Origin of the sequence: Streptomyces sp. NPDC002054 (assembly GCF_040296685.1) — a bacterium.
GTDB lineage: Bacteria > Actinomycetota > Actinomycetes > Streptomycetales > Streptomycetaceae > Streptomyces.
Genome location: NZ_JBEOXT010000023.1, coordinates 1 through 57,671, shown reverse-complemented (window position 1 = coordinate 57,671; position 57,671 = coordinate 1). Strand labels below are relative to the sequence as shown.

The following is a 57,671-nucleotide window of genomic DNA, read 5'->3' as shown; positions in this document are numbered from 1 at the left end:
GACACCGACACCGACACCGACACCGGCACGGACGTGGTCTTCGTTCCGGCCCTGCGCCGCGACCGCGGCGAGGCGGAGGCACTGGCCGCTGCCGTCGCCGCCGTCCACACCCGGGCCGTCCCGCTCGACTGGGCCGCGTACTTCGCCGCGACCGGCGCCCGCCGCACCGACCTGCCCACGTACGCCTTCCAGCGCCGCCGGTTCTGGCTCGAAGCCCCCGCCGGCTTCATCGGCGACGTCGAATCGGCCGGCCTGGGCGCCGCCCACCACCCGCTGCTCGGTGCCGCCGTCCCGCTCGCCGACGGCGAGGGCTTCCTGTTCACCGGACGCCTCTCCCTCGACACCCACCCCTGGCTGGCCGACCACGCCGTCATGGGCACCGTCCTGCTGCCCGGCACCGCCTTCGTCGAACTCGCCGTCCGGGCCGGCGACCAGGCCGGCTGCGACGTCCTCGAGGAACTCACCCTCGAAGCCCCGCTGGTCCTCGCCCCGCACGCCGCGGTCCGCCTCCAGATCGTGGTCGGCGCCCCCGACCGGGACGGTCGGCGCACCCTGGACCTGTACTCCGGCGACCCGGACGCCGCCGACGACGAGCCGTGGACCCGCCACGCCACCGGTGTCCTCGCCGCCGGCGCCCCGCGTCCCGCCTTCGACCTCACCGCCTGGCCCCCGCCGGGCGCCGAGGCCGTCACCGTCGACGGCCTGTACGAGCACCTGGGCCAGGGCGGCTTCGCCTACGGGCCCGTGTTCCAGGGCCTGCGGGCCGCCTGGACCCTCGGCGAGGACGTCTACGCCGAGGTGGCCCTGCCCGAGGACCGGCAGTCCGAGGCCACCCGGTTCGGCCTGCACCCGGCCCTGCTCGACGCCGCCCTGCACGCCACCTTCGTCCGGCCGTCCGACGCGGACCGCCAGGCGGGGCTGCCGTTCTCCTGGCGCGGCGTGTCCCTGCACGCCGTCGGCGCCGCCGCACTGCGCGTCCGCCTCACCTCGGCGGGCGAGGACACCCTCTCCCTCCAGCTGGCCGACACCACCGGCGCGCCCGTCGCCGCCGTCGAGCAGCTGATGGTCCGGCCGATCTCCGCCGACCGCCTCACCGACGCCATGCGCAGCGCGCACCACGAGTCACTGTTCCGCGTCGAGTGGGCTACCGTCCCCCTGCCGGCGGACACCGCGCCGGGATCCCTGACCGACAGCGCGGCCGGCCCCGCGGACGAACCCGCCACCACCTGGGCCGTCCTCGGCTCGGGCTCCGGCACTGGCCCGGGCGGCACCGGCTCCGGCTCCGGCTCCGCCACCGGCAGTGGCACCGCCACCCTGCCCGGCCAGGGCTACGCCGACCTCACCGCCCTGGCCACGGCCCTGGACGCGGGCGGCGCCCCGGCCCCCGCGTACGTCCTGGCCCCCTGCCCGCCCGCCGAGGCGGATGGCGCGCTCACGCCGGATGCCGTCCGGACGGCCACCCACCAGGCCCTCGCCCTGCTCCAGGCCTGGCTCGCCGACGACCGCTTCGCCGAGTCACGCCTGGTGTTCCTCACCCATGGCGCCGTCGCCACCCAGGGCGACTGGGACCTCGCCGACCCGGTCCACGCCCCCGTCTGGGGCCTGGTCCGCTCCGCCCAGTCGGAGAACCCCGACCGCTTCGTCCTCGCCGACCTCGACGACGATGCCCCGGTTGAAACCCTCGCCGCCGCCCTCGCCACCGGCGAACCGCAGTTCGCGATCCGCCGCGGCACCGTCCATGCCCCCCGTCTCGCCCGGATCCCCGCCACCACCCCGCTGACCCCGCCCGCGGACGGTTCCGCCTGGCGCATGGACATCGAGGACAAGGGCACCCTCGACCACCTCACCCTCCTCCCCAGCCCCGAGTCCGAGGCACCGCTGGAGCCCGGCCAGGTCCGCGTCGCCGTGCGCGCCGCCGGCCTCAACTTCCGCGACGTGCTCAACGCCCTCGGCATGTACCCCGGCGACCCCGGCCTGATGGGCTCCGAAGGCGCCGGCATCGTCCTGGAGACCGGCCCCGGCGTCACCGACCTCGCCCCCGGCGACCGCGTCATGGGCATGCTGCCCGGCGCGTTCGGCCCGCTCACCGTCGTCGACCGCCGCATGATCGCCCCGATGCCCGAGGGCTGGACTTTCGCCGAGGCCGCGGCCGTACCGATCGTCTTCATGACGGCGTACTACGCCCTCCACGACCTCGCCGGCCTGCGCGAGGGCGAAACCCTCCTCGTGCACGCCGCCGCCGGCGGCGTCGGCATGGCCGCCGTCCAGCTGGCCCGCCACTGGGGCGCCGAGGTCTACGCCACCGCCAGTCCCACCAAGTGGGACACCCTGCGCGGACTCGGCCTGACCGACGACAGGATCGCTTCCTCCCGCACCCTCGACTTCGAGGACGCCTTCCGCACGGCCACCGACGGACGCGGCGTCGACGTCGTCCTCGACTCCCTCGCCCGCGAGTTCGTCGACGCCTCCCTGCGGCTCCTGCCGCGCGGCGGACGCTTCGTCGAGATGGGCAAGACCGACGTCCGCGACCCCCGCGACGTCGCCGCCGCCCACCCCGGCGTCGGCTACCAGGCGTTCGACCTGACCGAGGCCGGCCTCGACCGCATCCAGGAGATGCTCACCGCCCTCCTTGGCCTCTTCGAGTCCGGAGCCCTGCGCCCGATCCCGGTCTCCGCCTGGGACCTGCGCCAGGCCCCCGAAGCCTTCCGCTACCTCAGCCAGGCCCGCCACACCGGCAAGATCGTGCTCACCGTGCCCGCCGAGTGGAACCCCGACGGCACCGTCCTCATCACCGGCGGCACCGGCACCCTTGGTGCCCTCGTCGCCCGGCACGCCGTCACCGCCCGCGGCGCCCGCCGCCTGATCCTGACCAGCCGCCGCGGCGAGGCCGCCGCCGGCGCCGCCGAACTCGCCGCAGAGCTGCGCGCCCTGGGCGCCGAGGTCACCGTCGCCGCCTGCGACGCCGCCGACCGCGACGCACTCGCCGCCCTCCTGGCCGGCATCCCGGCCGCACACCCGCTGACCGCCGTCGTCCACACCGCCGGCGTCCTCGACGACGGCATCACGACGGCCCTCACCCCCGAGCGGATCGACCGCGTCCTGCGCCCCAAGGCCGACGCCGCCCTCCACCTGCACGAACTCACCCGCCACCTGGACCTGGCCGACTTCGTCCTCTTCTCCTCCGCCGCCGGCACCTTCGGCGGCGCCGGCCAGGCCAACTACGCCGCCGCGAACGTCTTCCTCGACGCCCTCGCCCGCCACCGCCAGGCCCACGGCCTGGCCGCCACCTCCCTCGGCTGGGGCCTGTGGGCCGAGGCCAGCGGCATGACCGGCGAGCTGGACACCGCCGACAAGGACCGCATGACGCGCTCCGGCGTCCTCGGCCTCTCCTCCGAGGAGGGCCTGGCCCTGCTCGACACCGCCCACCGCACCGGCGACGCCCACCTCGTCCCCATGCAGCTCGACCTCGCGCCCCTGCGCCAGGCCGACGCGAGCATGGTCCCCGCCCTGCTGCGCGGCCTGGTCCGGGCCCCCGCCCGCCGGGCCGCGGCGGCCACCGCCGCCGGCACCGGCACCGGAACCTCGCTCGTGGAGCAGCTCGTACGGCTCCCCGAGAACGAACGCGACGCGCTGCTGCTGGACCTCGTACGCGACCAGGTGGCCGCCGTCCTCGGCCACGCCACCCCCGACGCCGTCGAACCCGGGCGCGCCTTCAAGGACCTCGGCTTCGACTCGCTGACCGCCGTCGAGTTCCGCAACCGGCTCGGCGCCACCGCCGGCGTCCGGCTGCCCGCCACCCTCGTCTTCGACTACCCCACCCCCACCGTCCTCGCCGGCTACCTCAAGGACGAACTCCTCGGCTCCGAGGCCGCTGCCGCTGCCGCCGCCCTCACGGTCCGGTCGGCCGCCGCCGAGGCCGACGACCCCATCGCCATCGTCGCCATGAGCTGCCGCTTCCCCGGCGACGTCCGCAGTCCCGAAGACCTGTGGGAACTGCTCGCCGAAGGCCGCGACGGCATCGCGCACCTCCCGGCCGACCGCGGCTGGGACACCGAGGCGCTGTACGACCCCGACCCCGACAACCCCGGCACCTCCTACGCCCGCGAAGGCGGCTTCGTCTACGACGCCCACCACTTCGACCCGTCGTTCTTCGGGATCAACCCGCGCGAGGCCCTCGCCATGGACCCGCAGCAGCGCCTGCTGCTGGAGACCTCCTGGGAGGCCTTCGAGCGGGCCGGGATCGACCCGACGGGCCTGCGGGGCCGACAGGTCGGCGTGTTCGTCGGCCAGATGCACAACGACTACGTGTCCCGCCTGAACACCGTCCCCGAAGGCGTCGAGGGCTACCTCGGCACCGGCGGCTCCAGCAGCATCGCCTCCGGCCGCGTCTCCTACACCTTCGGCTTCGAGGGCCCGGCCGTCACCGTCGACACCGCCTGCTCCTCCTCGCTGGTCGCCCTGCACCTGGCGGCGCAGGCCCTGCGGGCCGGCGAGTGCTCGCTCGCCCTGGCGGGCGGCGTCACCATCATCACCACCCCCGACGTCTTCACCGAGTTCAGCCGGCAGCGAGGCCTTGCCGCCGACGGCCGCTGCAAGCCGTTCGCCGCGGCTGCCGACGGCACCGCCTGGGGCGAGGGCGTCGGCATGCTCCTCGTCGAGCGGCTGTCGGACGCCCGCCGCAACGGCCACCAGGTGCTGGCGGTCCTCCGCGGCACCGCCGTCAACCAGGACGGCGCCAGCAACGGCCTCACCGCCCCCAACGGCCCCTCGCAGCAGCGCGTCATCCGCCAGGCCCTGGCCAACGCCGGCCTGACCGCCGCCGAGGTGGACGCGGTGGAGGCGCACGGTACGGGTACCCGGCTCGGCGACCCGATCGAGGCACAGGCGCTGCTGGCCACGTACGGCCAGGACCGGCCCGAGGACAGCCCGCTGTGGCTGGGCTCCATCAAGTCCAACTTCGGCCACACGCAGGCCGCCGCCGGTGTCGCCGGCATCATCAAGATGGTCCAGGCGATGCGCCACGGCGTACTGCCGCAGACCCTGCACGTGGACGAGCCGTCGCCGCACGTGGACTGGTCGGCGGGCGCGGTCTCGCTGCTCACCGAGCAGCGGGCGTGGCCCGAGACCGGCCGCCCGCGCCGCGCGGGCGTCTCCTCCTTCGGCATGAGCGGTACGAACGCCCACGCCATCATCGAACTCCCGGCGGACGCCGTCGCTCCGGTGACCGCTCCGGTCGCCGGAACGGTGGCCCCGGTCGCGCTGCCCTGGCACCTGACCGCCCGCACGCCCGAGGCACTGCGCGCCCAGGGCGAGCGACTCCTGTCCCACCTGGCGGCCCACCCGACGACGCCGCTGACCGACATCGGCCACACCCTGGCGACCACCCGGGCCGTCTTCGAGCACCGCGCGACGGTGGTCGCCTCGGACCACGACGGCTTCCGCGCCGGCCTGGCGGCCCTCGCCGAGGGGCGCGGGGCGGCGGGCCTGGTCCAGGGCTCGCCGACGGCGGGGGAGAAGCTCGCGTTCCTGTTCACGGGGCAGGGGAGTCAGCGGCTGGGGATGGGGCGTGAGCTGTATGACGCGTATCCGGTGTTCGCGGAGGCGCTGGACGCGGTCTGTGAGCGGCTGGAACTGCCGCTGAAGGATGTGCTGTTCGGTACGGATGCGGAGTTGCTGGACCGGACGGAATTTGCGCAGCCTGCGTTGTTCGCGGTCGAGGTGGCGCTGTTCCGGCTGGTCGAGTCGTGGGGCGTGAAGCCGGACTTCGTGGCCGGTCACTCGATCGGTGAGATTGCTGCCGCGCACGTCGCGGGTGTGCTGTCCCTGGAGGACGCGTGCACCCTGGTCGCTGCCCGTGGTCGTCTGATGCAGGCGCTGCCGTCCGGTGGTGTGATGATCGCGCTGGAGGCTTCGGAGGACGAGGTTCTTCCGCTGCTGACCGACCGGGTGAGTATCGCGGCGGTCAACGGCCCCCGTTCGGTTGTGGTCGCTGGTGACGAGGACGCGGCGGTCGCGATCGCCGAGTCGTTCTCCGGCCGCAAGACCAAGCGCCTGACGGTGAGCCACGCGTTCCACTCGCCGCACATGGACGGCATGCTCGACGCCTTCCGCGAGGTGGCGGGCGGGCTGACGTACGGAGCCCCGAGCATCCCGATCGTGTCGAACCTGACCGGCGCCCTCGTGTCCGACGAGATGGGTTCGGCGGAGTTCTGGGTGCGGCACGTCCGGGAGGCGGTGCGCTTCCTGGATGGCGTACGCGTCCTGGAGGCCGCCGGGGTGACGACGTACGTCGAGCTCGGGCCCGACGGCGTCCTCTCCGCGATGGCGCAGGCCTGCCTGACCGACGAGTCCCGCTCCACCGCCTTCGTCCCCGCCCTCCGCGCGGGACGCGACGAAGCCGAGACCCTCCTCTCTGCTCTCTCCGCCGCATACGTGCGCGGCGCCGCAGTCGACTGGCACGCGTTCTACGCCCCGCTCGGGGCCGGCCGCATCGACCTGCCGACGTACGCCTTCCAGCGCACCCTCTACTGGCTCGACGCCGGCCGCGCGGACGGTGACGTCGCAGCGGCCGGACTCGGCACCGCCGACCACCCGCTGCTCGGCGCCGAGGTCCAGCTGCCCGACTCCGACGGCCACCTCTTCACCGGACGGCTGTCGCTGGCCACCCATCCCTGGCTCGGGGACCACCGGGTCATGGGTGCGGCCCTCCTGCCCGGCACGGCCTTCGTCGAGCTCGCGCTCCGGGCCGGCGAGCACGTCGGCTGCGATCTGGTCGACGAACTCACCCTGGAAGCCCCCCTGGTGCTGCCCGAGCTCGGCGGCGTGCAGCTGCGGCTCTCCGTCGGAGCCGCCGACCCGGCGGGCCGGCGCCGCAGCCTCGCCCTCCACTCCCGCCCCGAGGGCGCGGGCGCGGAGGAGCCGTGGACGCGGCACGCCATCGGTGTGCTCGCGGCCGGGGCTGCCGACCCGGCCCCGCAGGGCCTCACCGAGTGGCCGCCGGCCGGAGCGGAAGCCGTCCCGGTGGAGGGGCTGTACGAGGGCCTCGCGGACTCCGGTTTCGGGTACGGGCCGGTGTTCCAGGGCCTGCGCGCCGCCTGGCGGCACGAGGACGCGTACTACGTCGAGGTCGCACTCCCCGACGGAGCCGAGGACGAAGCGGCACGGTTCGGCCTGCACCCCGCCCTCCTCGACGCCTCCCTGCATGCGCTCGGACTGGCCACCGCGGACGCCGGCGGCGCCGAAGGACGACTCCCGTTCTCCTGGTCCGGTGTCTCCCTGCACGCGGTCGGAGCCTCCGAGCTCCGGGTACGCCTGACCACCGCCCGGAACGGCGAGGTGGCCCTGACGATCGCCGATGCCACCGGAGCACCGGTCGCCTCGGTGGCCGGCCTGGCCCTGCGCGCCGTCAGCCCCGAGCAGCTGAGCACGAGCACCGTGCCGGACCCGACCCGGGACTCCCTCTTCCGCGTGGAGTGGGCGGAGTCGGCCGCCGGCGGCGAGCCGTTCGACGACTGGCTGATGCTGGGCGAGGGTTCGCAGGTGTTCGCGGACCTTGCGGGCCTGGGTGTGGCCGTGGTCGAAGGTGGTGAGATACCGGCTGCCTTGGTGGTGCCGTGTGTGCTGCCGGCCGTCGAGGACCTGGCGGGTTCGGTGCACGCCGAGACCGGGCGGGTGCTGGCGCTGGTCAAGGAGTGGCTGGCGGATGAGCGGTTCGCGGCTTCGCGTCTGGTGTTTCTGACGCGGGGCGCGGTGGCTGCCGTGCCGGGTGAGGGTGTGTCGGACCTGGTGCATGCCGGTGTGTGGGGTCTGGTGCGTTCGGCGCAGTCGGAGAACCCGGGCCGGTTCGTGCTGGTGGATGTTGAGTCCGACAGTGATGTGGCGGCTGCGCTGGCTTCGGGTGAGTCCGAGGTGGCGGTGCGCGGTGGCTCGGTGTTGGTGCCGAGGCTGGCGCGTGCGGCGATCGAGGCCGGCTCTTCGGAGTGGGATGCCGAGGGCACGGTGCTGGTGACGGGTGCGAGTGGTTCGCTGGGCGGGCTGTTCGCGCGTCATCTGGTGACCGAGCACGGTGTCCGGCACCTGCTGCTCGTCAGCCGTCGTGGTGAGGGTCCGGAGCTGTCGGCTGAGCTGACTGCTCTGGGTGCCGAGGTGTCGTGGGCGGCATGCGATGTGGCCGACCGGGAGGCTCTGGCTGCTGTCTTGGCCGGTATCCCGGCCGAGCACCCGCTCGCCGCGGTCATCCACACCGCCGGTGTCCTGGACGACGGCGTGGTCGGCTCGCTGACCGCCGAGCGCCTGTCGGCGGTACTCCGCCCCAAGGTCGACGCCGCGTGGAACCTCCACGAGCTCACGGCCGGGCTGGACCTCTCCGCGTTCGTCCTGTTCTCCTCCGCCGCCGGTGTCTTCGGCGGTGCCGGCCAGGCCAACTACGCCGCCGCCAACACCTTCCTGGACGCCCTCGCCGCGCACCGCACGGCACAGGGCCTGGCAGCCACGTCGCTCGCCTGGGGCCTGTGGACCGGCGTCGGCGGTATGGGCGGCGACCTGACCGACGGCGACCGCGAGCGCATCAGCCGCAGCGGCATCGGCGCCCTCGCACCGGAGACCGGCCTCGCCCTCTTCGACGCGTCCCGGCGCACCACCCACCCGGCGCTCGTCCCCCTCCCGCTCGACCTGGCCGCCCTGCGCGCCCGGGCACGCAGCGGCATGGTTCCGGACCTGCTGCGCGGCCTGGTCCGGGTACCGGCCCGCCGGGCCGCCGGACAGGGGGCCACCGCTGACGGGTCCGCGCTCCGTACGCGGCTGTCCGCACTGCCCGCCGACGAGCGCGACACGGCTCTGCTGGACATGGTCCGGGCCGAGGTGGCCGCCGTACTCGGCCATGCCTCGACCGACGAGGTGCCGGCCGGCCGGGCGTTCAAGGAGCTCGGCTTCGACTCCCTGACCTCCGTCGAGCTGCGCAACCGCCTCGGCGCCGCCACCGGCGAACGGCTGCCCGCCACGCTCGTCTTCGACTACCCGACGCCGACCGCACTCGCCGCGTACCTGCGCACCGAGGTCCTGGGACTGTCCCCGGACGAGGAGACCGCGGTCACGGCCGCCCCCGTCACCCGCGGGACCGCGCTCGACGACGACCCGATCGCGATCGTCGGCATGAGCTGCCGCTACCCCGGCGGGGTCGAAACCCCCGAGGACCTGTGGCGCCTGGTGGTGGGTGGCGTCGACGCCATCTCGGAGTTCCCGCAGGGCCGTGGCTGGGACCTGGAGTCGTTGTACGACCCGGACCCGGACGGCAAGGGCACCAGCTACACCCGCTCCGGCGGCTTCCTGCACGACGCGGGCCGGTTCGACCCGGCGTTCTTCGGGATCTCGCCGCGCGAGGCCGTGGCGATGGACCCGCAGCAGCGGCTGCTGCTGGAGACCTCCTGGGAGGCCTTCGAGCGGGCCGGCATCGACCCGGCCACCATGCGCGGCAGCCGGACCGGCGTCTTCGCGGGCATCATGTACCACGACTACGCCACCCGGATCACCTCCGTGCCGGACGGCGTCGAGGGGTACCTCGGCACCGGCAACTCCGGCAGCATCGCCTCCGGCCGCGTCTCGTACGCCTTCGGCCTGGAGGGCCCGGCGGTCACCGTCGACACGGCCTGCTCGTCCTCCCTCGTCGCCCTGCACTGGGCGATCCAGGCGCTGCGCAACGGCGAGTGCACCATGGCGCTGGCCGGCGGTGTCACGGTCATGTCTACGCCGGGCACCTTCACCGAGTTCAGCCGCCAGCGCGGGCTGGCCGCCGACGGCCGCATCAAGTCCTTCGCCGCAGCCGCCGACGGCACCAGCTGGGCCGAAGGCGCGGGCATGCTGCTGGTGGAGCGGCTCTCGGACGCCCGCCGCAACGGGCACCCGGTGCTGGCCGTGGTCCGGGGTTCCGCGATCAACCAGGACGGTGCCTCGAACGGCCTGACCGCTCCGAACGGCCCCTCCCAACAGCGCGTCATCCGCCAGGCACTGGCCTCCGGCGGGCTGACCAGCGAGCAGATCGACGTGGTCGAGGCGCACGGCACGGGCACGACCCTGGGCGACCCGATCGAGGCGCAGGCCCTGCTGTCGACGTACGGCCGGGAGCGCGCGGCGGACGAGCCGCTGTGGCTGGGCTCGATCAAGTCCAACATGGGCCACACGCAGGCCGCCGCCGGTGTCGCGGGCATCATCAAGATGATCATGGCGATGCGGCACGGGGTCCTGCCCAAGACGCTGCACGTCGACGAGCCGACCCCGCACGTGGACTGGGAGGACGGCGCCGTCACGCTGCTCACCGAGAACACGCCGTGGCCGGAGACGGGCCGCCCGCGCCGAGCCGGTGTGTCCTCGTTCGGCATCAGCGGCACCAACGCGCACACGATCATCGAGCAGGCTCCGGACGAGGCGGCCGTGACCGCCGCCGAGGGTGACGGTGTGCCGGTGCTGCCGTACGTGCTGTCCGCGAGGTCGGCGGACGCGCTGCGCGGCCAGGCGGCCCGTCTGCGGGCGCGCCTGGAGGACTCGGCGGAGCTGAGGGCCACGGACGTGGCCTACTCGCTGGCGACCCGGCGCGCCGCCTTCGACCACCGTGCGGTGGTCGTGGCGGCGGACCGGGAGGAGCTGCTGCGCGGTCTGGGCGCCCTGGAGAGCGACGACCTGGCCACGGCCGGGGTCGCGCGGGGTACCGTGAGCGCCGCCGGGGCCGGGAAGCTCGCCTTCCTGTTCACCGGGCAGGGCAGCCAGCGCCTCGGCATGGGGCGTGAGCTGTACGAGACCCACCCGGTGTTCGCGGCGGCCCTCGACGCGGTGTGCGAGCGGCTGGAACTGCCGCTGAAGGAGGCCCTGTTCGGGGACGACGCCGCTGTCCTGGACCGTACGGAGTACACCCAGCCGGCGCTGTTCGCGGTCGAGGTGGCGCTGTTCCGGCTCGTCGAGAGCTGGGGTCTGCGACCGGACTTCCTGTCCGGTCACTCCATCGGTGAGATCGCCGCCGCGCATGTCGCCGGGGTGCTGTCCCTGGAGGACGCGTGCACGCTGGTCGCCGCACGCGGCCGGCTGATGCAGGCGCTCCCGGCCGGTGGCGTGATGATCGCCGTACAGGCCGCGGAGGACGAGGTCCTGCCGCTGCTGTCCGACCGGGTGAGCATCGCGGCGGTCAACGGCCCCCGGTCGGTGGTCGTCGCCGGTGACGAGGACGCGGCGGTCGCGGTCGCGGAGGCCTTCCCGGACCGCAAGAGCAAGCGGCTGACGGTCAGCCACGCCTTCCACTCGCCGCACATGGACGGCATGCTCGCCGACTTCCGCAAGGTCGCCGAGGAACTGTCGTACGGCGCCCCGCGCATCCCGGTCGTCTCCAACCTGACCGGCGCCCTCGTCACCGACGAGATGGGCTCCGCCGACTTCTGGGTCCGCCACGTCCGGGAGGCCGTCCGCTTCCTCGACGGCATCCGCGCCCTGGAGGACGCCGGAGTCACGACGTACGTCGAACTCGGTCCCGACGGCGTGCTCTCCGCGATGGCTCAGGACTGCCTGACCGAGGACGGGGCCCGCTTCACGCCCACCCTCCGCGCCGGCCGGCCCGAGCCCGAGACCCTGAGCACCGCCCTCGCCCACGCCCACACCCACGGCGCGGCGGTGGACTGGGAGGCGTACTTCGCGCCGACCGGCGCCCGCCAGGTCGAGCTGCCCACCTACGCCTTCCAGCGCGACTGGTACTGGCTCGACTCCGCCGTCGGGGCACAGCACGCCCCGGGCGACGCCACCGGCTTCGGCCTCGGCACGACCGACCACCCGCTGCTCGGCGCGGCCGTCGAACTGCCCGACTCGGACGGGTTCCTCTTCACCGGCCGGCTGTCGACGGCCACCCACCCCTGGCTCGCGGACCACGCCGTCCTCGGCTCGGTCCTCCTGCCGGGTACGGCCTTCGTGGAACTGGCGGTCCGTGCCGGCGACCAGGTCGGCTGCGAGGTCCTGGAGGAACTGACCCTGGAGGCCCCGCTCGTGCTCCCCGAGCACGGCGGCGTCCAACTGCGGCTCTCCGTCGCCGGGGCCGACGACACCGGCCGCCGCGCCCTGTCGCTGTACTCCCGTGACGAGGACAGCCCCGCCGACGAGCCGTGGACGCGGCACGCCGCCGGCGTCCTCGCCACTGGCGCCACCGGCGCCGCGGCCCCGGTCTCCGACCTCACGGCCTGGCCGCCGGCCGACGCCGAACCGGTGGACATCGACGGCCTTTACGAAGGCCTGGCCGCAGCTGGGTTCGACTACGGCCCCGTCTTCCAGGGCCTGCGGGCGGCCTGGCTCCACGGCGACGCCGTGTACGCCGAGGTGAGCCTGGACGAGGAGACCGGGGAGACCGCCGACTGGTTCGGCCTCCACCCGGCACTCCTGGACGCGACCCTCCACGCGGCCGGTCTCGGCGCCCTCGTCGAGAACACCGGCCAGGGACGGCTCCCGTTCGCCTGGAGCGGTGTCCGGCTGCACGCGGCCGGCGCCGCGGCGGTCCGGGTCCGCCTGGCCCCGGCCGGCCGGGACGCGGTGTCCCTGGAGATCGCCGACCAGGCGGGTGTTCCGGTCGCCTCCGTCGAGTCGCTCGTGCTGCGGGCCGTCTCGCCCGAGCAGATCGGCGCGGCGCGCGGCGGCCGACAGGAGTCGCTGTTCCAGGTGGAGTGGACGGCCGTGCCGGTGACCCCGGTCTCCGCGGCCGAGCAGCGCCCCTGGGCCCTGCTCGGGGACGGCCACCCTGGCCTGGACGCCGTCGGCGTCCGCTACGAGGCCCACGCCTCCCTCTCCTCCCTCGCGGATGCGGACCCGGCCGTGGTGTGCGTCCAGCTGTCCCCGGCAACCGACCCGGAGGATGTCGCGGGTGCGGTACACGCCGAGACCGGCCGGGTGCTGGCACTGCTCCAGCAGTGGCTGTCCGACGAGCGGTTCGCGGACTCCCGCCTGCTGGTCCTGACCCAGGGCGCGGTGGCCGCCGTACCGGGTGAGAGCCCGTCGGACCTGGTGCACGCCGCGGCGTGGGGTCTGCTGCGGTCGGCCCAGTCGGAGAACCCCGGCCGGATCGTCCTGGCCGACACGGACGGCAGCGATGCGTCCCACCGCGCACTGCCCGCCGTACTGGCCTCGGGTGAGTCCGAGGTTGCGGTGCGAGGTGGCTCGGTCCTGGTGCCGAGGCTGGCGCGTACGGCGGTCGCCGCTGATGCGGGCGTCGAGTGGGATGCCGAGGGCACGGTGCTGGTGACGGGTGCGACTGGTTCGCTGGGCGGACTGTTCGCACGTCACCTGGTCACCGAGCACGGTGTGCGACGCCTGCTGCTCGTCAGCCGCAGTGGCGAGCGAGCAGACCTGTCGGCCGAGCTTGCGGGCCTGGGTGCCGAGGTGTCGTGGGCCGCGTGTGATGTGGCCGACCGTGAAGCACTCGCCGCTGTGATCAAGGCCATCCCCGCGGAACACCCGCTGACGGCGGTCGTCCACACGGCCGGCGTCCTGGACGACGGTGTCGTCGGCTCGCTGACCGCCGAGCGCCTGTCGGCCGTACTCCGGCCGAAGGCCGATGCGGCCTGGAACCTGCACGAACTCACCCAGGACCTGGACCTCACCGCCTTCGTGCTGTTCTCGTCTGCTGCCGGTGTGTTCGGTGGCGCCGGGCAGGCCAACTACGCGGCGGGCAATACGTTCCTGGACGCCCTGGCCGAACACCGCCGGGCACGGGGTCTGGTGGCCACGTCCCTGGCCTGGGGTCTGTGGGCCGAGGCCGGTGGCATGGGTGGTGCCCTGGATGCCGAGGATGTCTCCCGGCTCGGCCGTGGCGGCGTCAACGCCCTCACCGCCGCCGAAGGCGTGGCGCTGTTCGACGCCGCCACCGCCACCGGGCAGGCGCTGCTCGTCCCGGTCAAGCTCGACCTTGCCGCGCTGCGCGCCCAGGCGGGCAGCGGGATGCTCCCGCCGCTGCTGTCCGGCCTGGTCCGTACGCCCGTACGCCGGGCCGCCGGCACCACCGCCACCGGTACGGACGGCGGAGCGGAGCTGCGCGAGCGCCTCACCGGGCTCTCGCCGGCTGCGCGGGACGAGGCGCTGCTGGAGCTGATCTGCACGTACGTCGCAGGGGTCCTCGGCTTCGCCGGACCCGAAGCGGTCGACCCGGCACGGTCGTTCAGCGAGGTCGGCTTCGACTCGCTGACCGCCGTCGAACTCCGCAACCGGCTCGGCGCCGCCACCGGCGTCCGCCTGCCCGCCACCCTCGTCTTCGACTACCCGACGCCGACGGCACTGGTGGAGTACCTGCGGGACGAGCTCTGGCAGCACGGCGCCGCGGCGGTACCTCCGCTGCTCGCCGAACTGGACCGGCTGGAGAAGACGCTCGTCACGTCCACGCCCGACGACACCGGCCGCGACCGCATCACCGAGCGCCTCCAGGCCCTGCTGGCCGCCTGGAGCGAAGCCGGTGAACAGGCCGCCGCTTCTGCCGACTCCGACTCCGACGGCGCCGATGTGGCCGAGGCCCTGGAGACCGCATCCGACGACGACCTCTTCGACTTCATCGGCAAGGAGTTCGGCATCTCATGACCCGGCATCTCATGACCCGACGGCTCCGCTCCACCCCTTCCGACCACTCTCACTTTCTGGCTTCTGTACGAGGGATGCACGCATGAACGAGGAAAAGCTCCGGTATTTCCTGAAGCGGGTGACGGCCGACCTCCACGAGACGCGCCGCCGGCTGCAGGACGTCGAGTCGGAGGAGCAGGAGCCGATCGCGATCATCGGGATGAGCTGCCGCTACCCGGGAGACGTCGAGTCCCCCGAGGACCTGTGGCGGCTGGTGTCCGAGGAGACCGACGCGATCTCCCCGTTCCCGACGGACCGGGGCTGGGACACGGGGCAGCTCTTCGACGCGGACCCGGACGGGCGGGGCACCAGCTACGTGCAGGAAGGCGGCTTCCTGCACTCGGCCAACCGGTTCGAGCCGGAGTTCTTCGGGATCTCGCCCCGGGAAGCCATGGCGATGGACCCGCAGCAGCGCCTGCTGCTGGAGATCTCCTGGGAGGCCTTCGAACGGGCCGGTATCGACCCCACCTCGGTGCGCGGCAGCCGCACCGGTGTGTTCACGGGCGTCATGTACCACGACTACGCGTCGCGGCTGCGTGCCGTCCCGCCGGAGGTCGAGGGCTACCTCGGCACCGGCGCCTCCAGCAGCATCGCCTCCGGCCGCGTCTCGTACACGTTCGGCCTGGAGGGCCCGGCGCTCACCGTCGACACCGCCTGTTCCTCCTCCCTCGTCACCCTGCACCTGGCCATGCAGGCCCTCCGTAAGGGTGAGTGTTCGCTCGCCCTCGCGGGTGGCGTCACCGTCATGCCGACGCCCGGCACCTTCACCGAGTTCAGCAAGCAGCGAGGCCTGTCCTTCGACGGCCGCTGCAAGTCCTTCGCGGACGCCGCCGACGGCACCGGGTGGGGCGAGGGCGCGGGCATGCTGCTCGTGGAGCGGCTGTCCGACGCCCAGCGCAACGGTCACCGCGTCCTGGCCGTCGTCCGTGGTTCGGCCGTCAACCAGGACGGTGCCTCGAACGGCCTGACCGCCCCGAACGGTCCCTCGCAGCAGCGCGTCATCCGCCAGGCCCTGGCCGACGCGCGGCTCACCGCCGCCGACATCGACGTCGTCGAGGCGCACGGCACGGGCACGACCCTGGGCGACCCGATCGAGGCGCAGGCGCTGCTGGCCACGTACGGCCGGGAGCACACCGACGACCGTCCGCTGTGGCTGGGCTCGGTCAAGTCGAACATCGGGCACACGCAGGCTGCGGCCGGTGTCGCGGGCGTCATCAAGATGGTCATGGCGATCCGGAACGGCCGGATCCCGAAGTCCCTGCACGTGGACGAGCCGTCCACCAAGGTGGACTGGTCCGCGGGCGCCGTTTCACTGGTTCGCCAGACGGTGGAATGGCCGGAGACCGGCCGCCCGCGGCGCGCCGCGGTGTCGTCGTTCGGCATCAGCGGCACCAACGCGCACACGATCATCGAGCAGGCACCGGCCCCGGCCCCGGCACCGGCAGCCGTCGAACCCTCCGAGGCCGACGCCATCGAGGCCGACGCCGTCGAGTCCGGCGCGCGGCCCCGTCCCGTCGTGGTGCCTCCGGTGCTGCCGTGGCCCGTCTCGGCCCGCACCGAAGAAGCGCTGAGGGCCCAGGCCGAGCGCCTGCTCACTCACCTGCGCGCCCACCCCGACCAGGCGGCGGCGGACATCAGCCGTTCGCTGGCCACCGGTCGCGCCGCCCTCGAACACCGAGCCGTCGTCGTGGCCGGCGACCGGGAGCAGGCCCTCGCCGACCTTGCCGCGCTGGCCTCCGGTGACGACACCGCCGCGTCGCGGGTCGTACGGGGTGAGGTCGGGGCACGGGGCAAGCTCGCGTTCTTGTTCACGGGGCAGGGGAGTCAGCGGCTGGGGATGGGGCGTGAGCTGTATGACGCCTATCCGGTGTTCGCGGAGGCGCTGGACGCGGTGTGTGAGCGGCTGGAACTGCCGCTGAAGGAGGTGCTGTTCGGTTCGGATGCGGAGCTGCTGGACCGGACGGAGTTCACCCAGCCGGCGCTGTTCGCGGTCGAGGTGGCGCTGTTCCGGCTGGTCGAGTCCTGGGGTCTGCGGCCGGACTTCCTGGCCGGTCACTCCATCGGTGAGATCGCCGCCGCGCACGTCGCGGGGGTGCTGTCCCTGGACGATGCGTGCACCCTGGTCGCCGCCCGTGGTCGTCTGATGCAGGCGCTGCCGGCCGGTGGTGTGATGATCGCGCTGGAGGCTTCGGAGGATGAGGTTCTTCCGCTGCTGACGGACCGGGTGAGCATTGCGGCGGTCAACGGTCCGCGGTCCGTCGTCATCGCTGGTGACGAGGATGCGGCGGTTGCGATCGCCGAGTCGTTCTCCGGCCGCAAGAGCAAGCGCCTGACGGTGAGCCATGCGTTCCACTCGCCGCACATGGACGGCATGTTGGAGGCGTTCCGCGAGGTGGTGGCGGGGCTCACCTTCGCCGCCCCGAGCATTCCGATCGTGTCGAACTTGACCGGTGCCCTCGTGTCCGGCGAGATGGGTTCGGCGGAGTTCTGGGTGCGGCACGTTCGGGAGGCGGTGCGCTTCCTGGACGGCGTACGCGCTCTGGAAGCCGCCGGGGTGACGACGTACGTCGAGCTCGGCCCCGACGGTGTCCTCTCTGCGATGGCGCAGGCCTGCTTGACCGACGACACCGGCTCCACCGCCTTCACTCCGACCGTCCGCAAGGGTCGCTCCGAGGCGGAGACCGTCGTTGCGGCCCTCGCCCAGGCCCATGTCCGGGGCGTCGCCGTCGACTGGCAGGCGTACCACTCCGACACCGGAGCCGAGCACGTCGACCTGCCTACCTACGCCTTCCAGCGCGAGCACTACTGGCTCGATGCCGGATCCCTCGGCGGGGACGTGACCACCGTGGGCCTCAGGTCCGCCGACCACCCGCTGCTGGGCGCCTCGGTCTCCCTGGCGGACGCCGACGGGCTGCTGCTCACCGGGCGCCTGTCGCTGACGACGCACCCCTGGCTCGGCGACCACCGGGTCATGGGCTCCGTTCTGCTGCCGGGCACCGCATTCGTTGAGCTGGCCCTGCGGGCGGGTGAGCAGGTCGGCTGCGACCTGGTCGACGACCTCACGCTCGCCGCTCCGTTGGTGCTGCCCGAGGAGGGCGGCGTCGAGCTCCAGATCTCCGTCGCGGCGCCTGACGCGTCCGGCCGACGGTCGGTCGTTTTCCACTCCCGCGACGACCGCGCGGCCTACGACGAGCCGTGGATCCGGAACGCGACCGCGCTCCTGGCCGAAGGGGCGGGCGACACCCCCGGCTTCGACCTCACCGAGTGGCCGCCGGCCGGGGCGGAAGCCGTCCCCGTGGAGGGCCTGTACGAGGGCCTCTCCGACTCCGGTTTCGGGTACGGGCCGGCCTTCCAGGGGCTGCGGGCCGCCTGGCGCCGGGGCGAGGACGTGTTCGCCGAGGTCAGCCTCGACGCCGAGACCGAGCCGGGTGCGGAGTCGTTCACGATCCACCCGGCGCTGCTGGACGCGGTTCTGCACGGCATCGGGCTGGGTGCGCTGGTGGAGGACACCGGTCAGGGCCGGCTGCCGTTCTCGTGGTCCGGCGTGGTGGTGCACTCCGTCGGTGCGGACAGCGTGCGGGTGCGGCTCTCGCGGGCCGGGCGGGACGCCGTACGGCTGGAGATCGCCGACGCGGAGGGTGTGCCCGTCGCGTCGGTGGACAGCCTGGCGCTGCGCGCATTCTCGCCGGAGCAGCTCGGCCGGCAGGCCGGCGGTCACGGGGACTCCCTGTACCACGTGGCCTGGACGGAGGTGGCGTCCGGCGAGTCGTCCGGTGACTGGCTGATGCTGAGCGAGGGTACGCAGGTGTTCGCGGATCTCGCCGGGCTGGCCGTGGCCGTGGCCGAGGGCGGTGAGATTCCGGCGGCGCTGGTCGTGCCGTGCGTGGAGGCAGCCGCCGAGGACCTGGCGGGCGCGGTCCACGCGCAGACGGGCCAGGTGCTGACGCTGCTCAAGGAGTGCCTGTCCGACAGGCGTTTCGCGCAGTCGCGTCTGGTGTTCCTGACGCGGGGCGCGGTGGAGGCCGTACCGGGCGAGGGTGTGCCGGACCTGGTCCACGCCTCGGTGTGGGGTCTGGTGCGTTCGGCCCAGTCGGAGAACCCGGGCCGGTTCGTCCTGGTCGACGTCGACGCCGAGGGTGACGTCGAGGCCGGGCTGTCGGCCGCGCTGGCCTCGGGCGAGTCCGAGCTGGCGGTACGGGGCGGCGCGCTGCTGGCGCCGAAGCTGGCGCGTGCGGCGCTCGCCGCGGACACGGCCGCGGGGTGGGCCACCGAGGGCACGGTGCTCGTCACCGGTGCGAGTGGTTCGCTGGGCGGGCTGTTCGCCCGTCACCTGGTCACCGAGCACGGTGTACGGCGCCTGCTGCTGGTCAGCCGCCGCGGCGAGGCGGCCGAGCTGTCCGCCGAGCTTGCGGGTCTGGGCGCCGAGGTGTCATGGGCGGCGTGTGACGTGGCCGACCGGGAAGCTCTGGCGGCCGTACTGGCAGGCATACCCGCTGAGCACCCGCTGACGGCGGTCGTCCACACGGCCGGTGTCCTGGACGACGGTGTGGTCGGTTCGCTGACCGACGAGCGGCTGTCGGCCGTGCTCCGGCCGAAGGTCGACGCGGCCTGGAACCTCCACGAACTCACCCGGGACCTGGACCTCTCCGCGTTCGTGCTGTTCTCGTCCGCCGCCGGTGTGTTCGGTGGTGCCGGTCAGGCCAACTACGCCGCCGGCAACACCTTCCTGGACGCCCTGGCCGCGCACCGCCGGGCCCAGGGCCTGACCGCCACGTCCCTCGCCTGGGGCCTGTGGGCCGAGATCGGCGGCATGGGCGGTGACCTGGCCGACGGCGACCGCGACCGCATGAACCGCGGCGGCGTGGGCGCCCTTACGCCGGAGACCGGCCTCGCCCTGTTCGACGCGGCCTGCGCCACCGAGCAGCCGCTGCTCGTGCCCGTGAAGCTGGACATGGCAGCCCTGCGCGCCGCGGCGAGCGGCGGCATGCTCCCGCCGCTGCTGTCCGGCCTCGTCCGGATGCCGGCCCGCCGGGCAGCCCGGGGAGCCGGCGGCGCGTTCGCCCGGCAGCTCGCCGCCCTGCCGCAGGACCAGCGGGCCGGCGCCGTCCTCGGGCTGGTCCGCGGCCAGGTCGCGGCCGTCCTCGGCTTCGCGGGGCCGGAGGCGGTGGACCCGGCGCGGTCGTTCAGCGAGGTCGGCTTCGACTCGCTGACCGCCGTCGAACTCCGCAACCGCCTCGGCGCCGCCTCCGGCGTCCGCCTGCCCGCCACCCTCGTCTTCGACTACCCGACGCCCACCGTCCTGGCGGAGTACCTGCACACCGAACTGCTCGGCGGCCAGGAAGCGGACGCGGCCCCGACCGCCGTCGCCGCGCACGACGACGAGCCGATCGCCATCGTCTCGATGGCCTGCCGCTTCCCCGGTGACGTCCGCTCGCCCGAGGACCTGTGGCGGCTCGTCCGCGACGGGCGGGACGCGATCTCGGACATGCCCGCCGACCGGGGCTGGGACCTCGAAGCACTCTTCGACGCCGACCCGGACCGGCAGGGCACCAGCTACAGCACGGCCGGCGGGTTCCTGCACGACGCGCACCACTTCGACCCCACCTTCTTCGGGATCTCCCCGCGCGAGGCCCTGGCCACCGACCCGCAGCAGCGACTGCTGCTGGAGACCTCCTGGGAGGCCTTCGAGCGGGCCCGCATCGACCCGGCGTCGATGCGGGGCAGCCGCACGGGCGTGTTCGCGGGCGTGATGTACAACGACTACGGCACGCTCCTGCACCGGGCCCCGGAGGGCCTGGAGGGCTACATGGGGACGTCCAGCTCGGGCAGTGTCGCTTCGGGCCGCGTCTCGTACACGTTCGGCCTGGAGGGCCCGGCGGTCACGGTCGACACGGCCTGTTCCTCCTCGCTCGTCACCCTGCACCTCGCCGTCCAGGCGCTGCGCAACGGCGAATGCGACCTCGCGCTCGCCGGCGGCGTGACCGTGATGGCCACGCCCGGCACCTTCATCGCCTTCAGCCGCCAGCGCGGCCTCGCGACGGACGGCCGCTGCAAGCCGTTCGCCGCCGCCGCCGACGGCACCGCGTGGGGCGAGGGCGTCGGCATGCTCCTCGTCGAACGGCTCTCGGACGCGCGGCGCAACGGGCACCCGGTGCTCGCCGTGGTCCGCGGCTCGGCGATCAACCAGGACGGCGCCTCCAACGGGCTGACCGCCCCCAACGGCCCCTCGCAGCAGCGCGTCATCCGCCAGGCCCTGGCCAACGCGGGCCTGGCCTCCGCCGATGTCGACGTGGTCGAGGCGCACGGCACGGGCACGACCCTCGGCGACCCGATCGAAGCCCAGGCGCTGCTGGCCACGTACGGGCAGGACCGGCCGGAGGACCGGCCGCTGCTGCTCGGCTCCATCAAGTCGAACATGGGCCACACGCAGGCCGCCGCCGGTGTCGCGGGCATCATCAAGATGGTGCAGGCCATGCGGCACGGGACGGTGCCGAAGACGCTGCACGTGGACGAGCCGTCCCCGCACGTCGACTGGTCCGAGGGCGCCGTCGAGCTGCTGACGGAGTCGGTGGCCTGGCCGGAGACCGGACGTCCGCGCCGAGCGGCCATCTCGTCGTTCGGCATCAGCGGCACGAACGCGCACACGATCATCGAGCAGGCCCCCGACGAGGCGGCGGTGATCGTGGCCGAGACGGGTACGGAGCCGGTGCTGCCGTACGTGCTGTCGGCGAAGTCGGCGGACGCGCTGAGCGCCCAGGCGGCCCGCCTGCGGACCCACCTGCAGGACACGCCGGAGGCCGGAGCGGCCGACATGGCCTACTCGTTGGCCACCCGTCGCGCGGCCTTCGCCCACCGGGCGGTGGTCGTCGCCGGGTCCCGGGAGGAGCTGCTTGGCGCGTTGGCCGCGCTGGCGGACGGCGACGTGTCCGCCGCCGGGATCACGAGCGGCACCGTGGGCGCCGCCGGAGCCGGGAAGCTGGCCTTCCTGTTCACCGGCCAGGGCAGCCAGCGCCTCGGGATGGGGCGTGAGCTGTACGAGGCCCACCCGGTGTTCGCCGCCGCGCTGGACGCGGTGTGCGAACGCATCCGACTGCCCCTCGGCAAGGCCCTCTTCGGTACGGACGCGGAGCTGCTGGACCGGACGGAGTTCACCCAGCCGGCGCTGTTCGCGCTGGAGGTGGCGCTGTTCCGGCTGCTGGAGTCGTGGGGTGTGAAGCCGGACTTCCTGTCCGGGCACTCGATCGGCGAGATCGCGGCCGCGCACGTGGCCGGGGTGCTGACCCTGGACGACGCGTGCACGCTGGTGGCGGCCCGGGGCCGGCTGATGCAGGCCCTGCCGGGCGGCGGCGTGATGATCGCACTCGAAGCCTCGGAGGACGAGGTCCTGCCGCTGCTGACCGACCGGGTGAGCATCGCCGCGATCAACGGTCCGCGCTCGGTCGTGGTCGCCGGTGACGCGCACGCCGCGACCGCCGTCCTGGAAGCCTTCCCGGACCGCAAGTCCAAGCGCCTCTCCGTGAGCCACGCGTTCCACTCGCCGCACATGGACGGCATGCTCGACGCCTTCCGCCAGGTGGTGGAGGGGCTGACCTTCGCCGCCCCGCGGATCCCGGTCGTCTCGAACCTGACCGGCGCCCGCGTCACCGACGAGATGGGCTCGGCGGACTTCTGGGTCCGGCACGCCCGCGAGGCGGTCCGCTTCCTCGACGGCGTCCGCGCCCTCGAAGCGGCCGGGGTGACCACGTACCTCGAACTGGGCCCCGACGGCGTCCTCTGCGCCATGGCGCAGGCCTGCCTGACCGACGACACGCAGGGTGCGGCGTTCGCCCCCGCCCTGCGCAAGGAGCGTCCCGAGACGGCCGCCCTCACGGCCGCCGTCGCCGAGGCCCACGCCCACGGGGCCCCCGTCGACTGGGAGTCGTACTTCGCGGGCACCGGTGCCCGGAGCATCGACCTGCCGACCTACGCCTTCCAGCACGAGCGGTACTGGATCGACCTCCCCGTCGGGTCCTCCGCCGACGCGACCGCCGCGGGCCTGCGGCCCGCCGACCACCCCCTGCTCGGTGCCTCGATGATGCTGGCCGACGCCAACGGCCTGCTCCTCACCGGGCGGCTGTCCGTCGCCACCCACCCGTGGCTCGCCGACCACGTGGTCATGGGTGCGGTCACGCTGCCCGGTACGGCGTTCGTCGAGCTGGCGCTGCGCGCCGGTGAGCAGGTCGGCTGCGACCTGGTGGAAGAGCTGACCCTGTCCGCCCCCCTCGTCCTCGCCGAGGACGGCGCCGTCGAGCTCCAGATCGCCGTCGGGGCGCCCGACGAGTCGGGCCGCCGGCCCCTCGCCTTCCACTCGCGCGACGGCCTGGCGGCGGACAACGCCCTCTGGCTCCGGAACGGCACCGCGACCCTCGCGATGGGTGCGGAGGAGCCCCCGGTGTTCGACCTCGCGGCCTGGCCGCCGGCCGGCGCGGAGCCCGTCGACGTCGAGGAGCTGTACGAGGGCTTCGCGGAGTCCGGCTTCGGCTACGGGCCGGTGTTCCAGGGCCTGCGGGCCGCCTGGCGGAAGGGCGACGAGGTGTTCGCCGAGGTCGGCCTCGGCGACGAGCAGGGCCCGGACGCCGAACAGTTCACGATCCACCCGGCGCTCCTCGACTCCGTTCTGCACGCCATCGGGCTCGGCTCCCTCGTGGAGGACACCGGCCAGCCGCGGCTGCCGTTCTCCTGGTCCGGGGTCGCGGTCCACTCCACGGGAGCGGACACCCTGCGGGTACGGCTCTCCCGGGCCGGCCGGGAAGCGGTGCGTCTGGAGATCGCCGACGCCGAAGGCGTCCCCGTCGCCTCGGTGGACAGCCTCGCCCTGCGCGCCTTCTCGCCCGAGCAGCTCGGCCGGCAGGTCGGTGGCCTCGGCGACGCGCTGTTCCGCGTCGAGTGGCGCGAACTGATGCCGTCGGACGCGCTGTTCGGCGACTGGGTCATGCGGGACGAGGCCGACGCGCAGGTCCTCGACGCTCTCGACGCGATTCCGGGCGCGCTGGTGCTGTCGTGCCGGGAGCCCGCCGGCACGGACGTGGCCGACGCGGTGCACGCCGAGGCGGGCCGGGTACTGACGCTGCTCCAGCGGTGGCTGTCCGACGACCGCTTCGCCGATGCGCGTCTGGCGTTCCTGACCCGCGGCGCCGTGACCGTCGCCCCGGATGACGGTCCGGCGGACCTGGTGCACGCCTCGGTGTGGGGCCTGGTGCGTTCGGCGCAGTCGGAGAACCCGGGCCGGATCGTCCTGGTGGACGTCGACGCCGACGGCGACGTGGAGCACGCGCTCTCGGCGGCCCTGGCCTCGGGCGAGTCCGAGGTGGCGGTGCGCGGGGGCGTGCTGCTGGTACCGCGGCTGGCGCGTGCGTCGGTCGCCGGCTCCGATCCGGAGTGGGCGGCCGGGGGCACGGTGCTGGTGACGGGTGCGAGTGGTTCGCTGGGCGGGCTGTTCGCCCGTCACCTGGTGACCGAGCACGGTGTACGGCGCCTGCTGCTGGTCAGTCGGCGTGGCGACGCCGCCGAGGGCGCCGCCGGCCTGTCGGCGGAGCTCGCCGGGCTGGGTGCCGAGGCGTCGTGGGCCGCCTGTGACGTGGCCGACCGTGACGCGCTGGCCGCCGTCCTGGCCGCGATCCCCGCCGAGCACCCGCTGACGGCGGTCGTGCACACGGCCGGTGTCCTGGACGACGGTGTCGTCGGCTCCCTGACCGCCGAGCGGCTGTCGGCCGTACTGCGTCCGAAGGTGGACGCCGCGTGGAACCTGCACGAGCTGACGGCCGGCCTCGACCTGGCCGCGTTCGTCCTGTTCTCCTCCGCCGCCGGTGTCTTCGGCGGTGCCGGTCAGGCCAACTACGCCGCCGCCAACACCTTCCTGGACGCCCTCGCGGCCCACCGCCAGGCCCAGGGCCTGGCGGCGACGTCCCTCGCCTGGGGCCTGTGGGACGAGGTGGGCGGCATGGGGGACACCCTGGACGCCGGCGACGTCTCGCGTATGGGCCGCGGTGGCGTGGTCGCCCTGACCGCCGCCGAAGGCGTGGCCCTGTTCGACAGCGCGTGCGCCTCCGGGCAGGCCCTGCTGGTGCCGGTCAGGCTGGACCTGGCCGCGCTGCGCGCCGCCGCACGCGGTGGACTGCTCCCGCCCCTGCTCTCCGGTCTCGTCCGCATGCCCTCGCGCCGTGCGGCCCGGGGCGGCACGGCCGCCGGCGGTGCCTTCGCGCGGAAGCTCGCCGCGCTGCCGCAGGACCAGCGGCCGGGCGCCCTGCTGGAGCTGGTCCGGGGCCAGGTGGCCGCGGTACTCGGCTTCGCGGGCCCCGAAGCGGTGGACCCGGCGCGGTCGTTCAGCGAGGTCGGCTTCGATTCGCTGACCGCGGTGGAGCTGCGCAACCGCCTCGCGGCGGCGACGGGCGTGCGCCTGCCGGCCACCCTCGTCTTCGACTACCCGAATCCGGCGGTCCTGGCGGAGTACCTGCACGCCGAACTGCTCGGCGGCCAGGGAGCGGACGTGGCCACGGTCGCGGCCTCCGTACACGAGGACGAGCCGATCGCCATCGTGGCGATGGCCTGCCGCTTCCCCGGTGACGTCCGCTCGCCCGAGGACCTGTGGCGGCTCGTCGCGGACGGCCGGGACGCCATCTCCGCCATGCCCGACGACCGCGGCTGGGACCTCGCCGGAATCCTCGACCCCGGCCAGCCGGGCGCCGACTACAGCCCGACCGGCGGGTTCCTGCACGACGCGCACCACTTCGACCCGACGTTCTTCGGGATCTCGCCGCGCGAGGCCCTGGCCACCGACCCGCAGCAGCGACTGCTGCTGGAGACCTCTTGGGAGGCGTTCGAGCGGGCCGGCATCGACCCGGCGTCCATGCGCGGGAGCCGGACCGGCGTGTTCGCGGGCGTGATGTACAACGACTACGGCACCCTGCTCCACCGGGCCCCGGAGGGCCTGGAGGGCTACATGGGGACGTCCAGCTCGGGCAGTGTCGCTTCGGGCCGCGTCTCGTACACGTTCGGCCTCGAAGGCCCGGCGGTGACGGTCGACACGGCCTGCTCCTCTTCGCTCGTCACCCTGCACCTCGCCGTCCAGGCGCTGCGCAACGGCGAATGCGACATGGCGCTCGCCGGCGGCGTGACCGTGATGGCCACGCCCGGCACCTTCATCGCCTTCAGCATCCAGCGCGGCCTGGCGTCCGACGGGCGTTGCAAGCCGTTCGCCGCCGCCGCCGACGGCACCGCGTGGGGCGAGGGCGTCGGCATGCTGCTCGTCGAACGGCTCTCGGACGCCCGCGCCAAGGGCCACCCGGTCCTCGCCGTGGTCCGGGGCTCGGCGGTCAACCAGGACGGCGCCTCCAACGGCCTTACGGCCCCGAACGGCCCCTCGCAGCAGCGCGTCATCCGCCAGGCCCTGGCCAACGCCGGTCTGTCCGCCGCGGAGGTGGACGCCGTCGAGGCCCACGGCACCGGTACCACGCTCGGCGACCCCATCGAGGCGCAGGCGCTGCTGGCCACCTACGGTCAGGAGCACACGGACGAGCAGCCGCTGTGGCTCGGCTCGATCAAGTCCAACGTGGGCCACACCCAGGCCGCCGCCGGTGTCGCGGGCGTCATCAAGATGGTCCAGGCGATCCGGCACGGCGTCCTGCCGAAGTCCCTGCACGTCGACGAGCCCACCCCGCACGTCGACTGGTCGGCGGGAGCGGTCTCGCTCCTGGAATCGGCCACCCCCTGGCCGGAGACCGGGCGCCCGCGCCGCGCGGCCGTGTCGTCGTTCGGCATCGGCGGAACCAACGCGCACACGATCATCGAGCAGGCCCCCGACGAGGCCGTGGTGACCGCGGCCGAGACCGGCACGGTGCCGGTGCTGCCGTACGTGCTGTCCGCGAAGTCGGCGGACGCCGTGCGCGGCCAGGCGGCCAGCCTGCGCAGGCACCTGGAGGGCGCCGCCGGGCTCAGGTCCGCCGATGTGGCGCTCTCCCTGGCCACGACACGGGCCGTCTTCGACCACCGCGCGGTGGTCGTGGCCGGTGACCGGCAGGAGCTGCTGCGCGGTCTGACCGCGCTGGAGGACGGGGCCGCAGCCGCCGGAGTGACGCGCGGCGCCGTGAGCACCGGGAAGACGGCGTTCGTCTTCCCCGGTCAGGGCTCGCAGTGGGTCGGCATGGCGGTGGGCCTGCTGGAGTCGTCCCCGGCGTTCGCCTCGCGGATCGACGAGTGCGCGAAGGCGCTGGAGCCCTTCACCGACTGGTCGCTGACCGACGTCCTGCGCGGCGTCGAGGGCGCGCCCACCCTCGACCGGGTGGACGTGGTCCAGCCGGCGCTGTTCGCGGTGATGGTGTCCCTCGCCGAGGTGTGGCGTGCGGCGGGCGTGCGTCCGGCCGCGGTGATCGGGCACTCACAGGGCGAGATCGCGGCGGCGTGTGTGGCCGGGATCCTCTCCCTCGAGGACGCGTCCCGGGTCGTGGCCCTGCGGAGCCAGGCCATCGGCCGCGTGCTGGCCGGTCTGGGCGGAATGGTGTCCGTACCGCTGCCGGCCGCCGCGGTCCGTGACCGCATCGCCCCCTGGGGCGAGCAGCGGATCTCGGTCGCCGCGGCCAACGGCCCCTCCTCGGTGGTCGTGTCCGGCGAGGTCCAGGCCCTGGACGAGCTGCTCGCCGCGTGCGAGGCCGACGGGATCCGTGCCAAGCGGATCGCCGTGGACTACGCCTCGCACTCCGCACAGGTGGAACTGCTGCGGGACGAGCTCGCCGAGCTCCTCACCCCGATCGCCCCGCGCACCGCCGAAGTCCCGTTCCTGTCGACCGTCACCGGTGAATGGGTCGAGGGGCCGGAGCTGGACGCCGGCTACTGGTTCCGCAACCTGCGCCAGACCGTCGAGCTGGAGCAGGCCACCCGCACCCTCCTCGACCACGGCTTCGGCGTCTTCGTCGAGTCGAGCCCGCACCCGGTGCTGACCGTCGGCATGCAGGAGACGGCCGAGGACGCCGGCCGCGAGGCCGCCGTGCTCGGTTCCCTGCGCCGCAACGAGGGCGGCCTGGAACGCTTCTGGCTCTCCCTCGGCGAGGCCTACGTCCGCGGCGTGACCGTCGACTGGGACGCCGTCTTCGCCGGTACCGGCGCCCAGCGCGTCGACCTCCCCACCTACGCCTTCCAGCGCGACCGCTACTGGATCGACGTGCCGGCCGGCCAGGTCGGCGACGTGGCCTCGGCCGGGCTCGGGTCGGCCGGGCACCCGCTGCTCGGTGCGGCCGTGGAACTGCCCGACTCGGACGGCTTCCTGTTCACGGGGCGCCTGTCGCTCCAGAGCCACCCCTGGCTGGCCGACCACCGGGCGGCGGACACCGTCATGCTGCCCGGTACCGCCTTCGTGGAGCTCGCGCTGCACGCCGGCCAGCGGGCCGGCACCACCCTCCTCGAGGAGCTGACCCTGGAGGCGCCGCTGGTGCTGCCCGAGCAGGGCGCGCTCCAGCTCCGGGTCTCGGTGGCCGCGCCCGACGACACGGGCCGGCGCACCCTCCAGGTGCACTCGCGGACCGAGACCGCGGCCGACGAGGGCGGGCACGGCCAGGACGAGCCGTGGACGCGGCACGCCACTGGTGTGCTCGGCGCGTCGGACGCCCCGCCCGCGTCGCCGGCCGCCGGCCCGGAGGCCTGGCCTCCCGCCGGGGCCGAGCAGCTCGACGTGGCCGACCTGTACGAGCTGTTCGCCGCCGCCGGCTACGCGTACGGCCCGGCCTTCCGCAACCTGCGGTCCGCGTGGCGGCACGGCGACGAGCTGTTCGCCGAACTCGCGCTCGCCGACGGCCCCCGGGCCGACGCCGCGCACTTCGGCGTGCACCCGGCGCTGCTGGACGCGGGGCTGCACGGCCTCGCACTCGGCTCCTTCTTCGCCGCGCAGGACGAGGCGGCGGGCGGGGACGTCCGGATGCGGCTGCCCTTCTCCTTCACCGGCGTCGGCCTGCACGCCGTCGGCGCCGGCGCGCTGCGGGTGCGGCTCGCCCCGGCCGGGTCGGGTGCCGTGTCCCTCACGGCCTTCGACGAGCAGGGCGAACCGGTCGTGTCGGTGGAGTCGCTGCTGCTGCGGGAGCTCGACCCGGCCCGCATGCAGTCGGCCCGGCCCGCCTTCCACGAGTCGCTGTTCCGGCTGGAGTGGCCGGTCCTGCCCGCCGACTCCGCTGCTCCGAGCGGACACTGGGCCGTGGTCGGGACCGACGCCCTCGGAATCGAGGCCGCGCTGCGCGAGGCGGGCATCACGGCCGACATCTACGCCGACCTGGACGCCCTCGCGGGCGTGGTGGTCGCCGGCAAGCCGCTGCCCGGCACCGTGCTCGTCTCGTACGGCGCAGCCGTACCGGCCGCGGACACCGCCGGAGCCATCGCCGCGGACACCCGGCGGGCCGCCCGGGAGGCCCTGGCGCTCGTCCAGGGCTGGCTCGCCGAGGAGACCTTCGCCGAGGCCCGCCTCGCCGTGGTCACCCGTGGCGCGGTCGAGGTGCGGCCGGGCGAAGGGGTCACGGACCTGGCGCACGCCTCGGTGTGGGGTCTGCTGAGGTCCGCCCAGTCGGAGAACCCCGGCCGGTTCCAGATCCTCGACCTTGACGCGGACCGCGAGGGCGACGGCACCGAGGACGCCCCGGCGGGCCTCGGCGCGCTGGTCGCAGCCGCCGTGGCGAGCGGCGAACCGCAGCTCGCCGTCCGCGGCGGGGCCCTGCACGCCGCCAGGCTGGCGAAGGTGCCCGCGGTCCGCCCCGCGCCGGAAGAGCCGGAAACGCGGGAAGCGCCGGAAGGGGCCGCCGAGACCGGCGGCGGGACGGCGGCCGACCGTGCACCGGACGGTCCCGCGCTGGACCCGGACGGTACCGTCCTCATCACCGGCGGCACCGGCGTGCTCGGCAGCCTGCTGGCACGGCATCTGGTGACCGAGCGGGGCGTACGGCATCTGCTGCTGACCAGCCGGCGCGGCCCCAGGGCCGCCGGTGCCGCGGAGCTCGTCGCGGAGCTCGCCGCGCTGGGCGCCGAGGCGGCCGTCGTCGCCTGCGACGCGTCCGACCGGGAGGCGTTGGCCGCGCTGCTGGCCGGCATCCCGGCCGAGCACCCGCTGACCGCCGTCGTCCACACGGCGGGCCACCTCGACGACGGGCTCGTACCGTCCCTGACCCCGGAGCGCATCGACGCGGTGCTGCGGCCCAAGGTCGACGCCGCCCTCCACCTGCACGAGCTGACCCGGGACCTGGACCTCTCCGCCTTCGTCCTGTTCTCCTCGGCGGCCGGTACGCTCGGCAGCCCCGGGCAGGCCAACTACGCGGCGGCGAACGCCTTCCTCGACGCCCTGGCCCAGCGTCGGCGCGCGGCGGGACTGCCCGCGGTGTCGCTGGCCTGGGGGCTGTGGGAGCAGCGCAGCGAGATGACCGGCGACCTCACCGACGCCGACGTCCAGCGGATGGCGCGCGCCGGACTGGCCCCGCTCTCCTCCGAGGAGGGCCTGGCCCTCTTCGATACGGCGTCCGCCCTGACCGGCGGCAGCGTGTTCGTCGCCATGCACCTCGACACGGCGCCGCTGCGGGCCCAGGCGGAGGCCGGCGCTCTCCCGCCGCTCTTCCGCGGTCTGGTGCGCGGCGGACTGCGCAAGGCCGCCTCCGGTCCCGCCGGCGCGGCGGTGTCCGCCGCCGCACGGCAGCTCCAGGGCCTGTCCGGGCTGCCGGAGGAGGAGCAGGAGCGGGTGCTGCTGGACCTCGTGCGCGCCCAGGCCGCCGCGGTACTCGCCTACCCCTCGCCCGACGCGATCGGGGAGTCCCAGGAGTTCCTGGAGCTGGGCCTGGACTCGCTGACCGCCGTCGAGCTGCGCAACCAGCTGAACGCGGCGACCGGTCTGCGGCTGCCCGCCACCCTGCTGTTCGACCACCCGACCCCGCTGCTGGTCGCCCAGCGGCTGCGCATCGAGCTCGCCGGGTTCCCCGGCGGCGGCGCCGGGCCGGACAGCGCCGCGGAGCAGGGCGAGGAGGAGGACTCCGGGGTCCTCGGGGCGATGCTCCGGGAAGCCGGAACGCAGGGCGCGTCCGGCCCGTTCATGGACCTGCTGATGCAGGCGTCGCGGTTCCGGCCGTCGTTCGCCTCGCCGGCCGAGCTGCGCAAGGCCCCCGGCCTGGTACGGCTCTCCCGCGGCGAGACGGGTGCCGGCCTGATCTGCTTCTCCTCGATCCTGTCCATCTCCGGGCCGCACCAGTACGCCCGGTTCGCGTCCGCGTTCCGCGGCCGGCGGGACGTCCACGCGATGGCCGCGCCCGGCTTCGTACGCGGCGAGCAGCTGCCCTCGACCACCGAGGCGGTCATCGAGGCGAAGGCCGAGGCCGTGCTGAGGCACGCGGGCGGGGCGCCGTTCGTGCTCCTCGGCCACTCCTCGGGCGGCATCTTCGCCCACGCGGTGGCCGGGAAGCTGGAAGAGGCGGGGGTCTTCCCGGAGGCCGTGGTCCTGATCGACATCTACTCGCACGACGACGACGCCATCCTCGGCATCCAGCCGGGCCTGTCGGCAGGGGTGGACGAGCGGCAGGACACCTACGTGCCGGTCGACGACAACCGGCTGCTGGCGATGGGCGCCTACTTCCGGCTGTTCGCCGGCTGGAAGCCGGAAACGGTGAAGACGCCCACCCTGCTGGTCCGGGCGCAGGAGCAGTTCTTCGACTGGACCCGCGCCACGGACGGCGACTGGCGTTCCTACTGGGACCTGGACCACACCGCCGTCCACGTGGCCGGCAACCACTTCACCATGATGGAGCAGCACGCTCCGACGACTGCGCGAGCCGTCGAGGAGTGGCTGGACGCCCGCAGCTGAGGGCGCTGAGGCCGGACCGGTGACGCGAACGGGGCTGGGCCCCACCCCCGCGGGGGTGGGGCCCGGCCCCGTTTCACTCGCTCCCGGAGATTCAGGCAGTTACGGGCCCCGGGGAGACGCGGCCGGCCCGCGTCGCCCGGGACTGCTCGAGCGCACGCTCCCGCTCGCGTTCCCGGGCCCGCTTCTTCGGCAGGCCCACCGCGAGGACCTCGAAGTTCGCCTTGGTGATGTCCAGCCGGTGGAAAAGGCTGTCGGGGCCGGTCACGCACAGCGTCCCCACACCGAGCTCCTTGAGGGACTCCACCATGCTCGGCCAGTCGATCGGCCGGTCGAAGGTGTCCAGCATCATCGTGCGCATCCCGGCGGCGTCCCGGACGACCGTGCCGTCGTGGTCGACGACCACGGGAAGGGCGGGGTCGGCGAGCTCGTACGCGCCGAAGACCTCCTCCTCCGCCTTGCGGCGCAGTGCCGAGAACGCCGCCGCGTGCACGGGAGGCCGCATCGAGTACATGGAGTAGCCGCCCGCCGCACTGATGCCGGCCGTCAGGGTGTCGAGCTCCTTCTCCCGTACGGACAGCATGTGGAAGCCGGCGTCGAGCCGGCCGGAGAAGTCGTACCAGGCGCCCCGGTCGTCGAATCCGGCGAGGATCTCGTCCAGGCGGTCCTGCGGGGTGCGGACGAAGCAGTGGGTGACCACGTCCTCGTACGCGCCGGAGAAGTACTCCTCCTCGCAGCGGGCCAGCTCCGCGGTCAGCCGGACGACATCGGGGAAGGACAGCGACCCGGTGAAGGCGGCGGTCGCCTTCTGGCCGAAGCTCGGTCCGGCACAGACGGTGGGGGAGATGCCGAGGGTGTCCACGGCCCGGTCCGCCAACGCCATCGAATTCACCAGGAACGCGAGCTGGTAATAGACCGAATAATCTTCCTCGGCGTCACGGAAACGGTCGAACACCGAATAGCCGAGGGCCTCGTCGGCCTCCGCGAGGCGGATCCGTGCATAGGGGTCCAGCAGCAGGAATTTGCCGACTTCGGCGAAGGACGCGGGGCCCATGCCGGGGAATGCAATCGCGGTCCCGGTCCGGGAATCAGAAGAATGAGTCATGATCCGTGAATACCTTTGTTTCCGTCGACGTGAAAATGGCCCCGTACCCGGCCGGGCGCGGGTGCGCCGGTCCGGGCACGAGGCCGGGGGAGAAGCGGTGGAACAGGGTCAGTCCTGGGCCCTGCGGTGGAAGCCCTTGATCCCGATCGCACCGAAGATCAGGATCGCCGCAATCAGCGCCGGCAGGCACACCCACAGCGGGATCGAGCCGGGCCCGCCGGGTGGCAGCAGCAGCGCGCGGAGCCCCTCGCTGACGTAGGTCAGCGGGTTGAACGCGCACAGCACCTGGAACCACCGGACATCCGCCAGGCCGTGCCACGGGAACTGCGTGCAGCCGGTGAACATCAGCGGGGTCAGCGTCACCGCGAAGACGATGCTGATGTGCCGCGGCGGGGCCAGCGTGCCGATGGTCAGGCCGACCGTGCTGCCGGCCAGCGCGCCCATCAGCAGCACGCCCACCGTGGCCGGGAACTGCTCCATGGGCCAGGACGCGTTCTCGAGGATCAGGAAGCCCATCGGGATCATCAGCAGCGAGGCGATGATGCCGCGCAGCATGCCGAAGACCAGCTTCTCGACGGCCACCAGGGTGGTGGGGATCGGGGCGAGCAGCCGGTCCTCGATCTCCTTGCTCCAGGAGAAGTCGATGATCAGCGGGAGCGCCGTGTTCTGCAGGCTCACCAGGAAGGCGTTGAGCGCCACCACACCGGGCAGCAGGACCTGCTGGAAGTTGCCGCCGGTGTAGCCGAGTTCGCCGAGGACCTTGCCGAAGACGAAGAGGATGAAGAAGGGCTCGACGAGCACCTGGGCGAGGAAGGTTCCCACCTCGCGTCCGGTGACGAAGATGTCCCGCCAGAGGATGAAGAAGAACGTACGGGTCACCGAGCGGATGCCGGTGGGCGCGGGCCGCAGCTCCGGGGGGAAGCCGGCGACCGGGTCGGGTGCGGGTGCGGGTGCAGGTGCGGTGGCGGTGCTCATCTCAGCTCCCGGCCGGTCAGCTCGATGAAGACGTCCTCCAGGGTCGCGGTGCCCACTTTGATGTCCTTGATGTCGCAGCTCGCCGCCGTCAGGGTGGTGATGGCGGCCGGAAGCACCACGCCGGGCGGCGCGTCGCTGTAGAGGCGGAGCCGTACGGGCGCGTCGGCGTCGTCCTGCTCGATCGGTTCGACCCGCGTCACCGCGTCGATCTTCTCCAGCTGGCGGACGGCTTCCAGCGCACCGGACTCCGCCGGCCGGATCGTGAGGGTGAGGGCGGTGCCGCTCAGGGTGTCCATGAGCGCCTGCGGGGTGTCCAGGGCGAGCAGCCGCCCGTGGTCCACGATGCCGACGCGATCACAGAGCCGGGCGGCCTCGTCCATGTCGTGGGTGGTGAGCACGGTGGTCACACCGCGCCCGCTCAGCTCGGCCACCCGCTCGTGGATGAACAGCCGTGCCTGCGGGTCGAGTCCGTTGGCCGGCTCGTCCAGGAAGAGCACGTCGGGCCGGTGCATCAGGGCCCGGGCGATCATCACGCGCTGGGCCTGGCCGCCGGAGAGCTCGTCCCCGCGGTCCTTGCCGCGGTCGGCGAGCCCCACCCATTCCAGGCACTCGTCCGCGAGCCGGCGCCGTTCGGCCCGGCCCATGCCGTGGTAGCCGGCATGGAAGGTCAGGTTCTGCCGCAGGGTGAGCGACTGGTCGAGATTGTTGCGCTGGGGTACGACGGCGATGGCCCGGCGCGCCTGGGCGGGATGGGCCACGACGTCGACGCCCTGTACGAAGGCGCGCCCCGCCGTGGGGGCCACGCGGGTGGTGAGGATGCCGATGGTGGTCGTCTTGCCGGCTCCGTTGGGACCCAGGAATCCGAAAACCTCACCCCGGCGGACCGAGAAACTCAAGCCGTCCACCGCCGGTCGGTCACGATCCCGGTACTTCTTGACCAGTCCGTCGACCACGACAGCGCAATCCACGGGTCGTTCAGGTGTCATGTATGCCTGGCAATCAAGCGGGACGCGGCAACGGCGGCCGGCGCCGACTGAATAGGACACAGAAGTGATGCGTGCCATGTCTAGCACGCGGGAGACTGCCGTGGTCCAACCGGGCCCGCGCCTAGGGGGAATGGGGAAATCCTTAGGGGGGCATAGGGGTGATCACGTATTGCGGTCGTGCCGAATATCTTCGTAGCATCGCCAGGCGACCGAGCCGGATCATTTCCGATCGCCTCACCATTCCGCGAGGAGACCCCGTGAAAGCACTCGTCCTGTCGGGGGGATCCGGCACTCGTCTGCGTCCCCAGCCCACCACCTCCGCCGAACAGCCCGTCCTCTTCGACGTCCTCGACGGGATCGCCGGCGTGGGCATCACCGATGTCGGCATTGTCCTCGGGGACACCGCCGACGAGGTCCGGGCGGCCGTCGGCGACGGCGCCCGCTTCGGCGTGAGCGTCACCTACCTCCCCCAGGGCCGGCCGCAGGGCCCGGCCCACGCCGTGCGCACCGCACGGGACTGGCTGGGCGAGGACGACTTCGTCACGCACCCGGGCGACACCTTCGTCCCGCGCGGCATCGGCGAGCAGATGGAGGAGTTCCGCAGCCGCCGCCCGGCGGCGCAGGTCGTGCCGGGCCGGGCCGGGATGTACTTCTTCACGGACGCCGTGCACCAGGCCGTGGCCGCCGTCGACGCCGTCCGGCCCGCCACCGGCGACGGGCCGGAGATCGCGGACATCCTGCGCTGGCTGGCCGACCAGGGCCTGGAAGTCGTCTCCGGCACCGCCGGTCACCTGCCCGACCACGAGTTGGAGACACCACCCGAAGCGGAGTTCCAGGGAGCATGACCCATGCGCACAGCCGCCTCCCCGCCGGGGAGACCGCCCCCGACGAGGTCAGCCTGATCCAGATCCGGCAGCCCGCGATCCCGAGCAGCTACCGCATGATCTGCTTCCCGAACTCGCGGAACTCCCCGCTCTGTTACCTCGCCATGGCCGAGCTGCTGCTGCCCACCGTGGAGCTGCTCATCGTCCAGTACCCGTCCATGCCCTCCGAGGAGGACTTCGACGCGGCGGCGGGCGCGGAACTCGCCGACAAGGTCTTCGAGGCGGTACGGGGCTGGGCCGACCGCCCGTTCGCCCTCTTCGGGCACCGCCTGGGGGCCGAACTGGCCTATGCGGTCGGCTGCCGGCTGGAGCAGGAGACCTACGTGGCACCGCTGACCCTCTTCGTCTCCGGGCGGTCGGCCCCCGCCCACCGCGGCAGCCTCGGCCCGCCCGCGCTCGACTGCCGGGTCGTCGCCCTGACGGCCGACCACGACCCGCGCGCCACGCTCGCCGGCGTCCGCGCCTGGCGGCGGTGCACCTCCGGCCGGTTCGACCTGGAGGTCTTCCCCGGTGCCCAGGGATACCTGAAGTCGTACCGCCGGGAGGTGGTCAACATCGTCCACGACCAGCTGATCTCGCTCGGTGAACCGGACTCGGACTGATCGGACTGAGGGGCCCGAAGGGGTCGTTCAGGGGTACCCGCCCCCCGGACCGCTGCCTAGCGTGCGGAGTTGGAGACCCGTGTCCACGGACCCACCCGCCAATCCCGCGAATCCCGACCCGGCCGTGTCACGGCCCAGAGGAAGGACATTGTGCGACCGATGACCGCGAAGATACTTGCAGCCGACTCGGTACGGCCCATCGACGAGTTCGAACAGGACGCCCTCCGGGTGGCCGAGGCGATCCGCGAACGCGGCGTCGGCCTCGGCGACCGGGTCATGCTCAAGGCCGGCAACTCGGCGAGCTACGTGTGCGTGCTGTACGCACTCATGCACGTCGGCGCCTCGATCGTCCTCGTCGACCAGCAGGAGCACGCGGAGGAGACCCGCCGCATCGCCCTGCGCACCGGCGTCAAGGTCACCTTCGTCGACGACGAGACCCCCATCTACCCCGATGCCGACCCCATCCACCTGTACGAGCTCATGGTCGCCGTCGCGGACCACGAGCCCACCGCCGCAGCCCTGTCCTTCGACGCCTGGGGCGAGCTCCCCGACGGCCTCATCATGTGGACCTCCGGCTCCACCGGATCCCCCAAGGGCGTGGTGAAGTCCGGCGCCTCGTTCCTCCGCAATCTGCAGCGCAACGCCGACCAGGTCGGGCACCGGGCCGACGACGTCCTGATGCCGCTGCTGCCCTTCGCCCACCAGTACGGCCTGTCGATGGTGCTCATCGCCTGGCTCACCCGCTGCTCCCTGGTGATCGCCCCCTACCGCCGTCTCGACCGCGCCCTGCGCATGGCCCGTGATGCCGGGGCCACGGTCATCGACGCGACCCCCTCCAGCTACCGCAGCATCCTCAGCCTGGTCACCCGTAAGCCGGCGCTGCGCGCCCACCTGTCCGAGACCCGGATGTTCTGCGTCGGCGCGGCGCCCCTCGACGCACCGCTCGTGGACCAGTACGTGGCCGAGTTCGGGCTTCCGCTGCTCGACAGCTACGGCTCCACGGAGCTCGGCAACATCTCCTTCGCCACCCTCGACAACCCGGTCGCCTGCGGCCGGGCCATGGAGGGCATCCGCCTGCGGATCACCGACGAGGACGGCCGCGAGCTGCCCGCGGGGGAGACGGGAGAGATCGAGGTCGACACCCCCGACGCCCTCGAAGGGCAGGTGGCCGAGGACGGCAGCATCATCTGGGCCCACGCCACCGGCTGGCAGGCCACCGGCGACCTCGGCCACCTCGACGCCGACGGGAACCTGCACGTCCTGGGGCGCAAGTTCGCCGTCCACCGCATGGGTTACACCCTCTACCCCGAGCTCATCGAACGGAAGGCAGCAGCCCAGGGCTGCCCCGTCCGGATCGTGCCGCTGCCCGATGAACTGCGCGGCTCGCAGCTGGTCTTCTTCGTCGAGGACGAGGAGATGCAGGACGCCCGGCACTGGCGGGAGCGGCTGTGCGACCTGCTGCCGGCCTTCGAACAGCCCAATAAGGTCGTGGTCCTGGAGCGGTTCCCGCTCAACCGCAACGGCAAGCCCGACAAGAAGGCGCTGACGGAGCTGGCCACCGCACAGGCGTGACCCCGACGGCACCGTGAGGCGCCCCCGCCCTGCGGCGGGGGCGCCTTCACGTTCCCTCGGTCAGTCGTCGTAGGGCAGTTCGACGGGCGCCAGCGCCTCGAAGAGGTCACCGGGGCCGGGGTTATCGGGGTGGGTCGCCCCGCCCAGGTGGTCCACCACGCCCCACACCGCGTTCAGTGCCGTGGTGACGGCACCCTCCGCGAATCCGGCGGTCCACGACACGTCGTCCCCGCACAGGAAGAAGCCGCGCTGCCCGTCGGGCAGCCCGCGCTGCATGAACTGCGTGAACAGCCGCCGCTGATAGCGGTACTGGCCCGGCAGGTTCGACTTGAAGGCGCCCATGAAGTCCGGCTCGGTCTCCCAGGTGACGGTCAGCGGATCACCGATCACATGCGAGCGGATGTCCAGCCCGGGGTAGATCTCCGCGAGCTTCCCCAGCAGCACGTCCAGCCGCTCCCGTGCGCTCAGCGTCGCCATCTTCAGGGAGTCGTCGTTCCACGTGTACGACAGGCACATCACCCCCGGGCGGTCCGGTCCCTCGTCGAAGAGGTAGACCCCGCGCGGCATCCGGTCGGTGAGCGTCATGCTCATCACCGGCAGCCCGGTGTCCGGATCCACATCGCGCCAGAACGGCCGGTCGGTCAGCACGAACAGCTTGGACGAGCCCATGTAGTGGGTCCGCTCGACCGCCGTCCACAACGGCGCGCTCAGCAGCGCCGGATCGGCCTCCACGCGGTTCAGCAGCGTCCACACGTGCGGGGTGTAGACCACGGCGGCGAACCGGTCCTGCCGTCCGTCGGTGTCGGTGACGGTGAACGAGGTTCCGTCGCGCGTGACGGAACGGACCCCGGGCCGGGGGGGCCCGTCGTGCAGGGAGGCCAGCGAGGTGCCCGCCGGCCAGTGCGCGCAGTCCTGCGGCCGGTGCTGCCACAGCCCCCGCGGCACCTGCTGGGAGCCGCCGAGGATGGCCACCTGGTGGTCGTCGGCCTCGGTGTAGACCACGCGCAGGATCTCCAGGAGCGAGTTGGGGAAGTCGGTGTCCCAGCCGCCGGTCCCGAAACCCACCTGGCCGAAGATCTCCCGGTGCCGGAAGGACCGGAACGCGGCACTGGTGGCCAGGAAGCCGTAGAAGGACTGGTCGTCGAACTCCCGGACCAGCCGGTCCCAGACGTGCTTGAGCGTCTCCACGTCGCGCCGCCGGACGGCGTCGCGCATGGTGGCCAGCTCGGCCCGCTCCTGGAGCGCCTTCTCCCAGGCGGCGGCCACCTCCTGGTAGACGTCGGGCAGTTGCTCCGCGCTCCGCACGGTGTGGCGTACGCCGCCCAGGTCGATGAGCGTGCTCGGGGTGTGCGCGGCAAGGGGGTTGGGGAAGGGGCTGGTGGGCAGCCCCAGCAGGTCGATGTAGTGGAACAGGGCGCGGGCCGACAGCGGGAAGCGCATCGCACCCATCTCCGCCACCCGGTCGGGCTGCCCCGGGAAGGGCACCGAGCGCATCCTGCCGCCCAGTTGGCCCGGCTCGTAGACGACCGGGCGCAGGCCCAGCCGCATCAGCTCGTAGGCGGCGGTCAGCCCCGCCATCCCGCCGCCCACCACGGCCACGGGCGTCCCGGCCCGCCCGGGCGGCAGGGAGCCCAGGCCGGCCGGGTGGCGCAGCCAGCCGTCGTAGGAGAACGGGAAGTCCGGCACGAGCATGGTGGTGGGGGCCGGGCTTGCTGATGTCATCGGGAGTACCTCTCGGGCCGGTCCGGCAAACGCGTCCAGGGGGAACCGGAGACGAGCCGGGCGCAGCCGGGAACGCGGCGCCGGAGCGGGCCCGGACGGCGGGAGATCCACGCGCCGTACGCCGTGCACAGTCGGTCCGGTCCTCGCACGCTATGCAGCGGCCCCGGAGCCGGACAACCCCTATCGACCCGGGTGACCGACCCCGCCCGCGATCCCGCCCAGGGCCGGTGCCACCCGGTGGGCGGGCACGGTGATCGCCGTGACGACCAGACCCCGGTCGGCGAGCCAGCGGCCGGTGAACGCCGTCACCGGCCGTCCGTCGGGGCCGGCCCCCGGACGCAGGATGCGGGCCCGGAACGTGCCGCGCCGCGAGCCGCCGGGGCCGTCCTCGTCCGCGCGGAAGGAGAGGGCCGCGTCGTCGAAGTCCAGCTCGGTGCCCACCAGCGGGTACCAGGTCTTGTACACCGCCTCCTTGGCGCTGAACAGCAGCCGGTCCCGGCACAGCCGGGCCGCCCCGGCCACCGGGGTGCGGGCCCAGGCGAGCTCCTGGGGGAGGGCGATCGACTCCAGCACCCCCGGGGGCAGCGGCCGGTCGGGCTCGGCATCGATGCCGACCGCCGCCAGATCGGTGTCCCGGGCGAGGACGGCGGCCCGGTAGCCGGCGCAGTGGGTCATGCTGCCCACCACCCCGACGGGCCACTGCGGCACATTGCGCTTGCCGGGCAGGACGGGTGCCGGCGGCAGCCCGAGCGCGGCCAACGCGCGGCGGGCGCAGCCCCGTACGGTGGTGAACTCCTCGCGCCGTTCCTCCGGCGCGGCGGCGACCAGGGCGGCCTCTTCGGGGTAGAGGACCGCGGAGCCGTCCGGCCCGAAGGCCTCGCTCGCGCACACCGCTTCGGGCAGCAGGCTCTCGATCACGTCCGGTCCTCCCCGGCCTCGGGCCGTCCGGTGTGGGGCAGGATCTGCCGCAGCAGGCCCTTGGGGTGGCCGCGCCGCCGCCACTCGCGCGGGTAGCCGATCGACACCTCCTCGTGGCGCACCCCGTCGTACCAGGTGGTCCGGGGGATGTGCAGGTGTCCGTAGACCACGGCGGCCGTACGGAACCGGCGGTGCCAGTCGGCGGTCAGCACGGTGCCGCACCACTGGGCGAACTCCGGGTGCCACAGCACGTCCGTGGGCTGGCGGACCAGCGGGAAGTGGTTGACCAGGACCAGCGGCACCGCCGGGTCGTGCGCCTCCAGCCGGCGCAGGGTCTGCTCGACCCGGGCCCGGCACCAGGCGTCCCGGCTCGGGTACGGGTCGGGGTGCAGGAGGTACTCGTCCGTGCAGACGACACCGGCCTCGTGCGCCCGGGCCAGCGACTCCTCCTTGGTCGAGGTGCCCGCCACCCGGAAGCTGTAGTCGTACAGCAGGAACAGGGGGGCGACGGCGACCGGGCCGCCGGGCCCTGCCCAGACCGGCCAGGGGTCCTCCGGGGTGACCACGCCCAACCGCCGGCACATCTCCACCAGGTACAAGTAGCGCTGCTCGCCGCGTGCCTGCATCGGGTCCTCGCGCGGGGTCCACAGCTCGTGGTTGCCCGGAGCCCACACCACCTTGGCGAAGCGTCCGGCCAGCAGGCGCAGCGCCCACTCGATGTCCTCGGTCAGCTCGCCGACATCGCCGGCGACGATCAGCCAGTCGTCCGGGTGGGTCGGCCGCAGGGATTCGGTGATGGGCCGGTTGTCGGCCATCCCGATGTGCAGATCGCTCACCGCGAGCAGCCGGGGCCCGGCGGCGGGAGCGGGCTGGGCGGCGGACTCAGGCACTATGTGCGACATCGGTGTCCCAACTGACCGGCAGGTCTTGGCGGCGCGAAATGTTGATCTTTCGGTAGACGCGGGTCAGATGCTGTTCCACGGTGCTGACGGTGATGAACAGCTTGGATCCGATCTCCCGGTTCGTGTATCCGTGCGCGGCCAGCGTAGCCACCCGGCGTTCGGCGTCCGTCAGCGTGGACACCGCGGCCGACTGCGGCTGCGCGGGGCTCGGCGCCGGTGCGGCCACAGGCCGCGGCGGTGCGCTCTGCGGGGGCTGGTCGGTCTGGAGGCGGTGGGAGAGGTCCCGGGCGCCGCACGCCTCGGCGATCCGCCACGCCCGACGGGTGCAGGTCTTGCCCTGGGCCGCGTCGCCGAGCCGCTCGTACGCAGCTCCGAGGTCGGTCAGCGCCCGGGCCAACTCGTGGGAGTCGCCCTCTTCCTGGAGCAGGGCCACGGCACGGTCCAGCAGGGCGGGCCGCTCGGCCGGCGGCCGGGCGCCCGCCAGGACGCGCAGGGCCAGGCCGCTCACCCGCGGCCCGGCGTCCTCGGCGAGCTGCTCCCTGGCGAAAGCCTCGGCCGGTTCGCGGTTGCCGAGGGCCAGCGATGCCTCCGCGACCCCGACGCGCCAGGGCGCCAGCCCCGCCCGGTCCATGTTCCAGTCGCGCATCAGCTTCCCGCAGGTCATGAAGTCCCGGAGCGCCGCGTGATGCCGTCCGGTGGCGAGCTGGTGCCTGCCACGCGCGTAGATGTAGTGCAGCCCGTAGCGCGTCAGCAGCATCTGCTCGGGCACCGGGTGGTCCAGCAGGGCCGCCGCCGCCTCGTGGTCGCCCATGGCCGTCCGCGCCTCGATCAGGGCGGCAAGCGGCATGCCGATGCCCACACCCCAGCCGTGCGGCGGGAGTTGTTCCAGAGCCTGTTCCGCCAGATGCCGCGCCTGCGCCAGTTCGCCGCGGCGCAGCGCCATGTGCGCACGCATCGCCTGCATGACCGAGGTCCAGCCGGGTGCGCCGCGCTCGGCCGCCTCCTCCAGCAGCCGGTCGGCCCACAGGGTCGCCGGGCCCAGCCGGTCCGCGTACAGCAGGGCCAGCAGGCAGGCCCGTACCGTGACGTGGGTCTCCTCCGTGAGGCGGCTGCCGGCCAGGATCCGCTCGGCGGTCTCGGTGAACTCCTCGTCCTCCGCGCCCCGGTCCCGTCGGCCGGCAGCCGGGCCACCGCCCGCGCTCAGGACCCCGTGGAGCAATCCCATCGCGGCCGTCAAGCCGTCCTCCTGGGCACCCGCCGGGTGTGCCGCGCCGTCCAACGACGGGCCGAGCGCACCGTCCAGTACGTCCAGCAGCGTGGGGTAGGTGGAGGCCAACACCATCCGGACGCCGCGCAGTTCGGTGCTGAGAGCCGGGTCGGGGGTGTCCGACATGCCCTCGACGGCGTGCTGGATCGCCGTCGCCGCATCGTCGATCCAGCCGTTCCACAACAGGTCGCCGACCAGCCGCAGGGAGTCACTGACCGGCAGGGTGCCCTGGTGCAACGCCGCGTTCAGCGGCCGGAGTTCATGCGCCCAGGCCGACGGGTTCACCCGCCATATGAACTTGGCCATGCTCGCCCGGAGCTGGAGCCGCTCCCGCTCGTCCCGGGAGCACTGCTCCGCCAACCGCAGGCAGCGCACCGCGAACCCGACCCGCTGGGAGGCCAGCGCCGAGTGCGCGGCGTCACTCAGCACCCGCGGCACCCACTCCTCGTCGAGAACGCCGCCCGGCCCGTGGCCCAGCAGGTGCGCGGCGACGACCAGCGGCGCCGCCCCGGCCTCGTACAACAGCCGCGCCGCGCGCCGGCGCAGCCGGGCCACGGTGTCGTCGTCCAGGCTCTCCAGCACCGCCGTGCGTACGGCGCCGTGCCGGAAGCGCTCCCCCTGGAGGATGCCCGCATCGCCGAGAGCGGCCACCACCTGTTCCACCGTCCGCTCCTCGGCATTCACCAGCCGGGCCAGCAGCGGCAGCGAACCGGCGCTGCCCAGCAGCGCGATGCCCTGGGCGACCCGCAGGCCGTCGGTACCCGTACGGTGTACACAGATCAGCGCGTTCTGCAGGAAGTGCTCACCCCCGTGCAACGGTCCGTCGGCCGTCTCCGCGCCCCGCTGCCGAGGAGTGTGGTCGTCCAGGAGGCTGCGGACCAGCAGCGGGTTGCCGCCGGTGGCCTTGTGCAGGGAGGCGGCCATACCGGTCGTACGGGCGGTGTCGTGTGTCCGGTGGGCCTGGTGGGCCAGCAGCGCCTCCACTCCCTGCGCGCTGAGCGGGCCCAGCCGCAGGTGCAGTCCCTCGGCCTGGCGGAGCAGTTCCTCCAGGACGCGCGGCGGGGTCGCGCCCGCGTCGGGGCCGCGGGTGACCACCAGCGAGAGGGCCGCTCCCGCGGTGCGCGCCCGGCCCAGGGCATACAGGAGGCAGTGCAGGGACTGCGGATCGGCGTACTGCACGTCGTCGATGGCGATCAGGACGGGCCCGCACGCGGCGAGGCCGGCGAGCCGGGCGTGGAATGCCATGAGCGTCTGCGCGGGGACGAGGTCCTCGGCGCCGGCCGGTCCGTGGAGCGACAGGGGGCCTGTGGCGCCGGGGGTGTCGCGCAGCAGTTCCTCCACCACACCGAAGGGGATGTCCTGTTCGGCGGCGGAGGTCACGGCGCTGAGGAGCCGGATGCCCGAGTCGGCCGCCCGTTCCAGCGCGCGGTGGAGCAGAGCCGTCTTACCGCACGCCACCGGGCCGCTGATCACGGAGATCCGGCCGGGTCTGGAAGGGACATCGGGGGCGTTGCCGTTCGCGCTGGTGTACCTGGCTCCGTGCGCGGTGAGGTGGGACCCGGCGACTTTGGTCACCCAGGAGGTCAGCTTGGCGATCTGTTCATCCCGTTCCACCAACATGGCTGGAAGCCTCCCCGATGAGATACGAAACGTCGCATGTCGGTCTCATGGCATGACATGGCTATTCCCTGGAGTTCCTGCGCGAACGGGAAGGCAGTGCCGGACGAGCGCACGCGAATAGGCGCTCACGGTTGGTCAAACGGCGGGCACGCTCATCCCGTTGTGCAGGATCGGTTTGAACTGTACCAACTTTTGGCCGGTCAGCTATCTGAGCTCCTTTGGAATGATCTGTGTAACCAAGTGACCTCGTGTTGAACCAAATCGGCGTGGGATACGTGCAGTCACGACGGAAACCTCAAGGAAACCTCAAACGCTTGGCCTTTCAACAGATTCCGCTCTAGGGGTGGTTGCGCGGAGATTAGGGGTAGGAGGCGGTGGAGAAGTCGCGGTGGCCGCTCGTTTAATGGCTGGAAGCGGGCCTGGGAGGTCCGCGGGAACCGATGAGCCGCCCGCATCGCGGAGCCGGGGTCGAGAGGGCAGCATGACGACGAACCTCACCGGGAAAGTGGCCGAGCTGCACGACCTGCGCGAGCAGGCGCGGCGCGGCCCCAGCGACCGTGCGACCGAAGCCCAGCACGCCAAGGGCAAGCTGACCGCCCGCGAGCGCATCGCCCTCCTGCTGGACGAAGGGTCCTTCCGGGAGGTCGAGCAGCTGCGCCGGCACCGGGCGACCGGCTTCGGCCTGGAGGCCAAGAAGCCTTACACGGACGGTGTGATCACCGGCTGGGGCACGGTGGAGGGGCGGACGGTCTTCGTCTACGCCCATGACTTCCGCATCTTCGGCGGCGCGCTGGGTGAAGCCCATGCCGCGAAGATCCACAAGATCATGGACATGGCCATCGCGGCCGGTGCCCCGCTGGTCTCCCTCAACGACGGTGCGGGTGCCCGTATCCAGGAGGGCGTCAGCGCCCTGGCCGGTTACGGCGGCATCTTCCAGCGCAACACCCGCGCCTCGGGCGTCATCCCGCAGATCTCCGTCATGCTCGGCCCCTGCGCCGGCGGCGCGGCCTACAGCCCCGCCCTGACGGACTTCGTGTTCATGGTTCGCGAGACCTCGCAGATGTTCATCACCGGCCCGGACGTGGTCCGTGCGGTGACGGGCGAGGAGATCAGCCAGAACGGCCTCGGCGGGGCCGATGTGCACGCCGAGACCTCGGGCGTGGCGCACTTCGCGTACGACGACGAGGAGACCTGCATCGCCGAGGTGCGGTACCTGATCTCCATGCTCCCGTCGAACAACCGCGAGAACCCGCCTCACTACGGGAGCACCGACCCCGCGGACCGCCGCTCGGACGTCCTGCTCGAGCTGGTGCCCGCCGACGGCAACCGCCCGTACGACATGCTCAAGGTCATCGAGGAGCTCGTCGACGACGGCGATGTGCTGGAGGTCCACGAGCGCTGGGCCCGCAACATCATCTGCGCGCTCGCCCGGATGGACGGCCAGGTCGTCGGCATCGTCGCCAACCAGCCGCAGACGCTGGCCGGTGTCCTCGACATCGAGGCCTCCGAGAAGGCCGCGCGCTTCGTCCAGATGTGCGACGCCTTCAACATCCCGATCGTGACCCTGCTGGACGTGCCCGGCTTCCTGCCGGGCGTCGACCAGGAGCACGGCGGCATCATCCGGCACGGCGCCAAGCTGCTCTACGCGTACTGCAACGCCACCGTGCCCCGCATCAGCCTGATCCTGCGCAAGGCCTACGGCGGCGCCTACATCGTCATGGACTCCCAGTCCATCGGCGCCGACCTGACCTATGCCTGGCCCACCAACGAGATCGCGGTGATGGGCGCGGAGGGCGCGGCCAACGTCATCTTCCGCCGCCAGATCGCCGACGCCGAAGACCCCGAGGCCATGCGCGCCCGGATGGTCAAGGAGTACAAGGCCGAGCTGATGCACCCGTACTACGCGGCCGAGCGCGGTCTCGTCGACGACGTGATCGACCCCGCCGAAACCCGCGAGACGCTGATCAGCGCCCTCGCGATGCTCCGCAACAAGCACGCCGACCTCCCCTCCCGCAAGCACGGCAACCCGCCGCAGTGACCCCTGGAAAGGCGCAGATCGCACCATGACCGACCAGCCCAACGGCGTGACCCCGCCGCTGCCGCCGACCGAGACCGACAGGACGCTGCACTTCGCCGGTCCGGCCACCTTCGGCCGCATCCCCCGCCTCGACCAGGTGGAGAAGGCGGACATCGCCGTGGTCGGGGTCCCGTTCGACGGCGGCGTCACCTACCGGCCCGGAGCCCGCTTCGGCGGCAACGCCATCCGCGAGGCATCCCGCACGCTGCGCCCCTACAACCCGGCGCAGGACGTGTACCCCTTCCACTTCAGCCAGGTGGCGGACGCCGGCGACATCAGCGCCAACCCGTTCAACACCAACGAGGCGGTGGAGACGATCGAGGCCGCCGCCGACGACCTGCTTTCCGGCGGGGCCCGGCTGATGACGCTGGGCGGCGACCACACCATCGCGCTGCCGCTGCTGCGTTCCGTGGCCAAGAAGCACGGTCCGGTGGCGGTCCTGCACTTCGACGCGCACCTGGACACCTGGGACGACTACTTCGGCCAGCAGTACACCCACGGGATGCCGTTCCGCCGGGCTGTGGAGGAGGGCATCATCGACACCTCCGCCCTCAGCCACGTCGGGACCCGCGGCCCGATCTACGGCAAGAAGGACCTCGACGAGGACGCCAAGCTCGGCTTCGGCATCGTGACCTCGGCGGATGTGATGCGACGCGGGGTGGACGAGATAGCCCAGCAGTTGCGCGAGCGGGTCGGCAACCGGCCCCTCTACATCTCCATCGACATCGACGTCCTGGACCCGGCGCACGCCCCAGGCACCGGCACGCCCGAGGCCGGCGGCATGACCTCCCGCGAGCTGCTGGAGATCCTGCGCGGCCTCGCCGACTGCCACCTGGTCTCCGCCGACATCGTGGAGGTCGCACCGGCGTACGACCACGCCGGCATCACCTCGATCGCGGCCTCGCATGCCGCCTACGAGCTGATTACGATCATGTCCAAGCAGATCGCCCCGGTCCGCTGGGGCATGGCGCAGTAGCCGCCGCCGCGGGCGTGGCCGATGTGTGAGCGTCCGGCCACGCCCGCCGCATCGTAAATTAACCCGGGCGAAACACACCGGGGGTCGCGGAGCCACTCGGCGCGGCCCTACGCTATTACCGATTTTCCAGCTGCCCGGGGCCGCCGTTCACCATTCCGCCGCTATCCGCGCCGACCGTGTTAACGGAAATATAAATAAAGCCTGTGAGCGCCTCTCTCGAGGGCGCGGTCGGCCAATTGCAATCGCGAGCCGGGCCCGATTATCGCCCGGCACGGGCACCCCGGTCACCCTTTCGTTCATAGAGTTCACGATCCGCGCGTGTCGGGCACTCGGCCCGCGCCGTCAGGCGGCCGGGGTGGTCTCGGTCATCCGTGCAGGCTAGCGGGGTTCATCCGGGCGTCACCCATCTCGGTGGGGATTGTCGGCCGGGCGTGGTGTGATGGACGGCATGATCGATGAGTTCCTGGCACGCCACCTGCCCGATGTCGAAGAAGCCGTCCGCAAGGCCGCAGCAGTCGAGATCATGCCGAGATTCCGGCAGCTCGCCGAGCACGAGGTCGACCAGAAGAGCGGCCCGCACGACCTGGTGACCGTCGCCGACCGGATGGCCGAGGAGCACCTCACCGCCTCCCTCACCAAGCTGCTGCCCGGCTCGGTGGTGGTCGGCGAGGAGGCCGTGCACGCCGACCCCACCGTGTACGAGGCGCTGCGCGGCGACGCGCCCGTCTGGATCGTCGACCCGGTCGACGGCACCCGGCAGTTCGTCAACGGCGAAGCGGCCTTCTGCACCCTGGTCGCCCTCGCCCAGCATGGCGTGATCCACGCCTCCTGGACCTACGCCCCCGCCCTGGAGACCCTCGCCATGGCCGTCCGCGGCCAGGGCGCCCAGGTCGACGGGGAAACCATCCGCTGCGGCTCCCCGGAGCCCGGCGCCGACCTGCGCGTGGCCACCGCGCACCCCCTCTACACCAGCGAACATGACAAAAGAATCCTGGCCCGGCTCGATGTCCCCGGAGTGGTGTCCCGCCCCTGCGGATCGGCCGGCCTGGAGTACCTGAAGGTGGCCCGAGGCGAGATGGACGCCCTCGCCTTCAACTGGCCCTCGGCCTGGGACCATGCGGCCGGACTGCTGCTCGTCGACGAGGCCGGCGGGGCCCAGAGCACCGTGGCGGGCGAGCCGTTCCGGATCGACCGGGACAACGCCCTGCCGTTCGTCGTCGCCCGCGACGAGCCCACCACCGTACGGATCAGGGGTTTGCTCCGCGGCGACCGGTAATACCCTGGCCCTTCAGGGACAGTGCCGCAGGCAGACGAAGGAGTCGCATGGTGCCGTCGATTCTCGACGCGGTCGTCGTGGGAGCAGGGCCCAACGGGCTGACGGCCGCCGTCGAACTCGCCCGGCGCGGATTCTCGGTCGCCGTGTTCGAAGCGGCGGACACCATCGGCGGCGGAGCCAGAACCGAGGAGCTGACCCTGCCCGGCTTCCGGCACGACCCCTGTTCGGCGGTACACCCGCTGGCCGCCGGATCCCCCGTCTTCGCGACGATGCCGCTGGCCCGCCACGGCCTGGAGTGGCTGCACGCCCCCCTCCCCATGGCGCACCCCTTCGACGACGGGACGGCCGCCGTGCTGTCCCGCTCGGTGGCCGAGACCGCAGCCTCCCTCGGACCGCGCGACGCCGGCACCTACCGGCGCCTGGTCGAGCCCTTCCTCGGCCGCTGGGACACCCTCGCCCGGGACTTCATGTCCCTGCCCTCCACCGCGCTGCCCCGGGACCCGGTGACCCTGGCCCGGTTCGGCCTCGCCGGGCTGCCGCCGGCCACCTGGCTGCTCAGCCGCTTCCACGACGAGCGGGCCCGGGCCCTGTTCGCCGGCCTGGTCGCGCACGTCATCGCCCCGCTGGGCGGGATCGCCACCGGCGCCGTCGGCCTGGTCTTCGCCCTCGCCGCCCACGCGAACGGCTGGCCCATGCCGCGCGGCGGCTCCCAGGCCATCCCCGACGCCCTCGCCGGCTACCTGCGCGAGCTCGGCGGCACCGTACACACCGGCTTCGAGGTCAAACACCTCGACGACCTCCCCCCGGCCCGCGCCTACATCTTCGACACCTCGCCCACCGCCCTGGCCCGGATCGCCGGCCTGGGGGATGCCTACCACGGCTACCGCTACGGCGCTGCCGCCTTCAAACTCGACTACGCGCTGTCCGGACCGGTCCCGTGGACCGCCGAAGCCGCCCGCCGGGCCGGCACCGTCCAGATCGGCCCCCGCACCCGCGACATCGACGCAGCCCTGCAACTCGCCACCTCCGGCCGCGCCCCCCGCGCCCCGTTCCTGATCACCGCCCAGCCCAGCCTGGTCGACCCCTCCCGGGCCCCCGAGGGCAAACACGTCTTCTGGGCCTACGGCCACGTCCCGCACGGCTGGGACGGAGACCTCACCGACGCCGTCGAACGGCAGCTGGAGCGCTTCGCCCCCGGCTTCCGCGACCTGGTCCTCGCCCGCGCCACGGCCGGCCCGCCCCAGCTCGCCGCCCGCAACCCCAACTACATCGGCGGCGACATCGCCTGCGGCGCGGCCTCCGGCCTCCAGCTGCTGCTGCGCCCCAAACTCTCCCTGTTCCCCTACGCCACGGCCCACCCGGCCGTGTACCTCTGCTCCTCGGCCACCCCGCCGGGCCCCGGCGTCCACGGCATGTCCGGGCACAACGCGGCGAAGGCGGTCTGGCGCCACCTCAGAAAGGCCCGCTGATCCCGATGGTGCGCATCACCCTGGTCCAGGGCGACATCACGTCCGAGACGGCCGACGCGATCGTCAACGCGGCGAACTCCTCCCTCCTCGGCGGCGGCGGGGTCGACGGCGCCATCCACCGCCGCGGCGGCCCCGAGATCCTGGCCGCCTGCCGGGCGCTGCGCGCCTCCCACTACGGCAAGGGCCTCGCCACCGGCCAGGCCGTCGCCACCACGGCCGGCCGGCTGTCCGCCACCCATGTGATCCACACGGTCGGCCCGGTCTGGTCGCGGGAGGAGGACCGCTCCGCGCTGCTGGCCTCCTGCTACCGCGAGTCCCTGCGGATCGCCGCCGAACTGGGCGCCCGTACGGTGGCCTTCCCGGCCATCTCCACCGGCATCTACGGCTGGCCCATGGACGACGGCGCCCGCATCGCGGTGGAGACGGCCCGCACGGCAGCCCTGGCCCCGGTGGAAGAGATCCGCTTCGTCCTCTTCGACGACCGCGCCTACGAGTCCTTCGCCGCACAGCTCGGCGCCCCGTAGCGATCCGTAAAAGGCCCCTGGCCCCGGAATCCCGGGACCAGGGGCCTTCACGTACAGCGCACGGCGTACGGTCAGAGCACGTCGGCCGCGATCTTCGCCGCGACCTGCTCCAGCAGCGGCCCCGCGTTCGCGATGCACTTCGCGGTGTCCGGCTCGACCTCGGTCAGCGGGTAGGCGCGGCGGATGCCCGCCGCCTGCAGCGCCTCCTGCTCCAGCAGCAGCCGCCCGCACACCGCCACCACCGGCTTGCCCGCCGCCCGCGCCGCCGCGGCCACGCCCGCCGGCGCCTTGCCGTGCAGGGTCTGCTCGTCCAGCGAGCCCTCACCGGTGATCACCAGCGTGGCCCGCTCCAGCGCGGGAGCGAAGCCCAGCACGTCCAGCATCAGCTCGATACCGGGACGGAAGCCCGCACCCAAAATCAGCGCGCCGTAGCCGATGCCGCCCGCGCCGCCCGCACCCGGGGAAGCCGCCAGCTCGGTGGCCTTCGGCCCGATCGCCTTCTCCAGGACCAGCGCATAGTGCGCCAGCGCCGCATCCAGCGTCGCCACGTCCTCCGGCGAGGCCCCCTTCTGCGGGCCGTACACCGCCGGCGCGCCCTTCGGGCCGGTCAGCGGGTTGTCCACGTCGCTCGCGAGGACGAAGTCGACCTCCGCGAAGCGCGCATCGATGCCCGACAGGTCCGCCGAGGCCAGAGACGCCAGCGCGCCACCGCCCGGACCGACCGGCTCGCCGTCGGCGTCCAGGAACACCGCGCCCAGCGCGGCCAGCATGCCCGCACCGCCGTCGGTGGTGGCGCTGCCGCCGACCCCGAAGACGATCGAGCGCGCCCCCGCGTCCAGCGCGGCCTTCAGCAGCTCACCCGAGCCGTACGTGGTCGCCGTCAGCGGGGCGAAGACGCCCGCCGGCAGCAGCTGCAGCCCGGAGGCCTCCGCCATCTCGACCACCGCGGTACCGTCGCGCAGCGCGAAAGCCGCCGTGACCTGCTCGCCGAGGGGGCCGGTGACCCGTACCTCCCGGCGTTCGAAACCGGCGGCCACGGCAGCCGCCACGGTCCCGTCGCCGCCGTCCGCGACGGGGAGGGTCTCGACCTCCACGCCCGGTACGGCCTTGCGAAGGCCCGCCGTCACCCGCTCCGCGACCTGTACGGCCGTGAGCGAGCCCTTGAATTTGTCCGCGGCGATGAGAACGCGCGCGGCCTCAGTTACTGCTCCGTCCGTCACCTTGCTTGATCCCTTGCTATCGAACGTGCAGTCGCGCCACCCCGAGCCTATCCGGAGGATCCTCCTATGCCCATGGGTGGCCTGGCTCACACCACGCCCGCACCCGGCGCGCCATACCGCAAAAAGGTGATTTTCCTCCCCATAGTGGGGCCGCATGAGTACGGATTCACTGGAACAGCCACGCCCGGACCTCCCCGGGGACCCTCCCGGGGGCAGTGCTCCCGACCGCACCGTGGTCACCGTCGGAGTGATCGCCGTACTGGCCGTGGTCGCCTGGGCGGCCCTCGCCAAGGACTCCTTCGACAGCGCGTCGAGCACCGCCCTCGCCTGGGTCCTGGCCAATTTCGCCTGGCTGTTCGTGATCGCCGCGGACGTCTTCCTGGTCATGTGCGTGGTCCTGGCGATCAGCCGATTCGGCCGGATCCGGCTCGGCGCCGACGACTCCGAACCCGAGTTCACCAACCTCGCGTGGATCGCGATGATGTTCAGCGCCGGCATGGGCATCGGCCTCATGTTCTACGGCGTCGGCGAGCCCCTCACCCACTACCTCGACCCGCCGCCCGCCTCCGGCGCCGCCCCGCAGAGCCCTGCCGCCGCCCAGGCCTCCCTCGACTACTCCTTCTTCCACTGGACCCTCACCCCCTGGGCGATCTACGGCATCGCCGGCCTCGCCCTCGCCTACTCCACCTTCCGCAAGCGCCGCGGCAACCGGCTCAGCTCCGCCTTCGTCCCCCTCATCGGCGAACGCCGCGCCAACGGCCGGCCCGGTCAGGCCATCGACCTGCTCGCCGTCTTCGCCACCGTCTTCGGCACCGCGACCAGCCTCGGCCTCGGCGCACTCCAGGTCGCCGAGGGCCTCGACATCACCACCGGGGTCGAGAACTCCACCACCCTCCAGCTGATCATCATCGCCTCGCTCTCCGCCGCCTTCGTGGTCTCCGCCTTCTCCGGCCTGCACAAGGGCGTGAAATGGCTCAGCACCGTCAACATCGTGCTGGCAGCCTCCCTGATGACCTTCGTCTTCCTGCTCGGCCCGACCGTCTACATCCTTGACGTGATCCCCGCCAGCATCGGCAGCTACCTGCACGAACTGCTGCCCATGGCCACCCGCACCGGCGCCTTCACCGACAGCGCCTGGCTGGGCGCCTGGACCATCTTCTACTGGGCCTGGTGGCTCTCCTGGGCGCCCTTCGTCGGCACCTTCATCGCCCGCATCTCACACGGCCGCACCATCCGCGAATTCCTCATCGGAGTCCTCCTCGTCCCCTCCGGCGCCACCGTCGTCTGGTTCTGCGTGATGGGCGGCACCGCCATCCGCCTGGACTCCACCGGCGCCGCCGACCTCACCGCCAAGGTCAAGGACGGCGCCGAGGCCTCCCTCTTCGCCATGCTCGACGCCCTGCCCCTGGGCACCGTCACCTCGTACGTCGCCATGCTCCTGGTCATGACCTACTTCGTGACCAGCGCGGACTCCGCCTCTCTCGTGATGGGCTCCCTCACCAGCCGCGGCTCCCTGCACCCGCCCACCTGGCTGGTGGTCACCTGGGGCGTGCTGATGGCCGCCGTGGCCGCCGTCCTGCTGGTCGCCGGCGGCCTCAAATCCCTCCAGACCGCCACCATCCTGGTCGCACTGCCCTTCGTGATCGTGATGCTGCTCCTCTGCTGGGCCTTGGTGAAGGAACTCCGCACCGACCCCGGCGCCGGGCCCGCCCGGCACCACGCCCTGCACGGCATGCGGGACGCCGTCCGCGCCATGGTCGGCGACGCCCTCACCGAACAGGGCCCGGCCCACCACTTCCGGCTCCGCCGCGCCGCCGAATCCCGCAGCCGCGACCGCGAGGACGGCGGCCCGGGCCCGCAGGACGGGGCCGGCTGACCAAGCGGGCTGGGGAGACCGGCCTCAGGGCACCGAGCGAATCCGGCCGACCAGCACCGACCCCGCCAGGGCGAGAGCGCCCGCGAGCGCGTACAGGGCCGTGTACCCACCGAAGTGGGTCACGATCGGGGCGGCGACCGCCGGGGCCAGCACCTGGGGGAGCGCACTGGCGATATTGATGACGCCCAGGTCCCTGCCGCGGTCCTCCGCACTCGGCAGCACGTCCGTGAGCAGGGCGAAGTCCACCGAGGTGTACACGCCGTAGCCCAGGCCGAGGATGAGCGAGGCGACGACCGCGCCGGTCCAGGTCTGCCAGACGGCGAGCAGCAGGGTGGCCGCGGAGATCACCAGCCCCGAGCGGATGACGTAGGACTTGCGGCGGCCACTGCGGTCCGACCGGATTCCGCTGACCACCACCGTGCAGAGCAGGGTCAGCGCGTTGAGCGCGGTCAGGATCAGCACCCCGGTGTCCGGGTCGCCCCCGTAGTGCACGGCCTCGGTCAGGTAGTAGAGCAGGTACATCGTGCTGATGGAGTACGAGAGGTTCATCAGGAACCGGGTCAGCCAGGCCCACGCGAAGTCGGGATGGCGGCGCGGGTCCACCCAGAAGCCGGCCAGGAACGTCCGCCACTGCAACGGCGGCCGGGCGGCGGGGGACAGCGCGGTGTCGCGCCGCATCAGCACGTACGGGACGGCTGCGAGCACCGAGAAGACCGCGCAGGCGAGGTACCCGGCGCCGATTCCGCCTGCTGCCGCGGCCAGTGCCGTTCCCGCCAGTACGCCGCCGACCTGGGAGACGCCGAGCCACCCGCCGACCAAGCCGCGCTGCCGGGGCGGTACCTGGTCGGGGACGGCCGCCGTGAGGGCGGCGAACGCCGCGTTGAGCGCGAGCTGGACCAGGCACCAGCCCGCGATCACGGTGGTGACGTCCGGTGCCCGGGAGAGGACCAGCAGTCCCGCGGCCCCGCCCGCCACTCCGGCGACCACCCAGGGGATGCGGCGGCCCACGGACGCCGTCGTGCGGTCGGAGAGCGCACCGAAGACGGGGTTGGCGACCATGGACACGGCGGCTCCCACACCCGTCACCACGGCGAGGGTGGACGCTTTGTGGTCGGGGGTGAGATGTTCGGCCTGGCGGGCCAGGAGCAGTTGCAGCGGGCCGAACCAGCCGGCCCAGACCCCGAGGTTCGCGAGGGACAGAGCGCCCACCCACCGCCCTGCGACCCGGGCGGAGGCCTCGGCGGTCAACTGCTGCTCTTGATCAGGTCGCGGTACCAGGCGTACGACTCCTTGGGCGTCCGCGCCAGCGTCTCGTAGTCGACGTGGACGAGCCCGAACCGCTGGCGGTAGCCCTCCGCCCACTCGAAGTTGTCGAGGATCGACCAGATGAAGTAGCCGCGGACATCGGCCCCTTCCGCCATCGCCTCGTGCAGGGCCCGTATATGGCCGTCGTGGTAGGCGATCCGGCGCGCGTCGGCGATCCGCCCCGTCGCCGGGTCCGGCTCGTCGGCGTACGAGCAGCCGTTCTCGGTGATGTACAGCGGCGGCAGCCGGTCGCCGTACCGCTCGCGCAGGGTGGCGAGCAGTTCGCGCAGTCCGTCCGGGACCACGGGCCAGCCGAAGTCGGTGAGGTCGCGCCCGGCGATCTGCCGGATCGCGAAGGGGAGATCCGACGGTATCTCGATGCCGCCGAAGGCCGATCCGCCGGCAGCGGCCGGCTGCGGGGCGCCGACCAGCATCGGGTTGTAGTAGTTGATCCCGTACCAGTCCAGCGGGGCCGAGATCGTCTTGAGGTCCTCGGCCACCGGGCCGGGGAGCAGTGAGGCCAGGCCCTCGTCCGGGTAGGCGCCGGTCAGGACGGGATCGGCGAAGAGCCGGTTCGTGAGGGTGTCGTACAACTCGGCGGCCTCCCGGTCGGCCGTGTTCTCGCCGGCCGCCCAGACGGGGCTGTGGGAGGCGGCGATGCCGATCCGGCCGGCTCCGGCGGCACGCAGGGCCTGTACGCCCAGGCCGTGCGCCAGGAGCAGGTGGTGGGCCACGGGCAGGGCGTCGAAGGTGAGGCGTTTGCCGGGGGCGTGCTCGCCGAGGCCGTAGCCGAGCAGGGTGACCTCGGCCGGTTCGTTGATGGTGATCCACATGGGCACGCGGTCGGCGAGGCGCCGCGCGACCACCGACGCGTACTCCGCGAACCGTTCGGCGGTGTCGCGGTTGAGCCAGCCGCCCCGTTCCTCCAGGGCGAGCGGGGTGTCCCAGTGGAAGAGGGTGGGCGCCGGGGCTATACCGCGGGCGCACAGCTCGTCGACGAGCCGGTCGTAGAAGTCCAGCCCCCTTTCGTTGACCCGGCCATGGCCGTCGGGCAGGACGCGGGACCAGGAGACCGAGAACCGGTAGGCGCCGACGCCGAGTTCGGCCATCAGCGCCACGTCCTCGCGGTAACGCCGGTAGTGGTCGGTGGCGACGTCCGCATGCGAGCCGTCCTTGATGCGTCCGGGCTCCCCGGTGAAGGCGTCCCAGGAGGAGGGACCCCGGCCGTCGGCGGTGAGCGATCCCTCGATCTGGAAGGCGGAGGCAGAGACTCCCCAGGTGAAGCCGGGCGGGAACTCGGGTACGGGCGGTACGGGCGCTGACATGCGGACTCGCTTCGCTCGATGGGCGGTACGCACCCCGAAGGGAGCGCGGGGGCGCGGGGGCGCGGTCGGATGCGTTGCTCACGGCACTTTCGGGTTCCCCGGCCCGCCCTGTCAATGGAAAGTGAACAATTCTCAACTTCTGCTCGCCCTGGCTGGCCGACGGGTGTCCGGCCCACCTCGGTAGGGTGGCGGCGTGACCACCACAGACGCCTACGCCACCTACATCGCGAGCCTGCCCCGGGTGCTGGCCGGCGCCGCCGCGCTCTTCCGCGACGCCGACGGGCGGGTCCTGCTCGTGGAACCCAACTACCGCGAAGGCTGGGCCCTCCCCGGCGGCACCATCGAGTCCGATCAGGGCGAGTCCCCGCGCACCGCGGCCCGCCGCGAGAGCGCCGAGGAGATCGGCCTCGACCTTCCGCTCGGCCGCCTGCTCGCCGTCGACTGGGTCCTCGGCACCGCGCGCCCGCCGCTGGTCGCGTACGTCTACGACGGCGGCGTACTCGACGAGGCGCAGCTCGGCTCCATCAAGCTCCAGGAGGAGGAGCTCATCTCCTGGAAGCTCGTCGAGCCCGCCGAACTCACCGCCCACCTCCCCGGATCGCTCGGCCGCCGCATCCAAGAGGCCTACCGGATCCTGGAGTCGGGCGAAGGCACCGCGGAACTGGAGAACGGCAGCCCGGCACCCCGCTGACGGGGGTGCAGCAACACAGCGCGGCAACACAGCGCAGTAACACAGCGCCTACATCGAGCAGGACAGAATCAGATCATGATCACCATGTACGCCTGGCCCAGCACCGCCGATGGGCCCGACGCTCTGCCGATGGTCCACTTCACCACCGAAGAACAGTCGGGCAGCGAAACCACCCCTGACGGACAGCCCGTCTGGCTCTTCGACAGCGCCATCCGGGACGGCGGCTGGGCCCACTTCACCGATTACGACGGCTGGTCCCAGACCGCCCCCGGCTGGCTCGCCGAATACCGCCGCCACGACGACGTCCTGCTGGTCAGCGGCCCGGGCGCCTGCGAGGGCTGGTACCAGGGCACCATCGGCGCCCCCGCCGCATGGATCGCGGCAGCGGCCACCCAGCAGAGCATGGTCATCATGGCCGCCCCCGTCCCCCACCCCTCGATGTACGGCTACGCCGTGGAGATGGGCGTGGCCTTCGCACTCCTCGTCCCGGTGAACGTGGTCTAGCCGGCCCCGGGCCGCCCGGCGGGGGCGGACGCGGTGGGGTCACCCGTCCAGGAGGGTGGTGGGCTGCTGCCTTGTTGGTTCACTCTTGTGAGTTATGGCGCGTTTTGGCGAGGGTCGTTACCGTCGCGTGTATGAACCTCAAGGGAGTGGGCGAAGGCGCAGGGTGTGCATCCGCAGACTGCGTATCGCTGGTCCCGTGAGGGCACTTTGCCGGTGCCGGCCCAGAGGCCGGGACGCGCGTGGTCCTGGTGAATAGCGGCGGCTGCCGATGACTGAGCAGCCGAAGAAGCGGCAGCTGCGCACCATCGAGGTGCCGTTCGTGGCGCTCGGCCCGTCCGGTGTGGCGATACGCGACCGCCTCAAGGGCCTGACCGCCCAGGACGAGACGGTTCTGCGTGGCGTGGGGG

The 57,671-nt window shown here is 73.0% G+C and carries 23 protein-coding genes and 1 pseudogene (1 of these 24 running past the window's edge); 14 read left to right on the top strand and 10 right to left on the bottom strand.

All coding sequences use genetic code 11. The features are described 5' to 3' along the window. Both ABT123_RS21850 and ABT123_RS21845 read left to right on the top strand, forming a co-directional pair. Positions 1-14,583, top strand: partial view of an SDR family NAD(P)-dependent oxidoreductase gene (locus ABT123_RS21850; RefSeq protein WP_351317143.1) — the 3' portion only. It extends 8,046 nt beyond the left edge of the window; only the last 14,583 of its 22,629 coding nucleotides appear in the window; its start codon lies off the left edge, out of view; it ends in the stop codon at positions 14,581-14,583. Positions 14,584-14,665: 82 nt separating this feature from the next. After that, on the top strand, positions 14,666-31,471 hold the full coding sequence (locus tag ABT123_RS21845; RefSeq protein ID WP_351317140.1) for an SDR family NAD(P)-dependent oxidoreductase: 16,806 nt from the start codon (positions 14,666-14,668) through the stop codon (positions 31,469-31,471). A gap of 91 nt (positions 31,472-31,562) precedes the next feature. Here ABT123_RS21845 and ABT123_RS21840 read toward each other — a convergent pair whose 3' ends face one another. From ABT123_RS21840 to ABT123_RS21830, 3 genes are all read right to left on the bottom strand, one after another. Beyond that, positions 31,563-32,573, bottom strand: a complete 1,011-nt coding sequence (locus ABT123_RS21840) for an ACP S-malonyltransferase (protein WP_351317137.1) — start codon at positions 32,571-32,573, stop codon at positions 31,563-31,565. 108 nt (positions 32,574-32,681) lie between these two features. Next, the gene (locus ABT123_RS21835; protein WP_351317134.1) at positions 32,682-33,548 is read right to left on the bottom strand and encodes an ABC transporter permease; all 867 of its coding nucleotides are present in this window, start codon (positions 33,546-33,548) and stop codon (positions 32,682-32,684) included. Beyond that, positions 33,545-34,501 carry an ABC transporter ATP-binding protein gene (locus ABT123_RS21830; RefSeq protein ID WP_351317132.1) on the bottom strand — a complete coding sequence of 319 codons (957 nt, stop codon included), beginning with the start codon at positions 34,499-34,501 and terminating at the stop codon, positions 33,545-33,547. Before ABT123_RS21830 ends, ABT123_RS21835 begins: the two co-directional genes overlap by 4 nt. Positions 34,502-34,791: 290 nt before the next feature. On the opposite strand from ABT123_RS21830, the gene ABT123_RS21825 reads away from it, so the two are divergent. The 3 genes from ABT123_RS21825 to ABT123_RS21815 all read left to right on the top strand — a co-directional run bounded on the left by ABT123_RS21825 (position 34,792) and on the right by ABT123_RS21815 (position 37,592). Continuing rightward, on the top strand, positions 34,792-35,379 hold the full coding sequence (locus ABT123_RS21825) for a sugar phosphate nucleotidyltransferase (protein WP_351317129.1): 588 nt from the start codon (positions 34,792-34,794) through the stop codon (positions 35,377-35,379). After that, complete coding sequence (locus tag ABT123_RS21820; protein WP_351317126.1) at positions 35,376-36,020, top strand: thioesterase II family protein; 645 nt, start codon at positions 35,376-35,378, stop codon at positions 36,018-36,020. The genes ABT123_RS21825 and ABT123_RS21820 overlap by 4 nt, the downstream gene beginning before the upstream one ends. A gap of 159 nt (positions 36,021-36,179) precedes the next feature. Beyond that, a complete protein-coding gene (locus ABT123_RS21815; RefSeq protein ID WP_351317123.1) occupies positions 36,180-37,592 on the top strand; it encodes a class I adenylate-forming enzyme family protein in 1,413 nt (470 codons plus the stop codon). Between the two features lie 60 nt (positions 37,593-37,652). On the opposite strand, the gene ABT123_RS21810 is transcribed toward ABT123_RS21815, so the two are convergent. The 4 genes from ABT123_RS21810 to ABT123_RS21795 all read right to left on the bottom strand — a co-directional run bounded on the left by ABT123_RS21810 (position 37,653) and on the right by ABT123_RS21795 (position 44,021). Further along, positions 37,653-39,314, bottom strand: coding sequence for a flavin monoamine oxidase family protein (locus ABT123_RS21810; RefSeq protein ID WP_351317120.1), 1,662 nt, complete (start codon positions 39,312-39,314; stop codon positions 37,653-37,655). 180 nt (positions 39,315-39,494) lie between these two features. Next, entirely contained in the window at positions 39,495-40,232 is a 738-nt protein-coding gene (locus ABT123_RS21805; protein ID WP_351317117.1) for a 4'-phosphopantetheinyl transferase family protein, read from the bottom strand. Further along, positions 40,229-41,134, bottom strand: a complete 906-nt coding sequence (locus ABT123_RS21800; RefSeq protein WP_502971011.1) for a metallophosphoesterase family protein — start codon at positions 41,132-41,134, stop codon at positions 40,229-40,231. The genes ABT123_RS21805 and ABT123_RS21800 overlap by 4 nt, the downstream gene beginning before the upstream one ends. Continuing rightward, on the bottom strand, positions 41,115-44,021 hold the full coding sequence (locus tag ABT123_RS21795) for a helix-turn-helix transcriptional regulator (RefSeq protein ID WP_351317114.1): 2,907 nt from the start codon (positions 44,019-44,021) through the stop codon (positions 41,115-41,117). Before ABT123_RS21795 ends, ABT123_RS21800 begins: the two co-directional genes overlap by 20 nt. A 481-nt stretch (positions 44,022-44,502) precedes the next feature. On the opposite strand from ABT123_RS21795, the gene ABT123_RS21790 reads away from it, so the two are divergent. The 5 genes from ABT123_RS21790 to ABT123_RS21770 all read left to right on the top strand — a co-directional run bounded on the left by ABT123_RS21790 (position 44,503) and on the right by ABT123_RS21770 (position 50,343). After that, the gene (locus ABT123_RS21790; RefSeq protein WP_351317111.1) at positions 44,503-46,059 is read left to right on the top strand and encodes an acyl-CoA carboxylase subunit beta; all 1,557 of its coding nucleotides are present in this window, start codon (positions 44,503-44,505) and stop codon (positions 46,057-46,059) included. A 25-nt stretch (positions 46,060-46,084) separates the two neighbouring features. Continuing rightward, the gene (gene speB, locus ABT123_RS21785) at positions 46,085-47,074 is read left to right on the top strand and encodes an agmatinase (protein WP_351317108.1); all 990 of its coding nucleotides are present in this window, start codon (positions 46,085-46,087) and stop codon (positions 47,072-47,074) included. A gap of 448 nt (positions 47,075-47,522) precedes the next feature. Then, entirely contained in the window at positions 47,523-48,350 is an 828-nt protein-coding gene (locus tag ABT123_RS21780) for an inositol monophosphatase family protein (RefSeq protein ID WP_351317105.1), read from the top strand. 50 nt (positions 48,351-48,400) lie between these two features. Continuing rightward, complete coding sequence (locus ABT123_RS21775) at positions 48,401-49,819, top strand: phytoene desaturase family protein (protein ID WP_351317166.1); 1,419 nt, start codon at positions 48,401-48,403, stop codon at positions 49,817-49,819. Between the two features lie 5 nt (positions 49,820-49,824). Continuing rightward, complete coding sequence (locus tag ABT123_RS21770; protein WP_351317102.1) at positions 49,825-50,343, top strand: O-acetyl-ADP-ribose deacetylase; 519 nt, start codon at positions 49,825-49,827, stop codon at positions 50,341-50,343. A gap of 71 nt (positions 50,344-50,414) precedes the next feature. Here ABT123_RS21770 and ABT123_RS21765 read toward each other — a convergent pair whose 3' ends face one another. Next, complete coding sequence (locus ABT123_RS21765; RefSeq protein ID WP_351317099.1) at positions 50,415-51,563, bottom strand: glycerate kinase; 1,149 nt, start codon at positions 51,561-51,563, stop codon at positions 50,415-50,417. A 154-nt stretch (positions 51,564-51,717) separates the two neighbouring features. Here ABT123_RS21765 and ABT123_RS21760 point away from each other — a divergent pair, with 154 nt between their 5' ends. Then, positions 51,718-53,439 (top strand): BCCT family transporter, encoded by a 1,722-nt coding sequence (locus ABT123_RS21760; protein ID WP_351317096.1) that lies wholly within the window; start codon positions 51,718-51,720, stop codon positions 53,437-53,439. 24 nt (positions 53,440-53,463) lie between these two features. On the opposite strand, the gene ABT123_RS21755 is transcribed toward ABT123_RS21760, so the two are convergent. Further along, positions 53,464-54,687, bottom strand: a complete 1,224-nt coding sequence (locus ABT123_RS21755; RefSeq protein WP_351317093.1) for an MFS transporter — start codon at positions 54,685-54,687, stop codon at positions 53,464-53,466. After that, positions 54,684-56,069: a GH1 family beta-glucosidase gene (locus tag ABT123_RS21750; protein WP_351317090.1), complete on the bottom strand. Its 1,386-nt coding sequence runs from the start codon at positions 56,067-56,069 to the stop codon at positions 54,684-54,686. Before ABT123_RS21750 ends, ABT123_RS21755 begins: the two co-directional genes overlap by 4 nt. A gap of 193 nt (positions 56,070-56,262) precedes the next feature. Here ABT123_RS21750 and ABT123_RS21745 point away from each other — a divergent pair, with 193 nt between their 5' ends. The 3 genes and pseudogenes from ABT123_RS21745 to ABT123_RS21735 form a co-directional block, all read left to right on the top strand. Beyond that, a complete protein-coding gene (locus ABT123_RS21745; protein WP_351317087.1) occupies positions 56,263-56,760 on the top strand; it encodes an NUDIX domain-containing protein in 498 nt (165 codons plus the stop codon). Between the two features lie 75 nt (positions 56,761-56,835). Continuing rightward, positions 56,836-57,264 carry a hypothetical protein gene (locus tag ABT123_RS21740; protein WP_351317084.1) on the top strand — a complete coding sequence of 143 codons (429 nt, stop codon included), beginning with the start codon at positions 56,836-56,838 and terminating at the stop codon, positions 57,262-57,264. Positions 57,265-57,429: 165 nt separating this feature from the next. Continuing rightward, positions 57,430-57,501, top strand: a pseudogene (locus tag ABT123_RS21735) (IS607 family transposase); the annotation flags it as partial. Between the last annotated feature and the right edge of the window lie 170 nt (positions 57,502-57,671).

Coding starts and splice junctions, on each gene's coding strand:
- ABT123_RS21845 (WP_351317140.1), top strand. CDS start 14,666: ATGAACGAGGAAAAGCTCCGGTATTTCCTGAAGCGGGTGACGGCCGAC.
- ABT123_RS21840 (WP_351317137.1), bottom strand. CDS start 32,573: ATGACTCATTCTTCTGATTCCCGGACCGGGACCGCGATTGCATTCCCC.
- ABT123_RS21835 (WP_351317134.1), bottom strand. CDS start 33,548: ATGAGCACCGCCACCGCACCTGCACCCGCACCCGCACCCGACCCGGTC.
- ABT123_RS21820 (WP_351317126.1), top strand. CDS start 35,376: ATGACCCATGCGCACAGCCGCCTCCCCGCCGGGGAGACCGCCCCCGAC.
- ABT123_RS21815 (WP_351317123.1), top strand. CDS start 36,180: ATGACCGCGAAGATACTTGCAGCCGACTCGGTACGGCCCATCGACGAG.
- ABT123_RS21810 (WP_351317120.1), bottom strand. CDS start 39,314: ATGACATCAGCAAGCCCGGCCCCCACCACCATGCTCGTGCCGGACTTC.
- ABT123_RS21800 (WP_502971011.1), bottom strand. CDS start 41,134: ATGTCGCACATAGTGCCTGAGTCCGCCGCCCAGCCCGCTCCCGCCGCC.
- ABT123_RS21795 (WP_351317114.1), bottom strand. CDS start 44,021: ATGTTGGTGGAACGGGATGAACAGATCGCCAAGCTGACCTCCTGGGTG.
- ABT123_RS21790 (WP_351317111.1), top strand. CDS start 44,503: ATGACGACGAACCTCACCGGGAAAGTGGCCGAGCTGCACGACCTGCGC.
- speB (WP_351317108.1), top strand. CDS start 46,085: ATGACCGACCAGCCCAACGGCGTGACCCCGCCGCTGCCGCCGACCGAG.
- ABT123_RS21780 (WP_351317105.1), top strand. CDS start 47,523: ATGATCGATGAGTTCCTGGCACGCCACCTGCCCGATGTCGAAGAAGCC.
- ABT123_RS21770 (WP_351317102.1), top strand. CDS start 49,825: ATGGTGCGCATCACCCTGGTCCAGGGCGACATCACGTCCGAGACGGCC.
- ABT123_RS21760 (WP_351317096.1), top strand. CDS start 51,718: ATGAGTACGGATTCACTGGAACAGCCACGCCCGGACCTCCCCGGGGAC.
- ABT123_RS21750 (WP_351317090.1), bottom strand. CDS start 56,069: ATGTCAGCGCCCGTACCGCCCGTACCCGAGTTCCCGCCCGGCTTCACC.
- ABT123_RS21740 (WP_351317084.1), top strand. CDS start 56,836: ATGATCACCATGTACGCCTGGCCCAGCACCGCCGATGGGCCCGACGCT.